Below are 57,671 nucleotides of genomic sequence, written 5' to 3'. Positions count from 1 at the left end.
GGTCCGAAGGGCTCGGTGGTGCGCCTGGAAATCATCCCGGCCAGCAACGCGCCGAACGATCAGACCACCAAGATCGTGTCGATCACCCGCGAGGCGGTGAAGCTTGAAGAACAGGCCGCCAAGAAGTCCGTGCTGCACCTGAATCAGGACGGCAAGGACTACAAACTGGGCGTGATCGAGATCCCCGCGTTCTACCTCGACTTCAAGGCCTATCGTGCCGGCGATCCCGAGTACAAGAGCACCACGCGCGATGTGAAGAAGCTGCTGACTGAATTGCAGTCCGAGAAAGTCGACGGCGTGGTCATCGACCTGCGCAATAACGGTGGCGGCTCGTTGCAGGAGGCGACCGAACTGACCAGCCTGTTCATCGACAAAGGCCCGACCGTGCTGGTACGCAACGCCGACGGCAAGGTCGACGTGCTGGAAGACGAAAACAGCGGCGCGTTCTACAAAGGGCCGATGGCGCTGTTGGTCAATCGCCTGTCCGCCTCGGCTTCGGAGATTTTCGCCGGCGCCATGCAGGACTATCACCGCGCATTGATCATCGGTGGCCAGACCTTCGGCAAAGGCACCGTGCAGACGATTCAGCCGCTGAACCACGGCGAGCTGAAACTGACGCTGGCCAAGTTCTACCGGGTCTCGGGTCAGAGCACCCAGCACCAGGGCGTGCTGCCTGACATCGCTTACCCGTCGATCATCGACACCAAGGAAATCGGCGAAAGCGCGCTGCCTGAGGCGATGACCTATGACACCATCAAGCCTGCGATCAAGCCGGCAGTGGACCCGTTCAAGCCGTTCCTGGCACAGCTGCAGTCGCGCCACGACGTGCGTTCGGCCAAAGACGCCGAATTCGTGTTCGTCGAGCAGAAGCTGGCGCTGGCCAAGCAATTGATGAGCGAGAAGACCGTCAGCCTGAACGAGGCCGAGCGTCGCAGTGAGCACGCCGATGTCGAGAACAAGCAGCTGGTGATGGAAAACACCCGTCGCAAGGCCAAGGGCGAAGAGCCGCTCAAGGAATTGAAGAAGGAAGACGAAGACGCGCTGCCGGTGGACGACGACAAGACCAAACCGGAAGACGACGCGTACCTCTCCGAAACCGGACGGATCCTCATCGACTACCTGGGCTTGAGCGGTTCCGTGGCAAAGAAGTGAATCGTCAGGGCTGACGCGCTCTTCGCGGGAGCGCGCTTGCCCGCGATGGCAGCGTGTCAGCCGATGCACGTGTGCCAGGCAGACAGCGATCGCGAGCAAGCTCACTCCTACAGGTTTGCGCAGCGCTGACTGGACATGAAAGACGATAGATGATGGCAAATCGTCATCAAATGGTCATGAATCTGTCGTGAAATAGCGGGGCTTGGCGCCACAGTGCCAAGCCCCTTTTTCTTGCCCCGAGATTGCCATGACCGTGACTGAACAGCTGAGCGCACTGAGTTCAATTCTGACTCACAGCGACTTGCACAGCCTGTTCCAACCGATTGTGTCGCTATCGGATCGCCGTATCCTGGGCTACGAAGCCCTGACCCGCGGCCCATCCAACAGCGCGCTGCACTCCCCTGTCAGCCTGTTCGCCGTGGCGCGACAGGCCGGCCGCCTGAGCGAACTGGAACTGGCCTGTCGTGAATCGGCATGTCGGCGCTTCAGCCAGCAGAAACTCGAGGGAAAGCTGTTCCTGAACATCTCGCCCGAGTCGCTGCTTGAAGCCTCGCACCCGCCCGGCCGGACGCTGCAGTTGCTGCAGCGCTACGGCATTCCGCCGAATCAGGTGGTGATCGAACTCACCGAACAGACGCCCACGGATGATTTCGGCCTGCTGTACAACGCGCTTCATCACTATCGCGACATGGGCTTTTCCATCGCGCTGGACGATCTGGGCGCCGGCTATTCCAGCCTTCGTCTGTGGTCGGAGCTGCGACCGGATTACGTGAAGATCGACCGGCACTTCATCGATGGCATTCATCAGGACGCGGTCAAGCGTGAGTTCGTCGGCTCCATGCTCCAGATCGCGAAGGCCTCAAGGGCGCTGGTGATCGCCGAAGGCATCGAGCTGCAGGAGGAGCTGTCGGTGTTGATCGACATGGGCGTCGAGCTGGTTCAGGGGTATCTGTTGTGTCGCCCGCAGGAGACGCCACCCCGCGACGCGCGCGCCCTGCTGCCAAAGATCGATCCCGCGGCGGCGACGCTCACGGAAGAAGGCAGCGACCTCACTGCGCTGCTCAACGAACTGCCCGCAGTGATCCAGACCACCCCGACCGCCACGGTGCTGGAAGCGTTCCGCAAACAGGCCAATCTGAACTCGCTGGCCGTGCTGGACGAACAGCAACAGCCGATCGGCATCGTGCATCGTCATTCGCTATCGGACGTGCTGTTGCAGCCATTCGCCACCGAGCTGTATGCGCGCAAACCCATCAGCCGGCTGATGAGCGATGACTTCCTCGCCGTGGAGCTGAGTCAGTCGCTGCAGCAGGTCAGTCGGCTGATCACCAGCCGCGCCCGACAGCGGATCGAAGAAGACTTCATCATCATGCACAACGGCGTCTATCTGGGATTGGGTCGGGTGATCGATGTGCTCAAGCTGATCACCGAACTCAAGATTCAGCAGGCGCGCTACGCCAATCCGCTGACCCTGCTGCCCGGCAACGTCCCGATCCAGCAGTGCCTGACCCGTCTGCTGCAACAAGGCCGCGAGTCGATGATCTGCTACGTGGACATCGACAGCTTCAAGCCCTTCAATGACCTCTACGGTTACGGGCGCGGGGACGAAGTTCTGCTGTGCCTGGCGCAGTGCCTGAACGACCGTATCGACCCGAGCCGGGACTTCGTCGGGCACATTGGTGGCGATGATTTCCTGATGGTGCTGAGCTCGGAAGACTGGCGCAAACGGCTGAACCTGTTGCTCGAGGATTTCCAGAATCAGTGTCGGCGCTTCTATCGCGCCGAGCATCTGGAAGCGGGCTGTTTCATCGCCCTCAACCGTCAGGGCCAGCGCCAGGAATTTGCGCTGCTGTCGCTGTCGATCGGGGTCGTGCACCTGCACGCGCAGGTCTGCAGCACCCTCGACGCCAGCCAACTGGCGGAACTGGCTTCACAGGCCAAACACCACGCCAAGGACGTCATCGGCGCCAGCATCCACGTCATCGACACCCTTGAGGCCGACGTCATGGCAGCGTTGAACCAGGCGATTTCCGCAAGCTGATCGCAACCGCCCGAATGAGCGCCTGGTCACGATAAAGGCGAAATACGCGCCGACAGTATGGGAGAACCCGCAACACCCGACGCCTTCCCGGCTGAAGCCGGTCCTACGAAAAACTCGCGGCGTTTGTAGGACCGGCTTTAGCCGGGAAGAGGCTGGTTAATGCTGCGCAGATGCAGCGTCTGGAAATCAGCGTGCGTGAGCCCAGCTCACTTTCCACCCGAATTACGTTTGGCGCGCTTTTTACGGCTCGGGTTTTGCCGGCTCCGGATAGCCGAATTCGAAAACGCGCACGACCTCGGCAGCGTGCCAGGAGGCGGCTGCGACGCCGTCGGAGGGGCCTGAAAAGCGGCCCAGGCGTTCGGCGCATTCGAAGAAGCCGGTGCGTGGCAGGCGGCTGGCGCCCTGGCTGATCACCAGCGAGCTGCGCAGCGGTTGTTCGGCGCGGGCGTCCAGCGCCGCCAGATGTTCGAGCGCGGCCGTCAGCGTCTGCATCGCCGGGCTAGGCAACTGCAGCCGCTCCAACAGTGCCCGGTAGGTCACCAGATGCCGTTGCCGACGCGCCAGGTCGAGCTCGGCGATCAGCCCCTCCCAGTGCTGACGGCTGATGCGCACGCTCATGATTCACCCCGCCAACCCGACACCCCCAGCTCCCACGCCAGGCTTCGTCGGATCGCGGCGTCAGGTTCGCGGCTGCCGTTTTCAATCAACTCCAGATAGGACGGGCTGATGCCCACTGCCCGGGCCAGCCGAGCCAGTTCCAGACCTTTGGCCTGGCGCAGCACACCCACCTGATCGAACGAAGGAAGGTCATCGGAAGCGGCCGGACCGCCAGGCTGAGCAGCCGACGGCGCCTGCGGTGCGTCGGATATCCCGGCGGCCTTCAACAGCGCCTGATACTGCGCCCACGGCAACACCGCGTACTCTGGCTCTCCCTCGCGAGAAATAACCTGAAGATCCATACCACCCCCTGTAGGACAAAAAGATGCTTCGCGTAGTCTTTTTCTTCGTATGAGGGGCATCTTAACAGCGCAAAGCCCCCGCTTGCGTACGCTCAGTCGACACAGTTTTCTCAGGAGCGACGTTTTTCAGGGGAATGACGGCCAGCTGCCGCAATCAGGCGGGATTTCCAGCGAGGGCGGCGACACCGATGGCATCGCCCTCTTCTCGCGACTCAGAACAGGTTCAGTCCTTCTTTTCCTGCTCAAGCATCTTTGGCGTGGCAGGCAAGCGCTCCACCACCGCCAGTTTTTCCGGGGTCTGCCGGTCGCGCCAGGCACGAAACGCGCTGAGCTCGGCTTCTAGGTTTTTCATCACCCAGGCGAGCACGGCGATGTCGTCAAGCATGCCAAGTCCCGGTATCCAGTCCGGAATGGCATCCAGCGGGCTGAGGAAATACATGAGCCCGGCGACCACCGACAGAATCGCCTTGCCGCTGATCGCCCGGTATTCCCCGCGCCAGTACGCCAGACACAGTGCCTGGAGCAGCTTCAGATCCTCCTTGAGCTTGCCTAACCGATTCCCTTCGCTGGCCGCCTTGCCGGCGACCGCGAACAGCAATGCCGGCAACCGGCCTGCCGCCATAAGCCTTTTGGCCATTGGCAGGTAACGAATCAGATTCCAGGGTGCTTTCATGTTCACTCCAGCGATATCGATAAAAATCGACCAATCGGTCAACCGCTTCTGATGAAACGCCCTGCTTGTCGGGCACTCGCTGACAGGCACACAAGGTTATCCACACAAATTGTGGATAACCTTGTGAACAGAGCCCGGTTTCGGCGCTGAAACGCCCGTTTTATAGGGCTCTGGCTTAAATCGCGCGTTTTTTACTCACACACCTAAACGCAAATAATCGTTGACTCAGTCGCTTCAGGGGGCTAGCCGCAGGCATGGTCAGGCGTGTTCGAAGCCCCGACAAATCCCCGCTTTCGCCTGTTCGCTGACGGTATTGGGACTGCCCTCACCCGGTCAGGTTCGATCTTTTTCGGCAAAAACAAAAATGCCCCGTCTGGACGGGGCATTTTTTCAAGCGGCAATCGAGGTGTCGATTACTTCTTGGCTGCAGGCTTGGCAGGTTCGTCTGCCGGTGCAGTCTCTTCTTCGTCCGCGCCTGCGGCAGGGTCATTGGCGCCTGCAGCAGCAGGGTCCTTGATGCCCAGCAGTTCGAGGTCGAATACCAGCACCGAGTTGGCTGGAATCATCGGGCTTGGGCTCTGCGCGCCGTAAGCCAGTTCGCTCGGGATGTAGAGCTTGATCTTCTCGCCGACGTGCATCAGCTGCAGACCTTCAACCCAACCTGGAATCACGCCGCTGACCGGCAGATCGATCGGGCTGCCGCGCTCGACCGAACTGTCGAAGACCTTGCCGTCAGTCAGCTTGCCTTCGTAGTGAACGGTCACGACATCAGTCGGCTTGGGCACAGGGCCGTCGGCTTTCTTGATGATTTCGTACTGCAGGCCGGAAGCGGTGGTGGTGACTTCCTTGCGCTTGCCGTTTTCTTCGAGGAACTTCTTGCCGGCCGCGGCCGACTCTTCGCTCATCTTGGCCATGCGTTCTTCAGCGCGCTTCTGCAGTTCGCCGAAGGCCGCTACCAGCTCTTCGTCTTTGAGTTTCTGCTCTTTCTTGCCGACGGCGTCTTCGATACCCAGCGCTACGGCTTTGGAATCCAGATCGTCCATACCTTCCTGAGCCAGGCTTTTGCCCATGTTCAGGCCGATGCCATAAGAGGCTTTTTGTGCCGGGGTTTTCAGCTCAACGGTGCTGGCTTGTTTGTCGCAGCCCGCGAGTACCAGACCGACCAGGGCAATCGCCGCTGCCAACCGATGCTGTTTCATCCTGTTTCCTTGTTCATGCGCCAATAGGGCAAACGAGTAAAGCCGCGAGCTTATCAGGCCGCCGCGATCAATGGCTACCGGCATGAGAGGGGGAAAAGGCAGATAAGTTCAGGTAACCAAAGGTTTTCTTGTCCCATCGAGAAAGCTGTTCAGTTTTGGTTCAGGCGCCGCGCGCGAAAGCCGATTGGGCGGGTGACGAATCGGCGGGCGAGCGAAACGCAGGAGATGCCGTTGGCGTTCACTAATTCGCAATAAAGCACTTTTCGACGGGGCATTTATGCCCGCTTCATTCATGGACAAGACAGTACATTAGGGCTGCATGGTCCCGCAGAGCGACCGACAACAAAACCTCCAGCTCGCTTGATAAATCTGCCCACCATCCGGAGTCTTTTCATGAGCAAACCCTGCAACGCTTTGAAGCTGGCGAGTCTGGCGCTTTTGATCGGTGGCACCCAACAGGCCTTCGCCGAGGACATCACGTTCGTGTCTCAGGGAGGGGCTTATCAGGAAGCGCAGAGCAAGGCGATCCTGGAACCGGCGGCGAAAAAACTGGGGCTGACGCTCAAACAGGACAGCTCGCCCAAGGCTTACCCGATCATCAAGACCCAGGTGGAAAGCGGCAAGGTCACCTGGGATGTGGTGGACCTGCCCACCGGCGACTGCGTGCGTGGTCAGCAGGAAGGCCTGTTCGAGAAGCTCGACCCGGCGCTGGTGCCCAATGCCGCGCAATTGCCCGCCGAATTGAAAGATGACTACAGCGTCGGCTACATCAGTTACTCCACGGTGCTGGCTTACCGCACCGACGCGTTCAAAGGCGACCACGTGCCGAAAACCTGGGCGGATTTCTGGGACACCAAAAAGTACCCCGGCCAGCGCTCGCTGCGTAACCTGCCGCGCCCAACGCTGGAAATCGCGCTGCTCGCCGACGGTGTGCCGGCAGACAAGCTGTACCCGCTGGACGTCGACCGCGCCTTTAAGAAGCTTGAGCAGATCAAACCGGACATCGCCACCTGGTGGACCTCGGGCGGTCAGTCGGCGCAGCTGATCAGCGACGGTGAAGTCGACATGATTCAGGCCTGGAACGGCCGCATCAGCGCGGTGCAGGCGGCAGGCGCGCCGGTCGCTTTCGATTACAACCAGGGCGTGCTGGAAACCAATTCGCTGTGCGTGCTCAAGGGCACCCCGCACAAGGCCGCCGCCATGAAGTTCGTCAACGAAGCCATCGATGCGAAGTTGCAGGCCGCGCTGCCGATGATCATCGATTACGGCCCGCTCAATCCAGAGGCGTTCAAGACCGGCGTGATTCCTGCCGAACGTGAAGCCCGTCTGCCGTCTTCGCCGCAGAATATTTCGCGTCAGGCCCTGTTGTCCGCGCAATGGTGGGCCTCGGATGCGGGCGTCAAAGCCGAAGAGCGCTGGCTGTCCTTCGTTCAGAAAAAGTAATGGGAGGCTCCAATGTCCAACGCTTATCTCGCCAAATCCCTGCCCGACTCCAGCGATCAGTATCCGCCACCGATGACCAATGAACAGGCATTGGTGCGCGAGGAGCGCAAGGAGCATGCCTCGATGCTGTTGCTGCTCGCCCCGGCGCTGGTGATGGTGGTGGTGCTGCTGATCATGCCGCTGTGCTGGCTGGCGTTTCAGTCCGTGCAGACCGAAGACGGCTTTTCATTGGCCAACTACCTGCGCATCTTTCAGGAGTCCATTTATTGGGACACCTTCGCCCTGACGTTCAAGATCAGTTTTCTGGTGACGATTCTGTCGATCGTCATGGGCTTTCCCATCGCTTACGCGGCGTCGCGGCTGCACGGGTTCTGGGCCAATCTGGTACTGATCTGCGTGATCCTGCCGTTCTGGACCAGCGTGCTGGTGCGTTCCTACGCCTGGCTGGTGCTGCTGCAACGCCGTGGTCTGGTCAATCAGACGCTGATGGACCTGGGCATCATCGACCAGCCGCTGAACCTTATGCACAACACCACCGGCACCGTGATCGGCACGTTGCACGTGATGCTGCCGTTCATGGTGCTGCCGCTGTATTCGGTGATGAAAAAGATCCCGCAGGATCTGATGCAGGCCTCGGAAAGCCTGGGCGCCAAGCCGTTTTATACCTTCCGCCGCGTGTTCCTGCCGATGGCTGCGCCGGGCATCATGGCCGGTTCCATTCTGGTGTTCGTGATCTGCCTGGGCTTTTTCATCACCCCTGAATTGCTGGGTGGCGGGCGCACGATCCTGGTATCGATGCTGGTGCAACGCAACGTCGAGCTCTATCACGCCTGGGGCGCGGCCAGTGCGGTCGGTCTGGTGCTGTTGTTCGTGGTGTTCCTGATTTTCTGGGGCATCAATCGCTTTATCCCCATCGAACGCATTCTGGGAGCACGCTGATGAACCTGCTTGCCAACCTGCGCCACCTGCGTCTGTCCCGCGTGCTGTTCACGCTGCTGGTGGCGGCGATTCTGCTGTACCTGATCATCCCGGTGCTGATCGTGGTGCCGATGTCGTTCTCCGAAGCGCGCTTTCTGCAGTTCCCGCCCAAGCAGTGGTCGTTTCACTGGTACGAGGCGTTCTTCAACAGCGTGGAGTGGATGTCGGCGGCCAAGGTCAGCCTGATCACTGCGTTCTTCACCATGGTGATCAGCCTGCCGATCGGCATGGCGGCCGCCTACGCGATCAATAATTCGAGCCTGAAGGTGGTGCGCACGCTGCAGATCGTTCTGCTGTTGCCGATGATGGTGCCGATCATCCTGATCGCCGCCGGGGTGTTTTTCGTCTATGCACGGGTCGGTCTGATCAGCACGATGACCGGTCTGGTGCTGGCGCACATCATGCTGGCGCTGCCGTACGTGATCATCGCGTTACTGGCCGGGCTGCGTAATTTCGACATGTCTCAGGAGATGGTCGCGCGCAGTCTCGGGATGAACCGCTTTCGCGCGTTCATGGCCGTGACGCTCCCGCAGATCAAGCCCAGTGTGGTGTCGGCCACCCTGTTCGCGTTCATCACGTCGCTGGATGAGACGGTGGTCGCGCTGTTCATTTCCGGTGGCGATAACCAGACCCTGACCAAGCGCATGTTCACTGCCCTGCGCGACGAAATCGACCCGACGATCGCTGCCATCAGCTCCATCCTGATTCTGGCATCGCTGATCCTGGTGGTGATTGCGGGGCGCAACAAGCAGGGTTGATTGGCTGGCTTTACCTCTGATCGTTCCCACGCTCCGCGTGGGAATGCCGCCTGTGACGCTCCGCGTCACGCCGGGGACGCGGAGCGTCCGGGGAAGCGTCCTCACGCAGAGCGTGGGGCCGATCAAAAACACCCCAGCACAGCCTGCCGTCAATCCTCGCAATTCAGCATCAATCACCCGCCCAACCCTTGATCTCGGCATCGGCCGCTGGGCGCGGGTTTTTACAATGAGTCCATCCTTCGTACCCTCAAGGCCCTGATCATGTTGAAAAACCAGCTGCGTGACCCTTCCCTTCTCGTCGAACGTGCCTACGTCAATGGCGCGTGGATCGAGGCCGATGACGGCGCGACCCTCGATGTGACCAACCCGGCGGACGGCAGTGTCATCGCACGCGTTCCCGCCTTGCAGGCACAGGAGACTCGCCGCGCCATCGAGGCCGCCGAGGCTCGCTTCGCCAGTTGGCGCGAGGTGCCCGCCGCAGAGCGTGCGCGTTACCTTGAGGTGTGGTTCAAGCTGATCATGGACAACCAGGAAGACCTGGCCCTGATCATGACCGCCGAACAGGGCAAGCCGCTGGCCGAATCCCGTGGCGAGATTGCCTATGGCGCCAGCTTCGTCAAATGGTTTGCCGAAGAAGCGCGGCGTATCTACGGCGACACGATTCCAGCGCCCACTGCCGATCGGCGCATTCTGGTGCTCAAACAGCCCATCGGTGTCGTGGCCGCCATCACGCCCTGGAATTTCCCGAACGCCATGATCACCCGCAAATGCGCCCCGGCATTGGCGGCGGGTTGCCCGGTGCTGGTCAAGCCGTCGGAAATGACGCCGCTGTCCGCGCTCGCCCTTGCCGTCCTGGCCGAGCGCGCAGGCATTCCGGCCGGTGTCTTCAACGTGCTGACCGGTCTGCCGGCCGGCGTGGGCGGCGAGATGACCGCCAACCCTGCGGTGCGCAAGTTGTCATTCACCGGATCGACTCGCGTGGGTCAACTGCTGATGAGCCAGTGTGCCGCAACCATCAAGCGCCTGAGCCTTGAGCTGGGCGGCAACGCGCCCTTCATTGTGTTCGACGATGCCGATCTGGACCTGGCCATTGCAGGCGTCATGCAGAGCAAATTCCGCAACGCCGGACAGACCTGCGTCTGTGCCAACCGCATCCTGGTGCAGGATGGCATCTATGACCGTTTCGCCGAGCGCCTCAGCGCTGCGGTGGCCGAGCTGAAAGTCGGTGACGGTCTGCAGAACGGCGTCACCATCGGCCCGCTGATCAACGCCGCGGCAGTGGATAAAGTCGCCCGCCACATCGACGACGCGCTGGAGAAAGGCGCGAGTATCGTCGTCGGCGGCGCGCCGCAAGGCGACGGCCTGTACGTCCAGCCGACCGTGCTGCGCGATGCCAGCGCGGACATGCTGCTGGCCAGCGAGGAAACCTTCGGCCCGGTCGCCCCGCTCTTCCGCTTCAAGGATGAAGCCCAGGCGCTGGCGCTGGCCAACGCCACGCCTTACGGGCTGGGTGCTTATTACTTCACGCAGGACATGCGGCGCGCCTGGCGCGTGGGCGAGCGCCTGGAGTTCGGCATGGTGGGCCTGAACACCGGAATCATTTCCATGGAAGTCGCGCCGTTCGGGGGCATGAAGCAATCGGGCACGGGGCGCGAAGGCTCCAAATACGGGCTCGATGAATTTCTGGAAGTGAAGGCCTGGCACATCGGCGGGCTCAACTGAGCCCACCCTGCGTTTACTGCTTCGCCCCCGCCGCCGGACAGCAGATCGTGTTTTTCCGGCGGCCCAAAACGGCACGAACCGGGCCTGTGCCTGTGTTCAGATGACATGCAGATCTTTCGGGCCAACCCCTTCTGCAAAGAGGACGCTCCATGAATTTCACTGAAGGTTTTGAATCGGTCAGCGTCAACAAGGTGTGCAAGCACTACGGCAGCCTCAAAGCGCTGAACAACGTCGACCTCAAGGTCGAGGCTGGGGAGTTCATGTCCTTGCTCGGCCCTTCGGGGTCAGGCAAGACCACCTTGCTGAGCATCCTCGGCGGCTTCATCCGGGTCAGCTCCGGCAGCATTTTCTTCGGCGAGCGGGACGTCACGCTGATGCCGCCGCACAAGCGCGAAATCGGTGTGGTGTTTCAGAACTACGCGCTGTTTCCACACATGACGGTGGGTGAAAACGTTGCCTTTCCGCTGCGCGCACGCGGGGAAAGTGCGGCCAAGAGTCGCGACCGGGTAAAAAGCGCACTGGCGACGGTCGAGCTGTCGGGGTATGAGGATCGCAACATCGCGGCGCTGTCGGGCGGGCAACGGCAACGGGTCGCACTGGCGCGGGCAATCGTGTTCGAGCCCAAGCTGATCCTGATGGACGAGCCGCTCTCGGCGCTGGACAAACAGCTGCGCGAGATCATGCAGATCGAATTGCGCGCGCTGCACAAGCGGTTGGGGGCGACGATGATTTACGTCACTCACGATCAGCGCGAAGCCCTGACCATGAGCGACCGGATTGCGATCATGCGCGGCGGTCAGCTGGTGCAGGTCGATACGCCCCGTCGCCTGCACGATCATCCGGCCAACGATTTCGTCGCAAGCTTCATTGGCGAAAGCACGCTGGTGCCGCTGCAACGTGGCGCGGACAATGGCCTGACCCTGGGCGCGACCAGGCTGCGCACCACGCGGCCGGTGCCTGCTTCGGGTGATGTGTTCCTGGCTCTGCAATCGGAAAAACTGCTGCTGGACAACGCAAGCTCCGGGCCTGAGTGGAACCGTCTGAGAGGCCGGGTTTCCGACATCGTCTTTCAGGGCGAGAGCCTGAAAGTGTTCGTCGACCTCGAAGGCGGCCCGACCGTCAGCCTGCGCCAGCCGAGCCACCATGAAGGCAATCTGAGCCTGCCGCCCATCGGCTCGCCCATGCTGATGCGCCTGCATCCTGAAGACACCATCGTCGTACCTCGCGCCGGGGTTTGATCGACGAGTTGAACCTGCCGCCAGACCTGTAGGCGTGAGCCGGCTGCTTTCAAGGCCCCTTCGATCACGGCGTAACACCCTACGCCTTCCCGGCTGAAGCCGGTCCTACGAAATTGCGCAACGTCTGTAGGACTGGCTTTAGCCGGGAAGAGGCCGGTGCATGCCGTAGAGATGTAACGTCTGGAATCCGGTCTTCGCGGGCAAGCGCGCTCCTACAGATTCCGTGATTGCAGCGCCGCCAATCCCTGTAGGAGTGAGCTTGCTCGCGATTGGGTGTGCCTGATGTCCACTTTTCATCTGACACACCCCATCGCGAGCGCGCTCACTCCTACAGCAGTTTCAGGCAGCCTCAAAGGGTGTGAGCCTTACCACAAACACCCCGCAGCGAAATATTCCGAAACACCCCCTCAAAACAGTCGATCACAGCGCTGGCCAGCCCAAGTTCAGCGCTTGTGATTCCGGGCAGTTCTTATGCTGATGGCATCACCCGCCCTATTGGCAATCACGGAGATCGAGATGAATTCTGCACTGACTGAAAACCAGCGCTTGCTGGCCCTGCGCGAACAACACGTGCCGCGCGGTATCGCCACCGCTCACCCGGTGGTCGCTGCGCGCGCCGACGGTGCCGAGCTGTGGGATGTCGACGGCAAGCGTTATCTGGATTTCGTGGGCGGGATCGGCGTGCTCAATGTCGGCCACAACCATCCTGACGTGGTCGAAGCGGTGCGCCGCCAGGTCGGTGAAATATCCCACGCCAGCTTTCAGGTCGTTGCGTACGAAAACTATATTCAGGTCGCGGCGCGGCTGAACGCGATGATCGGCGGTGACGCGCATTACAAAAGCGTGCTGTTCACCTCCGGCGCGGAAGCGGTCGAGAACGCCATCAAGATTGCCCGCGGTTACACCAACCGCACCGCCGTCATCTCCTTTCGCGGCGGCTTCCACGGTCGCACCCTGCTGGGCGTGACGCTGACCGGCATGAGCCAGCCCTACAAACAGAACTTCGGCCCCTTCCCCGCCGAGATCTACCACGCCACTTACCCCAACGCCTATCGTGGGGTGAGCAGTGACGATGCGCTGGCCGAACTCGATGAGCTGTTCGCCACCGACGTCGCGCCCGATCGCGTGGCTGCAATCATCATCGAACCGGTGCAGGGCGACGGCGGCTTCCTTGCAGCACCCAAAGCCTTCCTGCAGGCCCTGCGTGAACGCTGCACCCAGCACGGCATCGTGCTGATTCTGGATGAGATACAGGCAGGCTTCGGTCGCACCGGCAAAATGTTCGGCTTCCAGCACGCCGACATTCAGCCGGACCTGGTGACCGTGGCCAAGAGCCTCGCCGGCGGGATGCCGCTGTCAGGCGTGGTCGGTCGTGCCGACATCATGGACGCGCCGACACCGGGCGGCCTCGGCGGCACATACGGCGGCAATGCAGTCGCTTGTGCTGCGGCGCTGGCGGTCCTCGATCTGTTCGAAAAGCAGGATCTGCTGAGCCAGGGTGAAACACTTGCCACGCAGTTGCGCGAAGGCTTGCAGGCGCTGCAAAAGCGCTATCCACGCATCGGCGACGTGCGCGGTCTGGGCTTCATGCTGGCGATCGAAATGGTGGCCGACGACGCTCGCCAGAGCCCGGATGCAGCCCTTGCGCAGAAGGTCATCGATGAGGCGCGCAATGCCGGTCTGCTGGTGATCAAGTGCGGCGTGCATCGCAACGTGGTGCGCTTCCTGGCACCGCTGGTGGCCACGCCGGCGCAAGTGGCAGAGGCCTTGCAGATGCTCGACAAGGCATTGGCTGCGGCCTGCTGAATACACGGCAACACCCACGGCCCGACCTGCATTGGCAGGCTCGGGCTCAGGCTGCATCACAGGGAACCGTCAGCGCTGTTCAGGAGCAAAACATGAGAGTCACCCAGTACAAAGCGCTCGGGCTGTCCATCGCCACTGTGGTTGACCGCGAACGGGGCATCCTTGAAGGGCTGCGACCGCTGGCAGTGCAAAGCGAGGCGCTCACCAGTGACGCGCAATTGCTCAGCGCTTACCGACATGTGGCGCAGGAGCTGGCTGCAGCGCCGGTTCAGGTCAGTGCCACGGCATTCCATGGCCAGCTTTACCAACGTGTGGCGCAACAATTGCAAATCATTCCCGGCTGGGACGAAAGTGTTGCGTTTAGTAGCTCTTCGGCGCAGTGGCCGATTTTCGAAGACGCTCCGGGTGCGCTTCAGTACCTGAGCAAGTTTTACCGACTGATACTGATCGCCCCACCCCAGGGGATCGATGCGACGGCGCTGAGCAGGCGTCTGCCCATCGAGTTCGACGCGATCATCGAGCCGGGCGCAGACGATTGGCATGCCAGCCTCGCCAACGCCTTGCATCGTCTGGGTCTGGAACGATCAGAGCTGTTACCGGTGCGCAGTACCGAGAGTGACGACCCGTGGACCGACCGGGTGGACTTTCCGGTCTGCACACTCCGCCGCGGCCATGACCGGCCGTGGAACCATTCGCCTCAGGCAATGGACGGCAAGCGCTGTGAATACGCCAGTCTTGCCGACCTGGCCCATGCCCATCAAAAGGCATTGCACGCCTGAGACCGACAGCCCGGATATGACATTGCGAGGACTGATCAATGGACGCTGCAACGAAGCTGGACCGTATCGACATCAACATCCTGGTTCAACTGCAGAAAGACGGGCGCATGACCAACGTCAGCCTCGCCGAAGCCGTGGGTCTGTCACCCAGCCCTTGCCTGCAGCGGGTCAAGCGACTTGAAGCTGCGGGCTATATCAGCGGGTACGAGGCACACGTGAACCTGGCCAAGTTCGCCAACTCCGTAACGGTCTTCACCGAAGTGACATTGTCGGACCACAAACGCGCCGACTTCGTGAAATTCGAATCGAGCATCCGCAACATCGACGAAGTGCTCGAATGCCATCTGATCAGCGGCGGCTATGACTATCTGGTGCGCTTCCTGTGCAGCAGCATCGCGCATTATCAGGAATTGATGGAGTCGATCCTGGACAAGAATATCGGCATCGAGAAGTACTTCAGCTACATCGTGATCAAGTCACCAGTGGTCAAGAGCACGGTGCCGTTGAGGAGCCTTGTGCGGGCGGTTTGAGGTTTTGGATTTATCAGAAAAGGGCCTGGATTGGCCCTTTTTCTTTGGGTTGTGCCTGACGCTGTAGCGGGAGCACATTCATTCGCGAAGCATGATCAAGGCCTTGACCCTCTACGGTTGTACCCACCCGACGCGAAACGAATCGCTCCCGCCGTAAGCCCCATGGGTGACGGAGGTCCATGCCTGATCGGCCGCCCTTCACGCCAGAATGCAAAACACCTTGCGCACGGTCTCCTCGCTGACCCACGCATTGGTCGCACCTTTAGGGACCACAACGGTTTCCCCGGCACGCACGCAATGACGGTCACCGCCTTGCGCGGTCAGCGTCACCGCCCCGTCGAGAATAAACATCAGCTCGCTGTAGCTCGGCTCAACCTGCTTGCGGGCATAGCCCTCGCACTGCCACAGACCAATGCGCAGATTGGCCACGCTGAACAACGTCTCACTCCAGGCCCTGGGGGCCGGCGTCAACAGCACGCTGGCCGCGGGCGGAGTGCTCGGTGCAAGCGTTCGCCCCAGATCGATTTTGATCGGCATGGCGGGCATGTCGGAACACGCCTGCAGTCCCGGAAAGGCCATGAACAGACGCCGCAACTGCCCGCGATGATGCCAGCGCACCCGCACGCCGCGAGGCACGACGAAGCAGTCACCGGCGCTCAGTTGCAGGTCGAATCCATCACCTTGCAAGCTCAGTTCGCCCGCCTCGACGATCCCCAGTTCAACCCAGGGAAAATCCTCGATCAGCAGGTTGGCACCGACACTGACGCTGCTGCCGGTGACGAATCCCTGCTGCGCCTCATGGAAATGGATCACCCGCCCTGCCGCCAGCGGATCGTCTTGCAGGGCGAACGCGGCGCAAGGCAGGTCGCGGTCGGTGTGGGGCTGTGAATAGTGCAGAATCGGGGGCATGTGCTGAGTGCTCGCTCATCGTCCGATGACATCAAGAAACTGCTGCCAGCCTGCCGCCAGGCGAACGCCCGGGGCCCGGAAGGCATGCAGCGGAATGGGTTTGAACGTGTCGCCCGCCAGCAGGCCGAGCTCGACGTTTTCGCCGGCGGTCATCGCCGACAGTTGCTTGCCCATCCACGTGGACATCGCCACCCCGCCGCCGTTGTAGCCGATGGCGTAGTAGCTGCGCTCGTCGAGTTTTCCGGCATGCGGAAGGTAGTCCAGGGTCATCGCCACCAGACCCGACCAGCGATAGGCGACCTTGTAATCGCGCAAAATCGGGAACACCACCGCCATGCTGCGCTGCAGGTCGTCGAAGGCGCTGCTTGAATCGTTTTTACCGAACGCGCCGCGCCCGCCGAAGATCAGCCGGTCACCTACCACGCGGAACCAGCGCAGCATGCGTTTGGTGTCGCCACAGACCTGCCCGCCGGGCATCAGCGTCGCAAGCACGTGGGCAGGCAGCGGCTCGGTGGCGATGATCGCGCTGCGAAACGGAATCAGCCGACGATGCAGGCTGTCGGTGACGCGGGTCTGATCCGAATAACCGTTGGTGGCATAGATCACCTGACGCGCGCTGACGCGGCCTTGCGGCGTCTGCACGATCACCCGATCGCCTTCACGAGTCACCCGCTGAGCCGCGCTGTTGATGAAAATCTTCACCCCGCGGTCCGTCAGGTGCCGGGCGATGCCACGGGCGTAATTCAGAGGATGGATACCGCCGGCCTTGGGGGTCAGCAGGCCGCCGGCAAAAATCGTCGAGCCGGTCATTTCCCGTACCTGATCGGCCGGGATCATCACCGATGAAGCGCCGCCGGTTTCCCGCTTGATCCAGTTGGCGGTACTTTCAAGGCCCGCCAGTGCATGCACGTTGTGCGCAGCGGCGATGTGCCCGCCCATGTGCAGGCTGGCATCGGTCAGCCCCAGGGTTTCAACGGTTTCCACCAGGCTGTCCACGGCGGCGTAACCGGTGCGGTACATGTGCAAGGCGGTGTCGCGATTGTAACGCGCCATCAGGGCCGAAAAGCCTACGCGGAATTTTGGCGAAACCACCCCGCCGTTACGCCCGCTGGCGCCCCAGGCGAGCGTGTTGGCGTCGACGATCAGCGGCTCGCGGCCACTGTCGGCGATGTGGCGGGCTGCCGAGAGACCGGTGTAACCGGCGCCGATGATCACCACGTCACACTGCCGCTCACCTTCGAGCGATTGCAATGCCGGTGCGGGTTGGGCGGTGGCCGCCCATAAGCTCTGAACAGTCATGCCAGCCTCTGGGCTCAGGAAGAATGGCGCTCGCGATCGGGCGCGAGCGCCGACAGGGTTCAACCCAGTTCTTTTTCCACGGCGTCGGCCAGTTGCGCCAGCGAGGTGAAATGGTAGTGCGGCTCGGTACGCTCGGATTCCAGCGTGCCGCCGGTGCCTTTCTGGGCGAAGCGCCGCTCGATCCAGCAGGTCTGGTAACCCAGGCGCATGGCCACGCCGATGTCGTGATACTGGCTTTGCGCAACGTGGAGGATTTCTTCGAAGACAATGCCCTGCGTCGAGGCCAGCACGCCTCGTGTGTAGGCGAAGAACTGCGGATCGGGCTTTTCGAAACGGACATCGTCGACAGTGACGCGCACGTCGAACGGCTGGCCGAGCGTCTCGGCCATGTGGTTGAGTGCCCAGATCTGCGAGTTGGTGGTGGCGACCAGCTTGAAGTGTTTACGCAGGCGCTTGAGGGCTTCGACCGAGTCCGGGAAGGCCGGGAAATTTTTCACCGACTGAGCCAGGCCTTTGGCGTAGTCATCGTTGTCCGGCAGCCCCAGCTTGGCGGCGATGACGTGGTAGCAGCGCTCCAGATCGTCCGGCCACCAGCCCGAATCCGTGGAGGCGCGCGCTTCGCGATAGGCCTTGAGGATGTCATCGTCGCTGCAGGCTTTACCGGCTTCGCCGGACACTTCGCGCACATGGGCGAGGATCCCGGCTTCGAAATCGATCAGGGTACCGACGACGTCGAACGTCAGGGCTTTGAACTGCTTGAAAGACATAGGGCGCTCCGCAAGAAAAGTCGTGAGAGTGAAACGGGCTGGACAGGCCCATTATCTGCCCCGCTTCTCGCGCAATATTCTGTTTTGCCCTGCCCGTAAGGCATAACCTACTGTTTTTCTACTCGACGTGCCGCACCTGTGCTCAAGCGGGTTTTCAGCAGCGTTTCAAGGGGTGTTCTTGAGGACGGCGGCAAGACCCAGATGCGGGTAAAGCGCGTCGATGGCGAGCAGATCGGCGTGCATCTCTTCGATGATCCAGTCGCGCACCTGTTCGACCACCGGACGCACTGGACGACTGCCCGGCACCACCAGACAACAGCGTCGGGACGTGACCCGGACAGCATCCGTGGCAGGGACCAGCTCGCCTTTGCAGAGCGAGTTGGACACGACGTTCAACCAGCCCAGCGCAATGCCCTGCCCCAGTAACGCGGCCTGCACGACGACCGCGTAATCCGAGAACACCAGGGTGTTGTCCGGCCGGCCCGCGGTCTCGAAAGCGGCTGCCCAGCTGCGATCCTGATTGTCCATGCTGATGAGTGCCGGTACCCGCTTGCGACCCTTGCCCTGTACCACGTCGGCCAGGTATTGAGGGTTGCACACCGGCAGGACAATCTCCGGCATCACCAGTGAATCCGCGGGTTTCAGGCTGCCGGACTCCAGATAGCGCATCCCCAGATCGACATCCACCAACGGCCCGCCGATCCTTCCCGACATCAGCTGATAGCGCATGTCGACCGTGGGAAACCGTTCATTGAAGCGGCGCATGCGTGGCATCAGCCAATGCGTGGTGAACGCAGTGGACACCGACAGCGTCACGGTCTCGATGCCTGTGGCGCGCGCTTCGATTTCACTGATCGCCGACTCGATGGTGCTGAAGCCTTCCTGCACCCGACGATACAAAATGCTGCCGCTGTCGGTCAGTCGGGCGCCGCCCCGGACGCGTTCGAACAGCTGCACGCCCAGGTGCTCTTCCAGGCGCGACAACATGCGGCTGACGGCCGGTTGACTGACACACAGTTCATCGGCCGCCCGCGTGAAACTGCCACATCGCGCGGCCGCTTCGAAGACGAACAGGGAACTGGAGCTGGGGAGCTTGCGACGTAAATTAGACATGACCTGAGATTATGCTTAATCCAACTATTAGTAAATTGTCGGTGAAAAAAAACCGAGCCTACTCTTGCCAGCCAATGTGTCCGGCTCGCGACCCTCGTTTGCCCTGCCACACACCCTCGTTTCCCCTCTTCGAAGAGACCGTTGCTGATATGGATAACGCCCTGAAATTTTATATCGATGGCCGCTGGGTTGAACCCCATGGCAGCACCCGCCTGCCGGTGATCGACCCCGCGACCGAACAGCCATTCTGCGAGATCGCCATGGGCAATCTGGCCGATGTCGAAGACGCCGTGGCAGCGGCGCGGCGCGCCTTTCCAGCCTTCGCACGGACGACGCCCGGGGAGCGCAAACAGTTGCTGCAACGCATCCTTGACGGGTTCATGACACGTTATGACGAAATCGCCGAAGCCATCGTTCGCGAAGTCGGCGCGCCCACGTCGCTGTCCCACGACTGGCAGGCCGGCATCGGCAAATTCCACCTGGAACAGCTGCTGCGCACCCTCGACACGTTCGAATTCCAGAAGACCCGAGGCACGACGCTGATCAATCAGGAGGCCGTGGGTGTGGTGGCGTTGATCACGCCCTGGAACTGGCCGATCAACCAGATCGTCTGCAAAGTGGCGCCGGCCCTTGCCGCTGGCTGCACGATGGTGCTCAAGCCGAGCGAGATTGCACCGATCAACGCGCTGCTATTCGCCGAAGTGCTGCACGATGCTGGCGTGCCGCCCGGCGTGTTCAACCTGATCAACGGCGACGGCCCAAGCGTGGGCGCGGCGCTGGCAGCGCATCCGCAGGTGGACATGGTCTCGTTCACCGGATCGACCCGCGCCGGTGTCGAGATCGCACGCCTGGCCGCGCCGACCGTCAAGCGCGTGCATCAGGAACTGGGCGGCAAGTCGGCGAACATTCTGCTCGATGACGTTGATCTGGAGGCGGCTGTGACTGCCGGTGTGAACAGCTGTTTCGGCAACAGCGGCCAGTCGTGCAATGCACCGACCCGGATGCTGGTGCCTGCCGCGCTGCATGATCGCGCGGTGGAGATCGCTCGACGCGCCGCCCTCGCTCATCGGCCCGGCGCCCCTGCCGCGGCACACACGACGATGGGTCCGGTGATCAGCGAACGGCAGTTCGACGCGATCCAGCGGATGATTGCCATCGGCATCGATGAAGGCGCACAACTGGTGTGCGGAGGCACGGGACGGCCGGCGCATCTGCCGACGGGTTACTACGTGCAGCCGACGATTTTCGCTCATGTCAGCCCGGAGATGACCATTGCACGGGACGAGATTTTCGGTCCGGTGCTGGTGATTCAGCCGTACGAAAATGACGCGCACGCGGTGCAACTGGCCAACGACAGCGTGTTCGGCCTCGCCGCCTACGTGCAATCGTCCGATCTGCAGCGTGCGCGGGACATCGCCCTGCAGCTGCGTGCCGGAAGCGTCTACGTCAACTATCCCGCGTGGGACCCGGCGGCGCCGTTCGGCGGGTACAAGCAGTCGGGCAACGGCCGCGAATATGCCGAATGGGGACTGGAAGCGTTTCTGGAAACCAAGGGCATCGTGGGCTGGGGCCACTGATGTAAGACAAACCGCGCGCCCGGTTGCACAGGCGCGCGGCGTACCGTGAAATGCATCACAGGTGGGCGACTGCCTCGCTCATCTGCGCCACAGGGGTCTTGATCAGATCCGCCACGCGCTCGGCGATCATGATCGTCGGCACGTTGGTATTGGCGCACGGGATCGACGGCATCAGCGATGCATCGCAGACCCGCAAGGCGTCGACGCCTATCACCCGTGCATCGCCGGTCGTCACGGCAAGCGGATCATCCGCGTGCCCCATGCGACAGGTGCCGGACGGATGCCAGGTGCCACCAACGTTGCGCTGCACGAATTCGGTCAGCGCCTGATCGTCGGCCAGCAGTTTCTTGAGGGTCACGCCCTGAGTCACCAGGCCATGAACCAGCAGTGCCCGGAATGGACCGGCAATATCCAGCAGCACACTCAACACGCCGCGCTGCAAGGCATTGAACAGACCCGGCATCGCGACCTTCGCCACCCGCGGCGAGTAACTGGAGGCGAACACCACACTGCGCTCGTCACGCAGCGCATCACTCGATAACGCGCGCGCGCCGAATTGCAGCGCCTGCTTGAGCCGCTGCAGATCCCGAGGGTCAGAGAGCATCTCGAAATTTACCTGCGGCTCGTCGCCAGGATCGCTGGACGCCAGGCGCAGACGGCCCCGGGAGAAGGATTTGTTGACCCAGAAAAAAATCGTTCCCAACCGATAACCGATCGAATGCCAGCCTGAACGCGACAGGATCGCGCCGTGCATGTCGCCCGGCACGGCGCCTTCCACGCCGGAAGAAAACCGCACGATGGCCTGCTCATGGTGTTCCTCAGGAAACGGTGTCCGGCCACGCCGGGTCAGCAACGCCGAAACCGCGATCGAAGGATGTTCCATCAGGTTGCCACCCACGCCCGGCCGATCGGCGACCACAGGAATGCCCAGCGAACGCAGATCCTGCGCTGGGCCGATGCCGCTGCGCAGCAGGATCGCCGGACTGTGAATGGCCCCCGCGCAGACGATGACCTCCCGCGCCACCAGGGATTCGCGCTGTGCCGCTGCGTTGATGATCCGGGCACCGACGGCGCGACGGCCTTCGATCAGCACGCGATCGACCATGCAGTGAGTCCGCAGGGTCAGATTGCTGCGCCGACGCACCTCGTCGGTCAGGTAGCACACGGAGGTGGGAATCCGTTCGCCCTGCTCGCTGACCCCGATCGCGCCGACGTAAGTGCCATCTTCCCACGGCCCATTCTGATCAGGCTTGTGCGCCAGGCCTTGCGCGGCGAAGACCTGAATCACCTTGTTAACGAACGGCGACAGAAACTGCGCGGGCGTGCGACGAATCCGCACCGGGCCATCGCTGCCATGATGCGCTGCGTGCGGCGGTCCGTTGAAATCCGTGTCGTTTTCCAGCTTGCGAAAGTACGGCAGGCAGGTGGCCCAGTTCCAGCCGTCGGCGCCAAGCGTCTCCCATTCGTCATAGTCGGCGGGGGCGCCACGGTTGGTCATCAACGCATTGATCGCCGAGCCGCCGCCGAGTATCCGCGCCTGCTCATAACGCCGAGAGGCGTTCGCCCGCTGGCCCATCAACGCCGTCAGACTTTTCCAGATATTGCTCACGTCCAGATAGGCACGACCGGGATAACGGCTGCGGATCGCCGGCGGCATGGTCTGCGCCGAGATGTCCCGCCCCGCTTCGATCAGGCAGACCTGCACGTTCGGGTCCTCCGAGAGCCGCGCGGCGAGCACACAGCCCGCCGAACCGCCTCCGAGAATCAGGTAATCGATCATCGAAGGACCTCGCCGTTACTGAACGAACTTGAGCCAGCGATCCTTCGCCGCGATACCGGCCGGCGATGCCCACCATTCCTCGGACATCAAGGCTTGTCTGGCGGCGTTGTCCGGCGAGCTTGGCAGCTCCCTGGCACGTTGCTCGGTGATCTTCCCGGTGCCGAAGGCCGCAGGGTTGCCCGGGCCGTAATCGATGTACAGCGGCAGGTTGGCCTGCAGTTCGGGCGACAGCGCTTCGTTGATGAACTTCACCGCCGCCGCGTAGTTCGGTGCGTCTTTGAGGATGCACAGCTGGGTGTTCTGCAACAAGCCGTCGTTGTAGGTGAAGGCGACGTCGGGATTGCTCTTCTGCACGGCACTGGCGCGACCGTTCCAGATCATCAGCATGTCGACCTCGCCATCGGCGAGCAACTGAGCCGACTGGCCGCCGGACGTCCACCACACGGCAATGTTCGGCTTGATTTGCTCAAGCCGCTTGTAGGCACGGTCGACGTCCACCGGGTACAGCTTGTCACGCGGCACGCCGTCGGAGAGCAATGCCGCCTCCAGCGTACTCATCGGGTCGTTGCGCAACGCGCGGGTGCCGGGGAAATTCTTCACGTCCCAGAACTCGGCCCAGGTCTGCGGGATTTTCTTCAGCGTCTTCTTGTTGTAACCGATGACCGACGAATAGAACTCGTAAGCCACCGAATACGGCGTGCGGTACTGCGCCGGCATGTTTTTCACATTGGGCATCTTGCTCAGGTCCAGCGGCTCGATCAGCCCTTCGTTGCCACCACGAACGCAGTTGGAGGGCGGCGTGTCGATCACGTCCCAGACGGGTTTTTTCGCATCGCCCATGGCCTTGACCATCGGCCATGCATCGGGGGCGCTGTCCTGTTTGATGGTCATGCCGAGGGCCTTCGCGGCAGGGTCCAGAATGGCTTTGGTCTGGGCTTCCTGGTAGGCGCCCCCTTGGGAAACGAAGGTGATTTCTTCAGCCGCCAAGGCACTGCTCGCGCACGCCACCGAAAGACTCAACAGGGATAAGACGGAACCGAAAGCTGCAGCAACAGACAAGGTTTTCATGGCAAATCATCCTGGACGTAGATTAATTCGGCAGCTCAAAAAAACCTGAAAGACATCCTGCACTGTCGTGCGCTGCTCAGATTTTCTTTTTGTTGGACCGAGCGGGACATCTGGACGTTACAAGAGCATGACGCCGGCGGGCAATGCACGAATAGTCAGGATGAACATGTTGTGAGGTTATGCCGAAACCGAACCTTGTCTGCAGTGCCATCAGTCCCGTCGCACGGCCGCAAACGGCAGGCGCTGATTCAATGCGTGGCTCAGGTATCGCACGAACAGCGAGATGCGCTGCGGGATGTGCGCACGATGCGGGTACACCACGAAGATGTCACCACGCGGCGCCTGATGATCGGTCAGCACTGCGCGCAGGCGCCCGGAATCCAGATGTTCCTGCGTGTCCCAGCGCGATCGGAGAATCAGACCGTGCCCCTCCAGTGCGAGGCCGACGGCGACTTCGCCATCGTTGCTCGACAGCGTGCCTCTGACTTTGTGTGCGTATTCGCGACCGTCCTTGTGAAAGCGCCAGATCGCGTAATCGCTGCCGAACTGGCGCAGAACGATGCAGTTGTGCTGCGCAAGATCGGCCACGCAGGTCGGCTCAGGCATAGCTTCAAGGTATCTGGGCGCTGCGCAGAGGATGCGTGGATTCTCCAGCAATCGCACGCCGATCAAACGTGAATCGGGAGGCTCGCCCATCCACACGCCGAGGTCGAACTGGTCGTCCAGCATGCTGGGCGGCTGACTGCTGAGTTCAAGGGAAATCTCCAGTTCCGGATGCAGCCGGGCGAACTCCGAGACCACCGGCGCCAGATGTCGTCGGCCAAAACCGAGCGTGCCATTGATCCGCAGACGCCCGCGCAGCGTCGGCTGACGGCTGTTGAGCGCGCTTTCCAATTCCTCAAGCTGGCGCAGGATGGGCCGGCCACCTTCCAGGTACTGCGTGCCTTCCGGCGTCAGCGAAAGCCGCCGCGTGGTGCGCTGCATCAATTGCACCCCGAGGCGAGCTTCGAGTTGACTCAAGCGCTTGCTCACTGCCGGCAGCGATAACCCCAGCTGACGGGCCACTTCGGTCAGGCTGCCACGGCTGGCCACCTGCTGGAAGAAACTCAGGTCATCGATGGCGCTCATCGATTCTTTCCCCAAATCTAAGAATGGATTTCATTGAAGGCTAATTATTAATTCCAGAACACTGCATACACTCACTGGCATTGGCTTTCAATCCCAGCCTCTCAACCCAGGAGTCGAACCCATGAGCAAGGCCCGGTACAAAATCGCAGTCATCCCCGGCGACGGCATTGGCAAGGAGGTCATGCCAGAAGGCGTGCGCGTGCTGGACGCCGTGGCCGCCCGCCACAATCTGGACTTGCAATGGGACTGGTTCGATTTCGCCAGCGCCGATTACTACCTGGCCCACGGCAAAATGATGCCCGACAACTGGTTCGAGGTGCTCAAGGGGTATGACGCGATCTACTTCGGCGCGGTGGGCTGGCCCGACGTGGTGCCGGATCACATTTCGCTGTGGGATTCGCTGTTGCAGTTCCGTCGCGAGTTCGACCAGTACGTCAACCTGCGTCCCTGCCGCCTGATGCCCGGCGTGAAGGCACCCTTGGCCAATCGCAAGCCCGGCGACATCGATTTCTGGGTGGTCCGCGAGAACACCGAAGGCGAGTACTCAAGCGTCGGCGGCAAGATGTTCCCTGGCACCGAGCGGGAAATCGTCCTGCAGGAAACCGTCATGACCCGCGTGGGCGTCGACCGCATCCTCAAGTTCGCCTATGACCTGGCGCAAAGCCGACCGAAGAAACACCTGACGTCGGCGACCAAATCCAACGGCATTGCGATCACCATGCCTTACTGGGACGAACGCGTGGTCGAAATGGGCAAGCAATACCCGGACGTGAAAGTCGACAAGTACCACATCGACATCCTCACCGCGAACTTCGTGCTGCACCCCGACTGGTTCGACGTTGTGGTAGCGAGCAACCTGTTCGGCGATATTCTTTCCGACCTGGGTCCTGCGTGTACCGGCACCATCGGCATTGCGCCCTCGGCGAACATCAACCCGGAACGCAACTTCCCGAGCCTGTTCGAGCCCGTGCACGGCTCGGCGCCCGACATCGCCGGTAAGGGCATCGCCAACCCGATCGGACAGATCTGGTGCGGCGCGATGATGCTCGAGCACCTGGGCCATCCCGACGCCGGCGCCGCCGTACTGGCCGCCATTGAAAGCGTATTGTCGATGGGCCCGGAAAACGCGCCGCTGACGGCCGACATCGGCGGGACCGGCAACACCGAAGCCCTCGGCAAAGCGATCGCCGCTGCGGTCTGAGCCTGAAAAAGCGCGCAATCTTCCGCTGGCCCTGACGTTTTCGGAAGATTGTTTCGCAGCCCTCTGGCATCGTGACCAGACTTTCCCTGCGCTTGCGAGAACCCCATGGCCTTGCTGTTCAAAGTCGACGATGCCCGCGGCCCTGTCTGGCTGTCCCTGTTCCGGCAGCATGCGCCGGACATCGACGTGCGGCTGTGGCCGGACACGGGAGAGCCCTCGCAGGTGCGTTACTTCGCTGCCTGGCAGCCACCGCAGAATCTGCACGAACAGTTCCCCCGTCTTGAGGTGATTTTCGCCACCTCGGCCGGCGTGGATCAGTTCGACCTTGGCGAGTTGCCCGAACACATCAAAGTCGTGCGCATGCTCGACCCCGGCATCGCCAGGGGGATCATCGAGTACGCCTGTTTCGCCGTGCTGAGCCTGCATCGCCAGGTCCCGCTGTACCTGCAACAGCAGCGCGAACGGCAGTGGCAACTGCACCCGCTCGTCCCCGCCACGAAGCGTCGCGTCGGGGTCATGGGCCTGGGCAATCTCGGCGCGGCCGTGCTCGAGAGCCTGCGCCCGTTCGGCTTTGAGTTGAGCGGCTGGGCGCGCTCCGAAAAGGACCTTCCAGGTGTGCGCTGCTTTGCCGGCAGCGATCGGTTACCGGCATTTCTGGCGCGGTGCGACGTGCTGATCTGCCTGCTGCCACTGACTGAAGACACCCGCGGGATTCTCAACGCGAACACCTTCGCGTCGATGCCCAAGGGCGCGCAATTGATCAACCTCGGACGCGGCGGCCATCTGGTTGAAAGGGACCTGCTGGATGCCCTGGCAAGCGGGCAATTGAGCCATGCGATCGTCGACGTTCTGAACGACGAACCGCCCGCCCCCGACCATCCGTTCTGGCAACACCCCGCCATCTGGCTGACCCCACACATCGGCGCCAACACCTCGCCCGACAGCGCGTTCGACGTCCTGCTGGCAAACATCCGCCGTCACCAGCAAGGACACGCCATGCTGGGAGAGATCGCCCGGGAACAGGGCTATTGAGCGTCTCAGTAGGACGAGGTCTAGCCAGTCCCCAACGGTTAAGCTTTGCGTCGCCTCGGTAGGACCGGCTTTAGCCGGGAAGAGGCCAGTGTGCGCGACATCCATTTTGCGACATGGCAACCGACGCCTCCCCGCCCGAAGCCCGTCCTGCAGAGGTTGCGTGTCGCCAGCTACATTCCCTGTCACGGCGGTGGGCGTCAGTTCGCTGGCGGACGTGCAGCCTCTCAATACACGTCCCGCAGGTAGCGCTTTTCCTGAGCCAGTGATCGCAGATACTCAGCGGCCCGTTCGCGATTTAAGCCACCGTGCTGGCTGACGATGTCACGCAGGGCGTGATCGACATCCTTGGCCATGTGCGTGGCATCGCCGCAGATGTAGATCCGCGCGCCGTCCTGCAACCAGCGCCAGAGCTCGGCACCGTGCTGGCGAATGCGGTGCTGGACGTAGATTTTATCCGCCTGGTCGCGGGAGAACGCCAGGCTCAGGTTCGTCAGCAATCCGCTACGTTGCAGGTCTTCGAATTCGTCGCGGTAATAGAAATCCGTCGCCGCGTGCTGCTCGCCGAAGAACAGCCAGTTGCGCCCGCGATCACCGCGAGCCCGGCGCTCCTGAAGAAAGGCCCGAAACGGCGCCACGCCGGTGCCGGGACCGATCATGATCATAGGCACATCGCCGTCGGCCGGCGGGCGAAAGTGTTGGGTCGGTTGCAGGAAAATCGGCACCTCAGCCTGCTCGGCCCGATCCGCCAGAAAGGTCGACGAGACGCCCTTGCGTTTGCCGTAGCGCACCGCCGCCACAGTGAGGTGCACCGCATCCGGATGAACCTTTGGACTGGACGCAATGGAGTACAGCCGAGGCTGCAGCGGCCTTAAGTGCTTGAGCAGTTCCTGCCCCGACGCGCGAAGCGGGAACTCGCGCAGGACATCCGCCAGCTGTCGCCCCCACAACCAGCTTTTCAGCTCATCCTTGAAGGGTTCGCTGAGCAACGTTTTCAACTCTTCGTTGCCGCTGCTTCGGGCGATGAACGCCAACGTCTCCGCGTTCGGCCGCGCGATTTCAAAGCGCTCGGTCAACGCCTGCCGCAACGAAACATCACCTGCCTCCGCGATTTGCACCGACCGGTCGCCTTCAAGCCGGGTCAGTTCAAGCACCTCGTCCACCAGCGCCGGGCAATTGCGCGGCCAGACACCCAGCGCATCGCCCGCCTCATACGTCATGCCCGAATCGCCCAGCGTCAGCGCGAACTGGCGAGTGTCCTTGCTCGCGCCATCTGCGTTCAGTCGACGATTGATCGACAAGCGAGCTGAGTGCGGGCGTGTCCGCGAAGGTTGATCGCCTGGCTGCTGCTCGCCCTCGCCCAAGGTGGCAAGAGGAAGGTCCAACGCCAGCGCCTGTTGCAACGCTGCGAACCAACGTTCGGCGTGCGGCTGGAAGTCGCTGTCGCAGTCGATTCTCGGCATCAGCGCCGACGCGCCCAGTGCCGACAGGCGTTGATCCAGCTTCTTACCGTGCTGACAGAATGTTTCATAGCTCTGATCGCCCAACGCCAACACGGCGTAACGCAACGACTCCAGCCGTTCCTCTTGGGCGCAGAGCGTTGCCCAGAACGCCTGCCCGTTGTCCGGCGGGTCGCCATCGCCGAACGTGCTGGTGATCAGCGCGACAGTGGGTCGTTGGGCCAAAGCGGCGACCGGAAAATTGTCCATCGGCGAAACCTGAACCGACACACCGCCAGCCCGCAACAGCGCGCCGATCCGCTTGGCCAGCGACTCTGCATTCCCGGTCTGCGAGGCCCACAACAGCGTGAGCAGCGGTGCTTCGCCGAGCCGCTCCTGCGCCTCTTCCCGCGCTTGCTCCTGACCCTTGGCACCGGCCTGCGCCAGGTCGATGAACCGATGACCGATCAGCTCGATCTTGCGCAACGCCACCGCACAGAACTTGAACTCAGGCTGTTGTGAAATCGGGTCGATGGCGTCGCTGGTCACGGCGTTGATCGCAAGGTGCTCGCCGTACACGTCATTCCAGTGAAAGGGCGCAAAACACTCGCCGGGCCGCACGCGATCCGTGACCCGAGCGGGCAATATCGCCTGCCCACGGGCCGATCGGATCTCGACCGCGTCTTTTTCCCGCACGCCCAGTGCAGCGGCGTCTTGCGGGTGAATCTCGATGAAGGGCCCGGGGTTGAGCCTGTTCAACGTCGCGACCTTGCCGGTCTTGGTCAGCGTGTGCCACTGATGCTGCAAACGACCGGTGTTGAGCACCCACGGGAAGACGGCGTCCGGCATCTCGGCGGGCGGCAGGTGGGGCCGCGGCAGGAACACTGCCTTGCCGTCGGGGGTGGCGAAAACCAGGGCGGGGCGCTGGCCCTGCGCGTCCACTTTCAGCGTCTGGCTGACGCCGGTGTTGAGGTAACGCAGCGGATTGCGCGTGCCCTGCGCGTCAGGCGCGCAAGGCCATTGCACCGGTCGGTCACGCAGTTGCGCATAACTGGCGCCGCGTATGTCATAGCCGGTGTCCGGATTCCATGCCCGCTTGATTTCCTCGAACACCTCCTCGGCCGACCCGTAGCTGAACGCCGACGCGAAACCCATTTCGCACGCCACGCGGGCGATGATCTGCCAGTCCGGCAGCGCCTGCCCCGGCGCATCGACCGCCTTGCAGGTCAGGCTCATGTTGCGTTCGGAATTGATCATCACCCCTTCGCCCTCGGCCCACAACGCACCGGGCAAGAGGATGTCTGCGTAGCGGTTGGTTTCCGTGTCGAGAAAGGCATCCTGGGTGATCACCAGCTCGGCGGCCTGCAACGCCTCGATCACCGTGGCGCGGTTGGCGACGCTGGCCACCGGGTTGGTGCAGATGATCCAGCAGGCCTTGATTGCGCCGTCACGCATCTGTTCGAACAGGTCGATCGTCCCGCCGCCAGGCTCACGTCGCAGACTGCCTTGCGGTATCGCCCAGAGGTGTTCGACGAATGCACGATCGGCGTCGACCAGCAGCGAGCGCTGACCGGGAAGTCCCGGCCCCATATAGCCCATCTCCCGCCCGCCCATGGCATTGGGCTGGCCCGTGAGTGAGAACGGACCGCTGCCGGGACGACAGATCGCCCCGGTCGCCAGATGCAGATTGCACAGTGCGTTGGTGTTCCAGGTGCCGTGGGTGCTCTGGTTCAGCCCCATGGTCCAGCAGCTCATCCAGTCTGGCGCCTGACCGATCATGCGCGCTGCCTGACGAATGTCGCCTTCGGCAAGGCCCGTGATCTGCGCCACTTTGTCCGGCGTGTACGCGGCCAGAAACGCAGGCATCGTCGCCCAGCCCTGGGTGAAGGATGCGATGAAACCGGCATCGACATCGCCGTTTTCATTCAATAAATAAAGCAGGCCGTTGAGCAGCGCCAGATCGGTACCGGGCCTGATCTGCAGAAACAGATGCGCTTTGTCTGCCGTGGCGCTGCGGCGAGGATCGACGACGATCAACTTCGCGCCGGCCTTGACCCGATCCATCATGCGCAGGAACAAGATCGGGTGGCAGTCCGCCATGTTGGCGCCGATCACGAAGAACAGGTCGGCCCGGTCGAAGTCGTCGTAGGAACCCGGCGGCCCGTCGGACCCCAGCGACAGCTTGTAGCCGCTTCCCGCACTGGCCATGCACAGCCGCGAGTTGGACTCGATGCGCGACGTGCGCACGAAGCCCTTGGCCAGTTTGTTCGCCAGGTATTGCGCCTCAAGCGACATTTGGCCCGACACATAAAAAGCCAACGCATCGGGGCCATCGCGATCCAGGATCGTGCGCAGGCGTTGCGCCGTGTGGGTGATCGCCGCGTCCATGTCGGTGCGTACCGGGTCCTCATCTCGCTGAAGGCGCAGGTAGGCCGCGTCCATGCGCCCCGATTCTGCAATCGCCTCGCCGCAGGTGGTGCCTTTGGTGCATAACCGGCCGCGATTGGCCGGATGCGCCTTGTCACCCGTGACCTTGATCACGCAGTTGTTCTCGACCTGCATGACGATGCCGCAGCCGACCCCGCAATAAGGACACACACTTCGTACGCTGTTGCTCGCCATAACCATTTCCCGAGGCCAAAAAAAAGACGCCCTGTTCTCTCCCGTTCAGATGAGCGGAGAGCACACGGCGCCTTTGTCGTGAAGATGGCAATCGGCGTTGACTGCCTGTCAGCTGGCAATTGCAAAGGACAGGCCAGCACGGGGGCGGAGGCTTTCGAGCGGTCGATTGGCGGGTGAGCTGGCGCGGGTGGCCTGAGATCAGGGCGCTGCGGCGTGGAAGCAAACCGGCCAGAGAACCGCGGATTTCAGCCTCGCAATGGGGCGAGCCGGACGAAAGCGCACCGTTTGCGTGCCAGATGCCTCCCGTTGCAGAGGCGTGGCGCGTCCCGAGATCGGCGGAGAATCCGTCGTGAAAGCGGTGAGCGCGGTCAGCCTGACAGGCCCTTGATCAGGCCGACCGCCGTATCGCGGCAGATCCTGGGACGCGCCGCGCGCCTGCACTCATCGTGCGGCGTTCGCACTGGCACACCCATTGCTTGATTACCTGCAAGTCCAGCCTGAATGCGTGGTTGGCAGCCCTGGTCGGTCAATGACGATCGTCCGCCCCACACGGCATTGGGCTCATCAGGTTGCGCCGACACTGTGGTCGAGCGACAACCCCTAAAAGAACAGGCAAAGGCGCCTGGAACCGAGAGGTTCCGGGCGCCTTTTTTTGCTTTCAAAAAACCTGATTGGCTTAGGCCGGGACTCGATATGAACACCACAGTCGCCCCTTTTGACGATATGCAGACACTGATCGTGGTTGGCAACGGAATGGTCGGTCACCACTGCGTCGAGCAATTGATCGCCGCCGGTGCCCTTGAGCGCTATCGCATTCACGTGTTCGGTGAAGAAGGCCAGCGCGCCTACGACCGCGTTCACCTGTCCGAGTATTTCGGCGGTCGCGATGCCGAATCCCTGGCGCTCAGTGATGCCGCCCTGTATCAGCAGGCCGGACTGATGCTGCATCTGGGCGTGCCGGTGCTGGAAATCGATCGGGCGCGCCGTGAAGTGATCACGTCCGCAGGTTGTTTCACCTACGACAAACTGGTGCTGGCGACCGGCTCCTATCCGTTCGTGCCGCCCATCGAAGGCGCCGAGGGAGACTCGCGGCTTGTTTATCGCACGCTGGACGACCTGGACACTATCCGTGCCGCCGCGCGTCATGCCCGACGTGGCGTCGTGGTCGGCGGCGGGCTGCTCGGCCTGGAGGCGGCCAATGCGCTAAAATCCCTCGGTCTGGAAGCCCACGTGGTGGAGTTCGCCCCGCGCCTGATGCCTGTGCAGCTGGATGATTTCGGCGGCGCAGCCCTCAAGGCACGCATCGAAGCGCTGGGCGTCGGCGTGCACTTGTCCCGCGCCACCCAGTCGATCACGCCTGGCGAGTCTTTGCGCTATCGCATGAATTTCGCCGGTGACGACTTTCTCGAAACCGACCTGATCGTCTTTTCCGCCGGCATCCGTCCGCAAGACGCCCTCGCCCGCCAGTGCCAGCTGGCGCTGGGTCCACGGGGCGGCATCGACATCGACGAACACTGCCGCACCAGTGACGCCGACATCTACGCGATTGGTGAATGCGCCGCCTGGAACGGCAGCGTCTTCGGCCTGGTCGCGCCGGGTTATCAGATGGCACGCAATGTCGCCGCGCAATTGTGCGATCAGGACGCTGAACCGTTCTTCGGTGCCGACATGTCGACCAAACTCAAACTGCTGGGCGTCGACGTGGGCTCCATCGGCGATGCCCACGGCGCCCTGACCGGCGCGCGCAGCTACCGTTTTATCGATGAAGCCACCGACACCTATCGCCGGCTCGTGGTGTCCGCCGACGGCAAACAGGTGCTGGGGGCGGTGCTGGTGGGCGATAACAGTTATTACGACACGCTGCTGCAATACGCGCAGAACGGCATCAAGCTGCCGGCCGACCCGTCGAGCCTGATTTTGCCCCACAGCGACGGCGCGCCCACTCTGGGTGCCGACGCCTTGCCGGCGACCGCCACGATCTGTTCGTGCCATAACGTCAGCAAGGGGGCGATCTGCTCGGCCATCGACAGCGGCTGCAGCGACCTCGCCGGGATCAAGGCCTGCACCAAGGCGGCCACCGGTTGCGGCGGCTGCTCGGCCCTGCTCAAAAGCGTGTTCGAGCACGAACTGACCGCGCGCGGGGTCGCGGTCGACAAAAGCCTGTGCGAACACTTTGCGTTCACGCGGCAAGAGCTGTACGCCTTCGCTCGGGTCGAGACGATCGAGAGTTTCGAGGACATGCTGGCGCGTCATGGCAAAGGCCATGTGGGCTGCGATATCTGCAAGCCGGTCATCGGCTCGATCCTCGCCTCATGCTGGAACAGGCCGATCATGGACCCGTCACTGGTACCGCTGCAGGACACCAACGACACGTTCATGGCCAATATGCAGAAGAACGGCACGTATTCGGTGGTGCCGCGCATTCCGGCAGGCGAAATCACCCCGCAGGGGCTGATGGCGATTGGCGCCGTGGCGAAAAAATACGATCTGTACACCAAGATCACCGGCGGTCAGCGCATCGACCTGTTCGGCGCCCAGCTGCATGAGCTGCCGGACATCTGGGCCGAGCTGATCGCCGCCGGCTTCGAAACCGGACACGCCTATGGCAAATCGACACGCACGGTGAAGTCTTGCGTCGGCAGCACGTGGTGCCGCTACGGCGTGCAGGACAGTGTGCAAATGGCGCTGAACATCGAGGATCGTTACAAAGGCCTGCGTTCGCCACACAAACTGAAATTCGCGGTTTCCGGTTGCACCCGCGAATGCGCTGAAGCGCAGAGCAAGGACATCGGCGTGATCGCCACCGAAAACGGCTGGAACCTCTATGTGTGCGGCAACGGCGGCATGCGCCCGCGACACGCCGAGCTGTTCGCCACGGACCTGGATGACCAGACGCTGATTCGCTACATCGACCGTGTGCTGATGTTCTACATCCGCACCGCCGACAAATTGCAACGCACCTCGGTATGGCGCGAGTCGCTGGAGGGTGGGCTGGATTACCTCAAGGCGGTGGTCATCGACGACAGTCTGGGTCTGGCCGCCGAGCTGGAAGCGCAAATGCAAGTGGTGGTCGATCGGTATGAATGTGAATGGGCGAACGCGCTGAAAAGCCCGGAGAAACTCAAACGCTTTCGCACGTTCGTCAATGACAAGGCGGCCGACCCCGACATTCATTTCGTCAAGGAACGCAGCCAGCGTCGCCCCGCGAGAGCCAGCGAACTCAACCTTATTCCCGTCCAGGAGACCGCACGATGAGTCAGGCCAACGCAGTGATGATGGATGCTCCACAGAGCCGGGTCTGGCGCGCCGTGTGCGGGCGTGATGACTTGGTGCTCAACTCCGGCGTCGTGGCCCTGGTGGGCAATACGCAGGTGGCACTGTTTTACGTCGCGTCGATCAGTGGCACGCCGCAGCTGTTTGCAGTCGACAATCGCGACCCGGTATCCGGGGTCAACGTGATCGGACGTGGCTTGATCGGGAGTCTTGGCGGCGATCTGGTGGTTGCGTCGCCGTTGTACAAGCAGCATTACCGGCTGGAAAACGGCACATGCCTGGAAGATGCGTCGTTGAAACTGCGCACCTGGCCGGCGCGATTGAACGGCGATGTGGTTGAGGTGGACGTGGGGTGATGTTCGCCCCTGGTCGGTGTGTCTTGTAGAAGCGTGCTTGCCCGCGATTGCGACAGATCAGCACCCTGAATGTTGTCTGGCACTGCGCAATCGCGGGCAAGCGCGCCTACCAAATACAACGCGCCTGGACATCAAATCGCAGGCACAAAAAAAGCGACCCTAAGGTCGCTTTCTTCGTCGTTTCGAGGAGTTCAAGGGCCTCGAAACTTAATATGGCGCAGCGGACGGGACTCGAACCCGCGACCCCCGGCGTGACAGGCCGGTATTCTAACCGACTGAACTACCGCTGCGCGTAACACCTTTCAACGAGTGGTGGGTGATGACGGGATCGAACCGCCGACCCTCTGCTTGTAAGGCAGATGCTCTCCCGGCTGAGCTAATCACCCTTGTCTCTCGGTGTGGCGCGCATTCTACGGAGCGATCAAACCTCTGGCAAGCACTTTTTCAAATAATTTTTATAATCCAACCAAAGGCTTACATCAGGGTTGGCCGCACGGTCGCGGCAGCGAATAATGCCCCCCTTTGTATAAAGGAGAGATGTACCCCATGTGGTTCAAAAACCTGCTTGTCTATCGCCTGACCCAGGACCTGCCATTTGACGCCGAGGCGCTGGAAACCGCATTGGCGACCAAGCCTGCACGTGCTTGTGCCAGCCAGGAGTTGACCACTTACGGTTTCATTGCCCCGTTCGGCAAGGGCGAAGACGCACCGCTGGTGCATGTCAGCGGCGATTTCATGCTGATCGCAGCGCGCAAGGAAGAACGCATTCTGCCGGGCAGCGTCGTCAACGATGCACTCAAGGAGAAAGTCGAAGAGATCGAGACCGAGCAAATGCGCAAGGTCTACAAGAAGGAACGCGATCAGCTCAAGGATGAAATCATCCAGGCGTTCCTGCCGCGCGCCTTCATTCGTCGTTCCATGACCTTCGCCGCCGTCGCGCCCAAGCAAGGCGTGATTCTGGTCAACGCCTCCAGCCCCAAGCGTGCCGAAGACCTGCTGTCGACCCTGCGTGAAGTGGTCGGTTCGCTGCCGGTGCGTCCGGTCACCGTGAAAACCGCGCCGACCGCCGTGATGACCGAATGGGTCAAGACCGGGCAGACCGCCGAGAATTTCTTCGTGCTGGACGAGTGCGAACTGCGCGACACCCACGAAGACGGCGGCATTGTGAAGTGCAAGCGTCAGGACCTGACCAGCGACGAAATCCAGCTGCACCTGAGCACGGGCAAGGTCGTCACGCAACTGTCGCTGGCCTGGCAGGACAAGCTGTCCTTCGTGCTGGACGATAAACTCAGCGTCAAGCGCCTGAAATTCGAGGACCTGCTGCAGGATCAGGCCGAACAGGATGGCGGCGATGATGCGCTGGGCCAACTGGACGCCAGCTTTACCCTGATGATGCTGACTTTCGGCGAGTTCCTGCCGGAGTTGTTCGAAGCCTTGGGCGGCGAAGAGATTCCGCAAGGGATCTGATTCCACCCACCTTCGTGCAGGAGCGCGCATGGTCTGGGCCGCATTCGACGAATGCGGCCCAGACCAAGCGCGCTCCTGCAATCGTGAAACCCATAATAAAAGGAGCGAGCCATGCGTGCCCTGGCTGCGTTGAGTCGTTTTGTCGGTAATACCTTCGCGTACTGGGTGCTGCTGTTCGCCGTGCTGGCGTTCCTGTTCCCGACCTGGTTCATCAGTCTGAAAACCCTGATCGTGCCGCTGCTGGGGCTGGTCATGTTCGGCATGGGCCTGACCCTCAAGCTCGACGACTTCTCGGAAGTCGTGCGTCATCCGTGGCGCGTGGCGCTGGGCGTGGTGGCCCATTTCGTGATCATGCCGGGCGTCGCCTGGCTGCTGTGCCAGGTGTTTCATCTGCCCGCAGAAATCGCTGTCGGCGTCATCCTGGTCGGTTGCTGCCCGAGCGGCACGTCATCCAACGTCATGACGTGGCTGGCTAAAGGCGATCTGGCCCTGTCGGTCGCCATCGCGGCCGTCACCACCCTGCTTGCGCCGCTGCTGACGCCGGCGTTGATCTGGCTGCTGGCATCGGCGTGGCTGCCGGTCTCGTTCATGGAGATGTTCTGGTCGATCCTGCAACTGGTGATGCTGCCGATCGTGCTGGGCGTGATCGCTCAACGCCTGCTCGGCGCGCGCGTGCAATTTGCGGTCGAGGTGCTGCCGCTGATTTCGGTGGTGAGCATCGTGATGATCGTCTGCGCCGTGGTAGCCGCCAGCCAGTCCAAGATCGCGGAGTCGGGCCTGCTGATCATGGCCGTGGTCATTCTGCACAACAGCTTCGGTTTCCTGCTGGGCTACTTCACCGGCAAGCTGTTCAAGCTTCCACTGGCCCAACGCAAGTCGCTGTCACTGGAAGTCGGCATGCAAAACTCCGGCCTTGGCGCCGCCCTCGCCAGCGCGCACTTCTCCCCGCTCGCCGCCGTGCCCAGCGCGTTGTTCAGCGTATGGCACAACATCTCGGGCGCGTTGCTCTCGACGTATTTCCGGAAGATGGCTCCGGATGAAGACCGTCCAGCGCAGCAAAAGCCTGCTGCGCATTAACGGACAGAGCGGCAAGTTGCATCGTGATGAGGGTGGGCCAAGTGCGGGACTGCTTCTTACCCACCTGATTCATGCGCAGGAGGCCGGGTCAGGCGATCGGTGATCATCGCCCTGCCCCGCTGCTTCGAGCATGTCCGCCCGCAGAGCATTCAAGACGTGGCGCCGCTTAGCGCACGGTGCCTCTGAGTGCCGCCACGCGCTCGCGCACCAGCGCCGGTTGCGATTCTTCGCCGGTCAGGGCCGGTCCGGCCACCAGGGTGACGCGTGACCAGAGTCTGCGAAACACGCCTTTGTCCGGGTCACGGCTGAAGAAGCTGCCCCACAAGCCTTGCAATGCAAGCGGGATAACCGGCACGTCGGTCTCTTCCAGCACGCGGGTCATGCCGCTTTTGAATTCGTCGATTTCGCCCGTGGTGGTCAGTTTGCCTTCAGGGAAGATGCACACCAGTTCGCCTTCCTTGAGGTAGCCGGCAATGCGCTTGAACGCCTGGTCGTAGATGATCAGGTCCTCGCTGCGTCCGGCGATGGGGATGGCGCCTGCGGTGCGGAAGATGAAGTTGAGCACCGGCAGGTTGAAGATTTTGTAGTACATGACGAAGCGGATCGGGCGGCGTACCGAGCCTGCGATCAGCAGCGCGTCGACGAACGAGACATGGTTGCAGACCAGCAGCGCCGCGCCCTCGTCGGGAATCCGCTCGAGGTCCTTGTGCTCCACGCGGTACATCGAATGGCTGAGCAGCCAGATCATGAAACGCATGGTGAATTCCGGAACGATCTTGAAGATGTACGTGTTGACCGCGATGTTCATCAGCGAGACGACGAGAAACAGCTGCGGGATCGACAGCTTCACCACGCTGAGGAAGACGATCGAAACGATGGCCGACACCACCATGAACAGCGCGTTGAGAATGTTGTTGGAGGCAATGACGCGGGAGCGCTCCTTCTCCGGGGTGCGCGACTGAATCAGTGCGTACAGCGGAACGATGTAGAAACCGCCGAAGATGCCGATGCCCAGAATGTCCAGCAACACCCACCAGGCCTGAGCGTAACCGAGAATGGCCAGCCAGTTGTTGGCCTGGACGTTTTGCGGAAAATCACCCGAATGCCACCACAGCAACACGCCGAAAACCGTCAGCCCCATCGAGCCGAACGGCACCAGACCGATCTCCACCTTGCGCCCCGACAGGCGCTCACACAGCATGGATCCTGCGGCGATACCGATGGAAAACACAGTCAGGATCAAGGTGACGACGGTTTCATCGCCGTACAGAAACTCCTTGGCGTACGCCGGAATCTGCGTCAGATAGATTGCGCCGACGAACCAGAACCAGGAGTTGCCGACGATGGAGCGTGAGACCGCTTTGGTCTGCCCCAGCCCGAGTTTGAGGGTGGCCCAGGACTCGCTGAAGATGTTCCAGTTCAGGCGCATTTCAGGGGACGCGGCGGCTGCGAACGGTATCGCGCGGCTGGCCAGGTAACCCAGGCAGGCAACCAGCACCATCGCGGTAGAGACGATTGGCGCATAGTTGCTGGCCGACATCATGATGCCGGCGCTGATGGTGCCCGCGAGGATCGCCAGGAACGTGCCCATCTCGACGAGGCCGTTGCCACCCACCAGCTCGTTTTCGTGCAGGTGCTGCGGCAGGATCGAATATTTCACGGGCCCGAACAGCGCCGAGTGCGTGCCCATGGCGAACAGCGCAGCCAGCATCAGCGACAGATGATCGTAGAGAAAGCCGACGGCGCCGACGACCATGATGGCGATTTCGAGCAGCTTGATCAGGCGGATCAGTCGGTCCTTGGGGTATTTCTCGCCGAACTGGCCGGCCAGTGCAGAAAACAGGAAGAACGGCAGAATGAACAGCAATGCGCACAGGTTGACGTAAATCGAGCGATCGCCGTCGACGTTGAGCTTGTAGAGAATGGCGAGGATCAGCGATTGCTTGAAGATGTTGTCGTTGAATGCGCCCAGCGACTGCGTCACGAAAAACGGCAGGAAACGCCGTTTGCCCAACAGACTGAATTGCGACTGACTCATCAAACTTCGTCCTGAATGACGCCGGGTTCGGCTTTGGGATTGGAAGGCGGGATTCCTGTCCGAGCCACATTGAAGACGTTGCAGGGATGAATGTACAGACCTCTTCGCGAGCAGACTCGGGCCACACTGGGCTCGCGCGCGCCATGAGACCGTGTCAGCCCTTCAACCCGGCAATGCAGGGCGACACGAACAATTCGCCGGTGTAGGCACCGATCAGCGTGCGCTTCGTGATCGCCAGCCAGAGCACGGTCAGGGCGACGGCCAGCAGGCTGCCGAGGGTCGAAAAGAATGCCAGGTTCAGCACTGCGCCCAGCTTGAGGGTGGTCAGGGCGAAGACGCCCAACGGAAAGGTGAACCCCCACCAGCCGAGGTTGAAAGGCATGCCGTTGCGCAGATACCGCGCGGTGATCAACAGCGCCATCAACAGCCACCACACGCCCACGCCCCAGAGCAGAATGCCGGCGATCAGACCCAGTCCGGAGGCGATCTCGCCCACACCTTGCAGACCATGGGCCGCAAACACGGATGGTGCGTCGGCGCCCAGCACCATCAGGCCCAGCGCGCCCGTGCTGATCGGGCCCAGCGCCAGCCAGCTCGATGCGGCCATGCTTTCGTGCGGCAATTTATGCAGCGCCATGCGCAGCAGCAGAATGGTCAGAATGCTGAAAGCCACCGGCACCGAAAGCGCCCAGAGCACGTAGCTGGTGATGAGCACGTTGAACTGGCTGTGCGCGTCGGGCAGATGCGCGGCGAGCAAGCCGCCACTGACCGCTGCGACTTCGGCCGCCACGACCGGCAACAGCCATACGGCGGTCATCTGATCGATGCGATGCTCCTGACGCGTGAACATCATGAATGGAATCAGCACGCCGCAGGCCAGCGACAGCGCAACGTCCAGCCACCACAGCGCTTCGGCGAGCGGCAAGACCGCAGCGCCCCAGCGCGCCTGCCCGAAGAGGAGCAGACCGTTGATCAGGGTCGCCATGCCCATCGGAATCGTGCCGAAGAACATCGACACCGTGGAGTGGCCGAACACTCGCCGCGCTTCATGGAAGAACAGAACCCAGCGAGCGGCATACAAAAAGCTGAAGGTCAGAAACAAGCCGATGTTCAAGAACCACAGCGCTTCGGCCAGCTGGAAAACGCCGGCGATGTTCACCGGCAACTGCGTCAACACGGTGGACAGGATGCCGGTGCCCATCGTGGCGGCGAACCAGTTCGGCGTGAACTGGCGGATGACTTCCCGTGGGTGAGTCAGTTGGCTGAAGGGTCTGCGTGGCAGAGAAAGGATGTGATTCATGGTGCGCTCCGGTCCCCGTATGAGGTGGTATCCATGTTACGGCGCGCCCTGATATCGATTAAGCGGGTAATTTCTCTATACCTCATAGATTTAACAGATATGCAGTTCTCTTTCGCGGGCAAGCGCGCTCCTGCAGTGATCGTGCACACCGGCGGACCTGCGCCAACGCTCAGACCTTGGTCGAGACAGACGAACGTCATCCGGCATGCGAGACTGTCCCACCTGCAATGGATCGCAGTTGAAATCGATACCGCTTGAATCTGGAGTTCCCATGTCGCTGTCCAGCGGACTGATCGCTGCCGTCGCTCTGGCCTATATGGCCATCATGTTCGCCATCGCCTTCTACGGCGATCGTCGGCGCGCACCGCTGCCGCCTCGTTTGCGGGCCTGGGTTTACAGCCTTTCGCTGGCGGTCTACTGCACCAGCTGGACGTTTTTCGGCTCTGTGGGGCAGGCCGCCGAACAACTGTGGTCGTTCCTGCCGATCTATCTGGGGCCGATCCTCTTGTTGCTGCTGGCGCCCTGGGTGCTGCAGAAGATGGTGCTGATCAGCAAGCAGGAAAACATCACCTCCATCGCCGACTTCATCGCCGCTCGCTACGGCAAGTCGCAATCCCTGGCGGTTGTCGTCGCCCTGATCTGCCTGATCGGCGTGTTGCCCTACATCGCGCTGCAACTCAAAGGCATCGTGCTGGGGGTGAACATCCTCATCGGCGCCGGCGCCGACGCTGCGGGCACCCGCGCTCAGGACACCGCGCTGATTGTCTCGCTGGTGCTGGCACTGTTCACCATCGTCTTCGGCACGCGCAACCTCGACGCCACCGAGCACCATCGCGGCATGGTCCTGGCGATTGCGTTCGAATCCCTGGTCAAGCTGTTCGCCTTCATGGCGGTCGGCGCCTTCGTCACGTTCGGCCTGTACGACGGCGTCGATGACCTGTTCAGTCAGGCCATGCTCGCGCCTCGTCTTGAGGAGTACTGGAAAGAAACGGTCAACTGGCCTTCGATGGTCGTGCAGACCGGCGTGGCGATGATGGCGATCGTCTGCCTGCCCCGACAGTTTCACGTCACGGTCGTGGAAAACATCGAGCCCCAAGACTTGCGCCTGGCCAAATGGGTATTCCCCGCTTATCTGCTGCTGGCGGCGGTGTTCGTGGTGCCGATCGCGCTGGCCGGGCAGATGCTTCTGCCGGCTTCCGTCCTGCCCGACTCGTTCGTGATCAGCGTACCGCTGGCGCACGCGCACCCTGCTCTGGCGATGCTGGCGTTCATTGGCGGCGCGTCGGCGGCAACCGGGATGGTCATCGTGGCGAGCGTGGCCTTGTCGACCATGGTATCCAACGACATGCTGCTGCCGTGGCTGCTGCGGCGCAAGACTGCCGAGCGCCCCTTCGAAGTCTTCCGCTACTGGATGCTCTCGGTGCGCCGGGTCAGCATCGTTGCGATCCTGCTGTTGGCCTATGTCAGTTACCGGCTGCTGGGATCGACCGCGAGCCTTGCCACCATCGGCCAGATTGCCTTTGCCGCGATCACCCAATTGATGCCGGCCATGATCGGCGCGCTGTACTGGAAGCCCGCCAACCGCCGGGGCGTGTTTGCAGGGCTGGCCGCTGGCGTCTTCATCTGGTTCTACGCCCTGGTATTGCCGCTGGCCGCGCACAGCATGGGCTGGTCATTGAGCAGTTTCCCGCTGCTGGCCTGGCTGCACAGCAACCCGCTGAACCTGCCGATCAGCCCGCTGACGCAGGGCGTGGTGCTGTCGATGGTGGGTAACTTCGCGCTGTTCGTCTGGGTGTCGCTGCTGTCGCGCACGCGGGTTTCGGAGCATTGGCAAGCGGGCCGCTTCATCGGCCAGGAGCTGCAGGCCCGGCCCAACAACCGTTCGTTGCTGGCCGTACAGATCGAGGATCTGCTCAAACTGTCGGCGCGTTTCGTCGGTGAAGAACGCGCGCAGCAGAGCTTCATTCGCTTCGCCTATCGTCAGGGCAAAGGCTTCAACCCCAATCAGAACGCCAACGGTGACTGGATCGCCCACACCGAGCGGCTGCTGGCAGGCGTGCTCGGCACTTCGTCGACCCGGGCGGTGGTGAAGGCCGCCATTGAGGGTCGCGACATGCAACTCGAAGACGTTGTGCGCATTGCCGACGAAGCGTCCGAGGTGCTGCAGTTCAACCGCGCCTTGCTGCAGGGCGCCATCGAGAACATCACCCAGGGCATCAGCGTCGTCGACCAGTCCTTGCGGCTCGTGGCGTGGAACGACCGCTATCTGGAGCTGTTCAATTATCCCGAAGGGTTGATCAGCGTCGGCCGGCCCATTGCCGACATCATTCGCTACAACGCCGAACGCGGGCTGCTCGGCCCGGGTGAGGCGGAAGTGCACGTGGCCCGACGCCTGCACTGGATGCGCCAGGGCCGCGCGCACACCTCCGAACGCCTGTTCCCCAACGGCCGGGTGATCGAGCTGATCGGCAACCCGATGCCCGGCGGCGGTTTCGTCATGAGCTTTACCGACATCACGGCGTTTCGCGAAGCCGAGCAGGCCCTCAAAGGCGTCAACGAAAGCCTGGAGCAACGAGTTGCCGAACGCACCCGCGAGCTGTCGCAGTTGAACCTGGCGCTCACCGAAGCCAAGGCCCATGCCGAAGCGGCGAATCAGTCGAAGACGCGGTTTCTGGCCGCTGTCAGCCACGATCTCATGCAACCGATGAACGCCGCGCGCCTGTTTTCCGCCGCCCTGCTGCACACCGATGACAATGTGCCTGACGAGGCGCGCACGCTGATTCAGCATCTGGACAGCTCGCTGCGCTCGGCCGAGGACCTGATCAGCGACCTGCTGGATATTTCGCGTCTGGAGAACGGCAAGTTCACCCCGACCATCACGCCGTTTGCGCTCAATAACCTGTTCGACACCCTGGGTGCGGAATTCAAGGCGCTGGCACAGGAACAGGGCCTGAGTTTTCGCGTGCGGGGCAGCCGCTTGCGTGTCGCCAGCGACGCGAAACTGTTGCGCCGAGTGCTGCAGAACTTCCTCACCAACGCCTTTCGTTACGCCAAAGGCCCGATTCTGCTGGGCGTGCGGCGCAAAGGCGGTCAGTTGAGTCTGGAAGTCTGGGATCGCGGTCCGGGCATTCCGGAAGACAAGCGGCAAGTGATTTTCGAAGAATTCAAGCGTCTGGACAGCCATCAGACCCGGGCCGAAAAAGGCCTGGGACTGGGGCTGGCGATTGCCGACGGTCTGTGCCGCGTGCTCGGCCACACTCTGGAAGTGCGCTCATGGCCGGGCAAAGGCAGCGTGTTCAGTGTCAGCGTACCGCTGGCCCGCGCGCAGACGTTGCCGCACCCGCTGGCCGCCGAACCCAAACGGGCAGAGCTCAACGGCACGCACGTGCTGTGCATCGACAACGAGGACAGCATTCTGATCGGCATGAACAGCCTGCTCAGCCGCTGGGGATGTCAGGTCTGGACCGCACGCAACCGCGAGGAGTGCCAGACGCTGCTCGACGACGGCATCCGCCCGCACCTGGCGCTGGTCGATTACCACCTCGATCATGGCGAAACCGGCACCGAGCTCATGGCGTGGCTGCGCACCCAACTGGGAGAACCGGTGCCGGGCGTGCTGATCAGTGCCGACGGTCGCCCGGAGCTGATCGCTCAGGTGCATGCCGCGGGCCTTGAATACCTGGCCAAACCGGTCAAACCCGCGGCGTTGCGGGCGTTGCTCAGCCGGCACGTGAGTTTGAACTAGCGCCGCAGGCCTTCGGCACGATCAGTCGCCGAAGGCCTGACGCTCGCCTCACTTCACCTTGCGAAACACGAAGACCAATCCCACCACGATCAGCACCATCCCGAGCATGCTCAACAGCGCCAGACGGTTGCCGAAGATCAGGTAGTCCATGATCGCCGTCACCGCCGGCACCAGATAAAACAGGCTGGTGACGTTGACCAGATTGCCTTGGGCGATCAGCCGATACAGCAGGAAAGTCGCCAACACCGACACCACCAGCCCCATGTAGATCACAGGCACGTAGAACCCGATGCTGTGTTCGAAATGAAAAGGCTGGAACGGCACGAACACCGCGCATACCACGGCGCCGGCAAAGTACTGCACCGGCAGCGTACCGAGCGGATTGTCAGTGATCCGCTTCTGCATGATCGAGCCGCCGGTCATGCTCAACATGCCCAGCACGCCAAAGAGCATGCCCGCCAGCGATCCGCCATCGCCGATGCCCTGATAGACGACCAGCACCAGACCGGCCAGGCCCAGACACAGGCCGAACATGCGCGATCCCGAACGACTGCGCTCAACCAGCACCGCGGTCAGAATCGGTTGCACGCCCATGATGGTGGCCATGACGCCGGGCGCGACTTTCATGTCCAGCGCCAGCAAATAACAGATTTGATAAGCCCCCAGCAGCACGGCACCGGTTGCCAGGGCGTAACCCAGCGTGCGCCGGGTATCAGGCAGCTTGTAGCCCAGCGTCGGGATGAGGATCGCCAGCGCAATCAGCGCCAGCAGAAAACGAAAGAACAGAAATGCGAAAGGCGAAGCGTGGGTCAATCCCCACTTGGAGACGATCGCCCCGCTACTCCAGAGCAGGACGAACAGGGTAGTCGTGGCCATCGAGGCCAGGGCTTTATTGGCAAACATGGTTTCACCTGTGATTCAGACAAAATCGGACCCGGCACTGGCCGGATTCACGGATGTTTTGTTGGCGTTTTGCAGGCGTGGATCGAACGTTCGCGACGCTCGATCAGGCCAGCACGACCACGCCTGGCGGTGCTGCAACGCACACGACCGGGCTGTCCACAGGGGAAGGTGGGGGATAACGCGTCAGGAAGGCGACTTGCAGGCAACCGCACGGTTCAGCGACAGCGGACGCTGTGGCGTGGAACGCATCATGTGAGCGGGTTGCAGGCATCGTGATCGGCTTCTTGAGAGAAAGAGTCAAATGGGATGACCCAGTGTTGCCAGACATTGCAACACCGAGGCCGACTATAACCAGCCTGCGATGCCTTGCGCAATATCGAATGCAGCCTTGGGCGTGCGATAGACGTGCGCACGCTTTCGTTCGCTCAGTCCAGCAGATTGAGCGGGTACTCGACCACCAGGTAAAGCCGGTCGATATCGGCGCCGCCCTGCGCATCGTTGCCCCGATGCGAGAGGTGCGACACGTTGAATGACAGGTCCTTGGCAGGCCCCGACTGCACGACGTATTTGAGGTCGATGTCGCGCTCCCAGTGGCGCCCACCCTTGCCCTGGATCGGCTGGTAACGGCCGGTCGACTCATCGAACGGCTGATAGACCGCGCCTTGTGGCGCGTGGGTCCCGTCGATGTCACTGCCGCGCACATAGCGCGTCATGAACTTGAGCCCCGGGATGCCGAACGCGCCGAAGTCCAGATCGTAGCGCGCCTGCCATGACTGCTCGTGGGCGCCGTTGAAGTCCGCGTATTTGATCGAGTTGGCCAGATAGATCGAGTCGCCGCCGACAAAATCGAACGGCGTATCACCGTCGACCTTCTGCCAGGCCAGGGTGAATCCCTGAGACCCGACATGGTATTTCGCCGACAGGCTGTACGCGGTGTTGTTCAGGGCGCCCGCCTTGGCCGCGCCTTCATCGAGGGTGCGATAAAGATTGCCGTCCAGCAGCAGCGAGCTGTTATCGGACAGCACGCTCACGTGATGCAGATTGGTGTAGTACTGCCGCCAGGTGTCGGTGAGTTGGGAGGCGTACACAGAACCGCCAAAGGACGAATCGCCAGTGGTCTCGATACCTGCCAGGCTCAGCGCGCGCCCGTCAGTGCTGGCACCGTAGCCATCAAAGTCACCCTTGGCCGTCGAGGCATTTTCATTCTTGAACGCCGTGAAGTGCCCGGCCACCAGCTTCAGGCCGTCGACGTCGCGGCTGTCGAGAAAAAAGCCCGTTGCGTATTCCGGCTGCAGGCGCTTGTCGCCCGTGTCGAGCACCGGCGTCTCCACTTCCATCTCGCCGAACTTCAAGGTCGTGCGTGACACCCTCAGTTTGATCGCGCCACCGGCGTCGGAGTAAGTGTCCGCGGCCCGTCCGTCGTCATCCAGCGGCAACAGCCCGGTCCCCGCTCGCCCTCGCCCGCTGTCGAGCTTCAGGCCATAAAACGCGTGCGCGTCCACGCCCAGACCGAGCGTGCCCTGAGTGAAGCCCGATTGAAGATTGGCGATGAACCCCTGTGCCCACTCCTGCCGATAACTCTGCCCGGAATGGCCGGTCCGGTAGTCATTCTCGAGGAAAAAATTGCGCGCCAGCACATTCAGCGACGTATCGGCGAGAAACCCATGTTCCTCGTCAGCGGTCGCCGCCATCAGTTTGCAGGAACAGGAAAGTAGCGCGACGGTTAACAGGGTGAGTCGAGTTGCCATGGATCTGCCTTCATCGGAGTGCCCCTGGCCGTCGTGAATGGCGGACAGCCGGAAGCGCTCGATGATCGGCGCAGCGCCGGTCGCTGGATTGAATGGGCGTGCTATTCGCCACGAAACAGGGCATTTCGGACAAAAAAAAAGCGCCGCGGCACACAGTGCGGCGGCGCTTTTCAGAGGTGGATCAGCCGAACAACCAGTACCCGAGCAGCGTCAGCACGACAACCGCAAGCACGGGGCGCAATACGCGGTACGCCTTGGGATTGGCGCGTTTGAACTGCTTGACCTTGCCGCTGAAGGCGTTGCTGAAACGCTTGCTGAACGCATACGCCTGATTGATGCCGCCGACTCGCTCGTCATCGGTGTTCTGCGGGGCGGTCGCGCGCCCGAGAAAAGCACTGACGCTGCGGTTGACGGCGGTCATGAAGCGGTTGCTCAACGGCCTTTCGATGTCGCAGAACAGAATCACGCGCGTGACATCGGTTTCGTTCTTGACCCAGTGCACATAGGTTTCATCGAACATGACGTCTTCGCCATCACGCCAGGCATACACTTTGCCGTCGACGAAAATACGGCAGTCGTCGGAGTTCGGCGTCGACAGACCCAGGTGATAGCGCAGCGAACCGGCAAACGGATCGCGATGCGGGTTCAGGTGGCTGCCGCCGGGCAGGAGCGCAAACATCGCGCCTTTGACGTTGGGAATGCGGCTCACCAGTTCAACCGTCTTTGGGCACAGCGCCTCGGCGGACGGCAGCGGTTTGTCGTACCACTTCAGATAAAAGCGCTTCCAGCCTTTCTTGAAGAACGACCCGAAGCCCGCATCGTTGTCCTTGGCGGCAGCGCGTATATAGCCTTCGTCGAACAGGTGCATCGCTTCATCACGAATGATTTCCCAGTTATCGCGCAGCACATCGAGCTCGGGAAACTTGCTGCGGTCCAGATAAGGCTTGGACGGTACGCTGGAAAACAGGTACATCAGGGCGTTATACGGGGCAAACAGTGCGGAGTGATTCACGAACTGACGCAAGACCGGCAGACGCGCCTTGCCGCGCAGATGCACGTAAAGCGTGCTGCCCACGAACAGCAGCAGAATCGCCACCTTGGCAGCGAAAGAAAGGGTCATCAAACTCTCCTTGGAACAGGCACATACACATCGTTGCACTGAACAGCATTTCAGAACGCGGGCAGGATTCTAATCAAACTGCTGATCCCGCCAGATGACCTGGAACAACCATCCGGCGGGTGTGAATGGCGCCCATCATAAGCCTTCGCTGCTCCGGTAAAAAGCCGGAGCGTGCCGCAATGGGGTTATTGAGTCAGCTCCTGTTCAGTGAACAGGTCGCTGAACAGCATGCTCGACAGGTAGCGCTCGCCCGAATCCGGCAAGACGACGACGATGGTCTTGCCCTGCATTTCCGGCTTCTCGGCCATTCGCACCGCCGCCTGCATGGCCGCGCCGCACGAGATGCCGCACAGAATCCCTTCCTCCTGCATCAGCCGCAACGCCATGGCCTTGGCCTCCTCGTCGCTGACCAGTTCGACCCGGTCAATGATCGACAGATCGAGGTTCTTCGGGATGAACCCTGCGCCGATGCCCTGGATCTTGTGCGGGCTTGGCTTGATCTCTTCGCCCGCCAGCTTCTGCGTAATGATCGGCGACCCCATCGGCTCGACGGCGACCGAGATGATCGGCTTGCCCATGGTGTGCTTGATGTAGCGCGACACGCCGGTGATGGTGCCGCCGGTGCCCACGCCTGCTACCAGAACATCGATGGCGCCATCGGTGTCGTTCCAGATCTCTGGGCCGGTGGTCTTCTCGTGAATGGCCGGGTTGGCCGGGTTTTCGAACTGCGCGGGCATGAAGAACGTGTCCGGATTGGCCGCCACCAGCTCCTCGGCCTTGGCGATGGCGCCTTTCATGCCCAGCGCCGGCTCGGTCAGCACCAGCTCGGCGCCGAGCGCCTTGAGTACTTTGCGCCGCTCGATGCTCATGGAGGCAGGCATCGTCAGCATCAGCTTGTAGCCGCGCGCCGCCGCCACGAATGCCAGACCGATGCCGGTGTTGCCCGACGTCGGCTCGACGATGGTCATGCCCGGCTTGAGCTTGCCGCTGCTTTCAGCGTCCCAGATCATGTTCGCGCCGATCCGACACTTGACCGAATATCCCGGATTACGCCCTTCGATCTTGGCCAGGATGGTGACCCCGCGCGGCGCGATGCGATTGATCTGCACCAGTGGCGTATTGCCGATGGAATGGGCGTTGTCTGCGTAAATACGGCTCATGACCGGGTCCTTGTGCAGGTTTGGGAAAAGCCCAAAGCCTATGCCTTGGGCCCGTGCGGCGTCCAGTCGTAGCGAACCGATGACACCGCCGACAGTCAACAAATCTACGTAACCGGAGAGTGTCGTCATGAAACGTCGCTATAGCTGGCCGCTGTGGACAATACTTGGCCTCATCGTACTGCTGATCGCAGTGCATATCGCGTTGCCTTATGTGGTGCGCAACTACCTCAACGACAAGCTTGCCGACATGGGCGACTACCGCGGCCAGGTGGCGGATGTGGATCTGGCCCTGTGGCGCGGCGCGTACAAGATCAACGGGTTGAACATCGTCAAGGTCGACGGCAAAGTGCCGGTCCCGCTGCTCGATGTGCCCGTCATCGACCTGTCGGTCAGCTGGCACTCACTCTGGTACGACCACGCCGTGGTGGCTGAGGTTGCGTTCGTCCGCCCCGAACTGAACTTCGTCGATGGCGGCGCCAATAAACAGCAGACCCAGACCGGTGCCGGCACCGACTGGCGCGCTCAATTGAACAAGCTGCTGCCCATCACCCTCAACGAAGTGAAGATTCAGGAAGGCAAGATCACCTTCAGTAACTTCAATTCGACGCCGAAAGTGAAAATCGAGGCCGACCGGATCAACGCCAGCATCTTCAACCTGACCAACGTCGTCGACACTGCTGGCAAACGCGACGCCCGCTTCGAAGGCAAGGCGCTGTTGCAAGGCGAAGCGCCGCTGGAGACCAGCGCGACCTTCGACCCGTTCAGCAATTTCGAGGACTTCGACTTCAAACTGCGCACCACCAATCTGCAGCTCAAGAGCATGAACGACTTTGCCTCGGCCTACGGCAAATTCGACTTCAAGGCCGGCAACGGCGATGTGGTGATCGAAGCGCAGGCGAAAAAAGGTCAGCTGAGTGGCTACATCAAACCGCTGCTGCGCGATGTGGATATCTTCAATTGGCAGCAGGACGTAGAGAATCAGAACAAAGGTTTCTTCCGCTCGATCTGGGAAGCGGTGGTGGGCGCCAGCGAAACCGTGCTCAAGAATCAGGGCAAGAACCAGTTTGCAACCCGCGTGGAATTGAGCGGCAGCGTGCATAAACAGGATGTCAGCGCGTTTCAGGCGTTCTTGCAGATCTTGCGCAATGCGTTCGTGCAGGCGTTCAACACGCGCTACGACAGCGGCAAGAAAGAGGCGGATTGACCGCTATTGTGTCAGGGAGTGAGCCAGGTCGCTCCCTGAGCGTGCAGTTCCGTACGCGGGTTTTCTCAAGCGCGCGAAGCCGGTCAGACCGCGACCGGCCATTCAGCAACTGAATAAACCGTCTGCGTTCACAGTCGAACGAACGGCGCGTTATAGTCGCCGCATTCTTTCCGCTTATTTACGTCGTCCGGGCACACTGCCCGTGCGCCAGGTTCGAGGATTTTCCGATGAAGTTCGAAGGCACCCAGGCCTATGTCGCCACTGACGACCTCAAGCTTGCCGTCAATGCCGCCATCACGCTGGAGCGACCGCTGCTGGTCAAGGGCGAGCCCGGCACCGGCAAGACCATGCTGGCTGAACAACTGGCGCAGTCCTTTGGCGCAAAGCTGATTACCTGGCACATCAAATCGACCACCAAAGCCCATCAGGGCCTGTACGAATACGATGCGGTCAGCCGCCTGCGTGACTCGCAACTGGGTGTCGACAAGGTCCACGACGTACGTAACTACCTCAAGAAAGGCAAACTCTGGGAAGCGTTCGAGTCCGAAGAGCGGGTGATCCTGCTCATCGACGAGATCGACAAGGCCGACATCGAGTTCCCCAACGACCTGTTGCAGGAACTCGACAAGATGGAGTTCTACGTTTACGAAATCGACGAGACGATCAAGGCCAGGAAGCGCCCGATCATCATCATCACCTCGAACAACGAAAAAGAACTGCCAGACGCATTCCTGCGCCGCTGCTTCTTCCACTACATCGCCTTTCCCGACCGCCCCACGTTGCAGCGGATCGTCGATGTGCATTATCCCGACATCAAGAAGGATCTGGTGAGCGAAGCGCTGGACGTGTTCTTCGACGTCCGCAAGGTGCCGGGCCTCAAGAAAAAACCTTCCACCTCCGAGCTGGTCGACTGGCTCAAGCTGCTGATGGCCGACAACATCGGTGAGGCTGTGCTGCGCGAGCGCGATCCGACCAAAGCCATCCCTCCGCTGGCCGGTGCGCTGGTCAAGAACGAGCAGGACGTGCAGTTGCTCGAACGGCTGGCGTTCATGAGCCGTCGCGGCAATCGCTGACACTGGGACAAGTGCGGGACAACCATCATGTTGCTCAATCTGTTTAACGAGATGCGCGCAGCGAAGGTACCGGTGTCGGTACGTGAACTGCTGGACCTGATCAACGCCCTGAAACAGCGGGTGACCTTCGCCGACATGGATGAGTTTTACTACTTGTCCCGGACGATTCTGGTCAAGGATGAACGCCATTTCGACAAGTTCGACCGAGCGTTCGGCGCTTATTTCAATGGGCTGGAAAAGCTCGACGACCACCTGCAGGCGTTGATCCCCGAAGACTGGCTGCGCAAGGAATTCGAGCGCTCGCTGACCGATGAAGAACGCGCGCAAATCCAGTCGCTGGGTGGCCTGGACAAGCTGATCGAGGCATTCAAAAAGCGTCTGGAAGAACAGAAAGAGCGCCACGCTGGCGGCAATAAATGGATCGGCACGGGCGGCACCAGTCCGTTCGGCTCGGGCGGTTACAACCCTGAAGGCATCCGCGTGGGTGACGCCGGCAAGCGTCAGGGCAAGGCTGCAAAAGTCTGGGATCAACGCGAGTACAAGAACCTCGACGATCAGGTTGAACTCGGCACGCGCAACATCAAGGTGGCTTTGCGGCGCCTGCGCAAGTTCGCTCGTCAGGGCGCGGCGGACGAACTGGATATCGACGGCACCATCGATCACACCGCGCGCGACGCCGGCCTGCTGAACATCCAGATGCGTCCGGAAAGACGCAACACCATCAAACTGTTGCTGCTGTTCGATATCGGCGGCTCGATGGATGCCCACGTCAAAGTGTGCGAAGAACTCTTCTCGGCCTGTAAGACCGAGTTCAAGCACATGGAATATTTCTACTTCCACAACTTCATTTATGAATCCGTGTGGAAGAACAACTTGCGCCGCACGTCCGAGCGCACGTCCACACAAGATCTGCTGCACAAATACGGCGCCGACTACAAGATCATCTTCATCGGCGACGCCGCCATGGCGCCCTACGAAATCACCCAACCCGGCGGCAGCGTCGAACACTGGAACGAAGAAGCCGGGTACGTCTGGATGCACCGCTTCATGGCCAAGTTCAAGAAGATCATCTGGATCAACCCCTACCCCAAAGACGCCTGGGGCTACACCACCTCCACTCATATCGTGCGCGACCTGATCGAAGACCAGATGTATCCGCTGACGCTGCGAGGGCTGGAGGAAGGGATGCGGTATCTGGCCAAGTAATGATGAGATTGTTGGGCGCTGGCTTGCTGGTGGTGGCGCCCCCAACCTTGCCGCCGCAGCAAGCCGGACTACTAAAAGCCCTAAATCTCATTTTAAGCCCTTCCCCCTCTCTCCTCTGCTCTGCTCTGCTCTGCTCTGCTCCAAAAATGGCGCGGTCTCCGGCCACACAGCTTCACATTTCCTTACATATTAAGCATTGATCCTTCCCGCAAGCGTTGATTATGTCTCTTCATCAGCGATGCAATATTCAAAACCCCCACCTCAATAGTGCTTATCTATTGAATAGAAACCACTTGTCATGCAAATAACTTAAACGGATTTATTATGAACAAATGCGCCTATAAGAAAACTGCCCTAGCGACGTCGATGATTTTAACTATCGGGGTTTTATTCGCTCCGGTGGCTGCAGCCCGCGCGGACTGCGAAGATAATATGCAAAATACAGGCATTAATGAGAGCACCATTGATCAAGCTCCAAACAACGAGCTAGCGGAACCCACCGACACTCAATTCATCGAGTTGCCTGATAAAATCAACCGTATTTTTGACAAACTGGAAACCGCCACTGACGTAAAATACTACAGCTTCATAGCTCTACGTGGACAGAAAGTCATGATCAATCATGTCCAGCAAGGGGATGAAAGCTCGTATTGGAAGATTGAATATAACATTGGAGAGAAATGGCAGCTCACGCCCACGTCTGAGTCGCTCATCATCCCTTCACTTGCCGTCGGCCAGAGAGTAAAGCTTAGGATTTCGCACCCAATCGGCTCTTCCTTTCGACAAAACAGGTTTTTCCATATTGATTTCGGATCTGCGCCTTACGCTCACAATATTAGAATTGAGACAAGGGGCCCAAGTACGGGAACTTATTTCTCGACGAGAACTTTCAGAGACCAGATTATGTGGGCGGGTAACATTAGAGACTCCACGGACCATTACCTGGAAGGAGCAACAGTCGATTTTATCCTCCAGCCAGACAATCAAGCCCCTTCCAATACGGTAGTTTCTCGATGGGTCACTATCGATGGAGGAATAGGAAAATATATAGACTTTGAAAGCTGTATTGGTCGCCATTCCACCGCTCCATTCACTGGTGTGTATGACAACATAAGATGGTGGCGAGCCGGATATAATAGTGGTCACTGGTATGTCACTGTTCGAGGTAATCCAAACACCGGCATCAGCCCAGTGCCCATCACACAGATCTGCACAATGAGCATGATCGGCTGACACCCGAAGACTAACCGCAAGCAATTGTGGTTAGTCTTTCATGGATTAAAGACTACGAAATATCGTGCATATTCAGCGGACAAACCATCTGCCGTGTACGGTACAAGTTTTGCAAGAATTGAAGCATACTCAATAGCTAATTGCTTTAACTCTGATCGCTTATCAAGAATTTCAAAGAGTTTTTTCTCATCATCAACCTCCAGATCATTCATATTACAAACCGGACGAACTTCTCCAGCCTCATCAACTGAAAAACTTATTTCTTCGAGCCTGTCGGCCTTCATATTGATAACTTCTTTCTTTAAATCCTCCCACATGCGTTCCATCTGCACTGCGATACATTCTGCCGCATTACGACGAGCGCTCAGTTTTATGTGCTCGTAAAGATCACGCGCGCTGAGCGTTCGAAATGATATGCACCCGTCCTCAAGCAACTGTGATCGGTCTTTGTCCTTAACTTCATGATATATATAATCAGGCTCGGGCTCACTCAACACCCACTCACACTCTTGCGCAGTCTGCTCATCGACCCCGCCTTCCTGTAAAGCTTTTTCATAGGAAATCTTTATAGCCTGCTTATAGGAGTGATTCTGATCGACAATCCAAGTCAGGTTCATGCGTGCACCTCATGTCAGGAATACATGAATTGCTTAACGACGCTCGCTCGAAAATGATTACCCCACAATCCTGACCAGCATTTCTGACAATCACGTAGGACTAAAGCCACAAAACCGATTAGCTCGCGAGCGATTTCAAACAGGCCACCTGCTCCCGATGCGCGACTTCCTGCACCACGGCCCTCATCCGCACCCCACTCCCCGGCAGTTTTTGCGCCAGCCGTGCCAGCGACAGCGGGGTCAGTGCACCGAGCCGGGGGTAGCCGCCGATGGTCTGGCGGTCGTTGAGCAGGACGATCGGCTGGCCGTCAGGCGGGACCTGAATGGCGCCGAGCGGAATGCCTTCGGAGATCATCGGTCTGCCTTGATAGACCAACTCCGGGCCCAGCAGGCGCATGCCCATCCGGTCGGCGCGGCTGTCCAGGGTCCAGTCGCTATTGAAGGCATCGAACAGGCTCTGGCCGCTGAACTGGCCGATCTGTGCGCCGAGTACGACGTCGAGCGCCCGGGCATCGTCGAGGTCCGGAATCAGATGGGCGGGCAGCGAATGCAACTGGAAGGACGCGCCCGAGTAGGTCAGTTGATCGCCCTCACCCAGCGCTTTGCCGTAGCCATCCAGACCACCGAGCCCTTCGCGCCCGACTGTCGCACAGCTGCCTAACACATCGCGGGCATCAAACCCGCCGGGGGCTGCCAGGTAGGCGCGCGCCCCACATACGGGCTGAGTGAAACGCAAGTGCTGGCCTTTTCTGACGAAGAAACTGCGCCACGGCGCGACGGAGCGATCGTCGAGCATCACGCCCAGGTCGGCGCCGGCCAGCGCGAGGCAGCAGTCGGCTTCGGCGATGAGCGTCAGGCCACCGAGGGTGACCTCGACAACCGCGGCGCCGAGCGGGTTGTTCAGCAGTTTGTTGGCCCAGGCCATCGACACCCAGTCCAGCGAGCCGCCCTGGGTCACGCCAAGATGGCGCACGCCAAAGCGGCCCGCATCCTGCAAAAGACAAAGCGGTGTACTGCTTTTGACGGTCAGCCTGCTCATGTCAGCGCCTCCAGCGGTGTGTCGTCGCCGCCCAGACGAACGAATTCGGCATGGCTCACCGGCGCAAAACGCACGGTGTCGCCCGGTTGCATGAGGCTGTAACCGTCTAGGGTGCGGTCGAACAACTTTGCCGGCGTGCGCCCCAGGATGTTCCAGCCGCCGGGGGATTCCAACGGGTACGCTGCGGTTTGCCGCTCGGCAATGCCGACACTGCCTGCGGCGACACGCTTGCGCGGGGTCTTGATGCGAGGCGCAGCGAGGACTTCTTCGACCAGCCCCATGAACGCGAAGCCGGGCGCGAAACCGAGCGCGAACACCTGGTATTCGCGCTGGCTGTGACGCTGGATGACTTCATCCACCGACAAGCCGCTGCGCCTGGACAACAAGGCCAGCTCAGGCCCGACGCTTGCGTCATACCAGACCGGCAACACATGCTGCCGGCCGCTTTGGCCGGCGTCCGGCGACAAATGTCGTAGCGCGGAGGCAATGACGGCGCGCGCTTGCTGCGGATCCAGCGCCAGCAGGTCGTAGTGCACCATCAAAGTTGTGTAAGACGGCACCAGATCAATCAAATGCGCACCGAAGCCCTCCCGCAGACGCAGGCTTGCAGCCAGCATCCACGGCATGTTCGCCTCATCGATGACGTCGAACAGGCGCACCATCAGGCAATCGATCGCGACGACTTCGATGCGCACATTCATGACGCTGACGTCTTGCCCAGGGCCTGACGAATGCGCTGCACCGCAGCGATGGAACTGGCGTTGTCGCCATGCACGCACAAGGTCTGCGCGGCGAGCAGCAGCTCGCTGCCGTCACTGGCAATCAAAGCTTCGCCGCGGGACAGTGTCAGCGCCTGGCTGATAATGGTTTCCGGGTCGTGATGGACTGCGCCAGGCAGGTTGCGCGACACCAGTCGACCGAGGGCGTCATAGGCCCGATCGGCGAAGGCTTCGAACCACAAGGTCACTCCGAACTCATCGGCAATGGCCTGGGCGGCGGCATTGTCGCGCATGGCCAGCAGCATCAGCGGCATCTGCGGGTTGTATCGAGCAATGGCCTCGACCACCGCCCGCAGCTGCGCCGGGTTGGCCATCATGTCGTTGTACAAAGCGCCGTGGGGTTTGACGTAGCTGACCTTCGCTCCCTGGGCACGGCATACGCCATCCAGCGCACCAATCTGGTAATGCAGCAGGTCCTGAATTTCCTGCGCAGAGCAAACCATCGACCGACGGCCGAACCCCACCAGATCCGGATACGCGGGATGAGCACCGATGGTGACGTCATGGGCCACCGCCAGCGCGACGGTCTTGCGCATGACACTGGGATCACCGGCGTGAAAGCCGCAAGCGATATTGGCGCAATCGATGTAAGGCATGACCTCGGCATCCAGACCCATGGTCCAGGCGCCGTAGCTTTCGCCGATATCACAATTCAATAACAGGCCGCCCACGGGGTGTCTCCTGTGCGAATGAAAGTTGAGGACGAGGCTTGAGTTTACGCGTGGGAAAGATCACTTGGCAGCGCTGAAAACGGCCCGTCACCTGCACGCGCATTCTTGAGCGGGAACCACCGACGCGTCCAACTAGTAAAAGCGAGCGGGCCAGATAAGAAAAAGTGAACGGTCGACATCCTGCGTGGGATTGAAGGTTGGCAGGCGGGATTCGTAGGACCGGCTTTAGCCGAAAAGGCCGGTGCATGCCGTACAGATGTAGCGTTTGGGATTCAGTCTTCGCGGGCAAGCGCGCTCCTACAGATTTCGTGTCTAGCTGGAGAATCGGGAATGCCCGGAGATCCTTGTGGGAGTGAGCTTGCTCGCGATTAGGCCGATATGTTCGCCGGAGAGATATCGCGTGACCATCAGCCTTCGAGTTTTGTGCTCGACACGAACCTGGCAACCCCACA

At 61.2% G+C, this 57,671-nt stretch carries 44 protein-coding genes and 2 tRNA genes (1 of these 46 running past the window's edge); 22 read left to right on the top strand and 24 right to left on the bottom strand.

Annotation, left to right across the window (positions count from 1 at the left end):
* On the top strand, positions 1–1,152 hold the 3' portion of the coding sequence (locus QRN36_RS26350) for a carboxy terminal-processing peptidase (protein WP_177182131.1). It extends 930 nt beyond the left edge of the window; only the last 1,152 of its 2,082 coding nucleotides appear in the window; the start codon falls outside the window, past its left edge; its stop codon occupies positions 1,150–1,152.
* 247 nt (positions 1,153–1,399) lie between these two features.
* The gene (locus tag QRN36_RS26345) at positions 1,400–3,193 is read left to right on the top strand and encodes a bifunctional diguanylate cyclase/phosphodiesterase (protein WP_285426708.1); all 1,794 of its coding nucleotides are present in this window, start codon (positions 1,400–1,402) and stop codon (positions 3,191–3,193) included.
* A 240-nt stretch (positions 3,194–3,433) separates the two neighbouring features.
* On the opposite strand, the gene QRN36_RS26340 is transcribed toward QRN36_RS26345, so the two are convergent.
* The 4 genes from QRN36_RS26340 to QRN36_RS26325 all read right to left on the bottom strand — a co-directional run bounded on the left by QRN36_RS26340 (position 3,434) and on the right by QRN36_RS26325 (position 6,024).
* Positions 3,434–3,811, bottom strand: a complete 378-nt coding sequence (locus QRN36_RS26340; RefSeq protein WP_285426707.1) for a hypothetical protein — start codon at positions 3,809–3,811, stop codon at positions 3,434–3,436.
* A complete protein-coding gene (locus tag QRN36_RS26335) occupies positions 3,808–4,152 on the bottom strand; it encodes a helix-turn-helix transcriptional regulator (RefSeq protein ID WP_285426706.1) in 345 nt (114 codons plus the stop codon). Before QRN36_RS26335 ends, QRN36_RS26340 begins: the two co-directional genes overlap by 4 nt.
* Before the next feature lie 223 nt (positions 4,153–4,375).
* Positions 4,376–4,825 (bottom strand): YkvA family protein, encoded by a 450-nt coding sequence (locus QRN36_RS26330; protein WP_285426705.1) that lies wholly within the window; start codon positions 4,823–4,825, stop codon positions 4,376–4,378.
* 413 nt (positions 4,826–5,238) lie between these two features.
* Positions 5,239–6,024 carry an FKBP-type peptidyl-prolyl cis-trans isomerase gene (locus QRN36_RS26325; protein WP_285426704.1) on the bottom strand — a complete coding sequence of 262 codons (786 nt, stop codon included), beginning with the start codon at positions 6,022–6,024 and terminating at the stop codon, positions 5,239–5,241.
* Between the two features lie 393 nt (positions 6,025–6,417).
* On the opposite strand from QRN36_RS26325, the gene QRN36_RS26320 reads away from it, so the two are divergent.
* From QRN36_RS26320 to QRN36_RS26285, 8 genes are all read left to right on the top strand, one after another.
* Positions 6,418–7,467, top strand: a complete 1,050-nt coding sequence (locus tag QRN36_RS26320) for an ABC transporter substrate-binding protein (protein ID WP_285426703.1) — start codon at positions 6,418–6,420, stop codon at positions 7,465–7,467.
* Positions 7,468–7,479: 12 nt separating this feature from the next.
* On the top strand, positions 7,480–8,406 hold the full coding sequence (locus tag QRN36_RS26315) for an ABC transporter permease (protein ID WP_285426702.1): 927 nt from the start codon (positions 7,480–7,482) through the stop codon (positions 8,404–8,406).
* Complete coding sequence (locus QRN36_RS26310; RefSeq protein ID WP_285426701.1) at positions 8,406–9,203, top strand: ABC transporter permease; 798 nt, start codon at positions 8,406–8,408, stop codon at positions 9,201–9,203. The genes QRN36_RS26315 and QRN36_RS26310 overlap by 1 nt, the downstream gene beginning before the upstream one ends.
* Before the next feature lie 261 nt (positions 9,204–9,464).
* Positions 9,465–10,925, top strand: coding sequence for an NAD-dependent succinate-semialdehyde dehydrogenase (locus QRN36_RS26305; protein ID WP_093463706.1), 1,461 nt, complete (start codon positions 9,465–9,467; stop codon positions 10,923–10,925).
* Between the two features lie 149 nt (positions 10,926–11,074).
* On the top strand, positions 11,075–12,163 hold the full coding sequence (locus tag QRN36_RS26300; protein WP_285426700.1) for an ABC transporter ATP-binding protein: 1,089 nt from the start codon (positions 11,075–11,077) through the stop codon (positions 12,161–12,163).
* Between the two features lie 516 nt (positions 12,164–12,679).
* Positions 12,680–13,969, top strand: a complete 1,290-nt coding sequence (gene gabT / locus QRN36_RS26295) for a 4-aminobutyrate--2-oxoglutarate transaminase (protein WP_285426699.1) — start codon at positions 12,680–12,682, stop codon at positions 13,967–13,969.
* A 92-nt stretch (positions 13,970–14,061) separates the two neighbouring features.
* Positions 14,062–14,748 (top strand): hypothetical protein, encoded by a 687-nt coding sequence (locus QRN36_RS26290; RefSeq protein ID WP_285426698.1) that lies wholly within the window; start codon positions 14,062–14,064, stop codon positions 14,746–14,748.
* A gap of 38 nt (positions 14,749–14,786) precedes the next feature.
* The gene (locus QRN36_RS26285; RefSeq protein WP_093463694.1) at positions 14,787–15,278 is read left to right on the top strand and encodes an Lrp/AsnC family transcriptional regulator; all 492 of its coding nucleotides are present in this window, start codon (positions 14,787–14,789) and stop codon (positions 15,276–15,278) included.
* A gap of 198 nt (positions 15,279–15,476) precedes the next feature.
* Here the strand turns inward: QRN36_RS26285 and QRN36_RS26280 are convergent, their stop codons facing one another.
* The 4 genes from QRN36_RS26280 to QRN36_RS26265 form a co-directional block, all read right to left on the bottom strand.
* Positions 15,477–16,187, bottom strand: a complete 711-nt coding sequence (locus tag QRN36_RS26280; RefSeq protein ID WP_285426697.1) for a cupin domain-containing protein — start codon at positions 16,185–16,187, stop codon at positions 15,477–15,479.
* A 15-nt stretch (positions 16,188–16,202) separates the two neighbouring features.
* Entirely contained in the window at positions 16,203–17,486 is a 1,284-nt protein-coding gene (locus QRN36_RS26275; protein WP_285426696.1) for an FAD-binding oxidoreductase, read from the bottom strand.
* 59 nt (positions 17,487–17,545) lie between these two features.
* Positions 17,546–18,253 (bottom strand): HAD-IA family hydrolase, encoded by a 708-nt coding sequence (locus QRN36_RS26270; protein WP_285426695.1) that lies wholly within the window; start codon positions 18,251–18,253, stop codon positions 17,546–17,548.
* Between the two features lie 165 nt (positions 18,254–18,418).
* A complete protein-coding gene (locus QRN36_RS26265) occupies positions 18,419–19,366 on the bottom strand; it encodes a LysR family transcriptional regulator (protein ID WP_285426694.1) in 948 nt (315 codons plus the stop codon).
* Positions 19,367–19,515: 149 nt separating this feature from the next.
* On the opposite strand from QRN36_RS26265, the gene QRN36_RS26260 reads away from it, so the two are divergent.
* The gene (locus tag QRN36_RS26260) at positions 19,516–20,943 is read left to right on the top strand and encodes an aldehyde dehydrogenase family protein (RefSeq protein WP_285426693.1); all 1,428 of its coding nucleotides are present in this window, start codon (positions 19,516–19,518) and stop codon (positions 20,941–20,943) included.
* A gap of 55 nt (positions 20,944–20,998) precedes the next feature.
* On the opposite strand, the gene QRN36_RS26255 is transcribed toward QRN36_RS26260, so the two are convergent.
* From QRN36_RS26255 to QRN36_RS26245, 3 genes are all read right to left on the bottom strand, one after another.
* On the bottom strand, positions 20,999–22,723 hold the full coding sequence (locus QRN36_RS26255) for a GMC family oxidoreductase N-terminal domain-containing protein (RefSeq protein ID WP_285426692.1): 1,725 nt from the start codon (positions 22,721–22,723) through the stop codon (positions 20,999–21,001).
* 15 nt (positions 22,724–22,738) lie between these two features.
* Positions 22,739–23,791: an ABC transporter substrate-binding protein gene (locus tag QRN36_RS26250; protein WP_285426691.1), complete on the bottom strand. Its 1,053-nt coding sequence runs from the start codon at positions 23,789–23,791 to the stop codon at positions 22,739–22,741.
* Positions 23,792–24,001: 210 nt separating this feature from the next.
* Positions 24,002–24,919 (bottom strand): LysR substrate-binding domain-containing protein, encoded by a 918-nt coding sequence (locus QRN36_RS26245; RefSeq protein WP_285426690.1) that lies wholly within the window; start codon positions 24,917–24,919, stop codon positions 24,002–24,004.
* A gap of 121 nt (positions 24,920–25,040) precedes the next feature.
* On the opposite strand from QRN36_RS26245, the gene QRN36_RS26240 reads away from it, so the two are divergent.
* The gene (locus QRN36_RS26240; protein ID WP_285426689.1) at positions 25,041–26,120 is read left to right on the top strand and encodes a tartrate dehydrogenase; all 1,080 of its coding nucleotides are present in this window, start codon (positions 25,041–25,043) and stop codon (positions 26,118–26,120) included.
* Between the two features lie 105 nt (positions 26,121–26,225).
* A complete protein-coding gene (locus QRN36_RS26235; RefSeq protein ID WP_285426688.1) occupies positions 26,226–27,152 on the top strand; it encodes a glyoxylate/hydroxypyruvate reductase A in 927 nt (308 codons plus the stop codon).
* 224 nt (positions 27,153–27,376) lie between these two features.
* Here the strand turns inward: QRN36_RS26235 and QRN36_RS26230 are convergent, their stop codons facing one another.
* Positions 27,377–31,210, bottom strand: a complete 3,834-nt coding sequence (locus QRN36_RS26230; RefSeq protein ID WP_285426687.1) for a bifunctional nitrate reductase/sulfite reductase flavoprotein subunit alpha — start codon at positions 31,208–31,210, stop codon at positions 27,377–27,379.
* Positions 31,211–31,903: 693 nt separating this feature from the next.
* Between QRN36_RS26230 and nirB the strand changes: the two genes are divergently transcribed.
* Both nirB and nirD read left to right on the top strand, forming a co-directional pair.
* Positions 31,904–34,465 carry a nitrite reductase large subunit NirB gene (nirB, locus tag QRN36_RS26225; RefSeq protein ID WP_285426686.1) on the top strand — a complete coding sequence of 854 codons (2,562 nt, stop codon included), beginning with the start codon at positions 31,904–31,906 and terminating at the stop codon, positions 34,463–34,465.
* A complete protein-coding gene (gene nirD / locus QRN36_RS26220) occupies positions 34,462–34,839 on the top strand; it encodes a nitrite reductase small subunit NirD (protein WP_285426685.1) in 378 nt (125 codons plus the stop codon). The genes nirB and nirD overlap by 4 nt, the downstream gene beginning before the upstream one ends.
* Before the next feature lie 213 nt (positions 34,840–35,052).
* On the opposite strand, the gene QRN36_RS26215 is transcribed toward nirD, so the two are convergent.
* Together QRN36_RS26215 and QRN36_RS26210 are read right to left on the bottom strand one after the other, a co-directional pair.
* A tRNA-Asp gene (locus QRN36_RS26215) sits at positions 35,053–35,129 on the bottom strand.
* Between the two features lie 20 nt (positions 35,130–35,149).
* A tRNA-Val gene (locus QRN36_RS26210) sits at positions 35,150–35,225 on the bottom strand.
* Positions 35,226–35,385: 160 nt separating this feature from the next.
* Here QRN36_RS26210 and rdgC point away from each other — a divergent pair.
* Together rdgC and QRN36_RS26200 are read left to right on the top strand one after the other, a co-directional pair.
* A complete protein-coding gene (gene rdgC / locus QRN36_RS26205; RefSeq protein ID WP_093463655.1) occupies positions 35,386–36,306 on the top strand; it encodes a recombination-associated protein RdgC in 921 nt (306 codons plus the stop codon).
* 111 nt (positions 36,307–36,417) lie between these two features.
* Positions 36,418–37,383 (top strand): bile acid:sodium symporter family protein, encoded by a 966-nt coding sequence (locus tag QRN36_RS26200; protein WP_285426684.1) that lies wholly within the window; start codon positions 36,418–36,420, stop codon positions 37,381–37,383.
* 166 nt (positions 37,384–37,549) lie between these two features.
* Here the strand turns inward: QRN36_RS26200 and QRN36_RS26195 are convergent, their stop codons facing one another.
* Positions 37,550–39,424 carry an MFS transporter gene (locus QRN36_RS26195; protein WP_285426683.1) on the bottom strand — a complete coding sequence of 625 codons (1,875 nt, stop codon included), beginning with the start codon at positions 39,422–39,424 and terminating at the stop codon, positions 37,550–37,552.
* Between the two features lie 151 nt (positions 39,425–39,575).
* Positions 39,576–40,721: a TDT family transporter gene (locus QRN36_RS26190; RefSeq protein ID WP_285426682.1), complete on the bottom strand. Its 1,146-nt coding sequence runs from the start codon at positions 40,719–40,721 to the stop codon at positions 39,576–39,578.
* A 271-nt stretch (positions 40,722–40,992) separates the two neighbouring features.
* Between QRN36_RS26190 and QRN36_RS26185 the strand changes: the two genes are divergently transcribed.
* On the top strand, positions 40,993–44,466 hold the full coding sequence (locus tag QRN36_RS26185) for a NahK/ErcS family hybrid sensor histidine kinase/response regulator (protein ID WP_285426681.1): 3,474 nt from the start codon (positions 40,993–40,995) through the stop codon (positions 44,464–44,466).
* Positions 44,467–44,514: 48 nt separating this feature from the next.
* Here QRN36_RS26185 and QRN36_RS26180 read toward each other — a convergent pair whose 3' ends face one another.
* The 4 genes from QRN36_RS26180 to cysK form a co-directional block, all read right to left on the bottom strand.
* Positions 44,515–45,369: a DMT family transporter gene (locus QRN36_RS26180; protein WP_285426680.1), complete on the bottom strand. Its 855-nt coding sequence runs from the start codon at positions 45,367–45,369 to the stop codon at positions 44,515–44,517.
* Positions 45,370–45,794: 425 nt separating this feature from the next.
* Positions 45,795–47,117 carry an OprD family porin gene (locus QRN36_RS26175; protein ID WP_373568802.1) on the bottom strand — a complete coding sequence of 441 codons (1,323 nt, stop codon included), beginning with the start codon at positions 47,115–47,117 and terminating at the stop codon, positions 45,795–45,797.
* Between the two features lie 181 nt (positions 47,118–47,298).
* Entirely contained in the window at positions 47,299–48,237 is a 939-nt protein-coding gene (locus QRN36_RS26170; RefSeq protein WP_285426679.1) for an aspartyl/asparaginyl beta-hydroxylase domain-containing protein, read from the bottom strand.
* Between the two features lie 185 nt (positions 48,238–48,422).
* Entirely contained in the window at positions 48,423–49,397 is a 975-nt protein-coding gene (gene cysK / locus QRN36_RS26165; protein WP_285426678.1) for a cysteine synthase A, read from the bottom strand.
* A 127-nt stretch (positions 49,398–49,524) separates the two neighbouring features.
* On the opposite strand from cysK, the gene QRN36_RS26160 reads away from it, so the two are divergent.
* From QRN36_RS26160 to QRN36_RS26145, 4 genes are all read left to right on the top strand, one after another.
* Positions 49,525–50,601 (top strand): DUF748 domain-containing protein, encoded by a 1,077-nt coding sequence (locus tag QRN36_RS26160; RefSeq protein WP_285426677.1) that lies wholly within the window; start codon positions 49,525–49,527, stop codon positions 50,599–50,601.
* 227 nt (positions 50,602–50,828) lie between these two features.
* Entirely contained in the window at positions 50,829–51,674 is an 846-nt protein-coding gene (locus QRN36_RS26155; protein ID WP_285426676.1) for a MoxR family ATPase, read from the top strand.
* Between the two features lie 27 nt (positions 51,675–51,701).
* Complete coding sequence (locus QRN36_RS26150; RefSeq protein ID WP_285426675.1) at positions 51,702–52,880, top strand: VWA domain-containing protein; 1,179 nt, start codon at positions 51,702–51,704, stop codon at positions 52,878–52,880.
* Positions 52,881–53,204: 324 nt separating this feature from the next.
* Positions 53,205–54,113: a hypothetical protein gene (locus tag QRN36_RS26145; protein WP_285426674.1), complete on the top strand. Its 909-nt coding sequence runs from the start codon at positions 53,205–53,207 to the stop codon at positions 54,111–54,113.
* A 38-nt stretch (positions 54,114–54,151) separates the two neighbouring features.
* Here the strand turns inward: QRN36_RS26145 and QRN36_RS26140 are convergent, their stop codons facing one another.
* From QRN36_RS26140 to QRN36_RS26125, 4 genes are all read right to left on the bottom strand, one after another.
* On the bottom strand, positions 54,152–54,730 hold the full coding sequence (locus QRN36_RS26140; protein WP_285426673.1) for a hypothetical protein: 579 nt from the start codon (positions 54,728–54,730) through the stop codon (positions 54,152–54,154).
* 118 nt (positions 54,731–54,848) lie between these two features.
* Positions 54,849–55,769, bottom strand: coding sequence for a biotin-dependent carboxyltransferase family protein (locus QRN36_RS26135; protein WP_285426672.1), 921 nt, complete (start codon positions 55,767–55,769; stop codon positions 54,849–54,851).
* The gene (locus QRN36_RS26130; RefSeq protein ID WP_285426671.1) at positions 55,766–56,470 is read right to left on the bottom strand and encodes an allophanate hydrolase subunit 1; all 705 of its coding nucleotides are present in this window, start codon (positions 56,468–56,470) and stop codon (positions 55,766–55,768) included. The genes QRN36_RS26135 and QRN36_RS26130 overlap by 4 nt, the downstream gene beginning before the upstream one ends.
* Positions 56,467–57,219 (bottom strand): 5-oxoprolinase subunit PxpA, encoded by a 753-nt coding sequence (locus QRN36_RS26125; RefSeq protein ID WP_285426670.1) that lies wholly within the window; start codon positions 57,217–57,219, stop codon positions 56,467–56,469. The genes QRN36_RS26130 and QRN36_RS26125 overlap by 4 nt, the downstream gene beginning before the upstream one ends.
* Positions 57,220–57,671 lie beyond the last annotated feature (452 nt).

Source organism: Pseudomonas sp. efr-133-TYG-103a, from assembly GCF_030209235.1.
Taxonomy (GTDB): domain Bacteria; phylum Pseudomonadota; class Gammaproteobacteria; order Pseudomonadales; family Pseudomonadaceae; genus Aquipseudomonas.
Note: the sequence above shows the minus strand (reverse complement) of the source record. Positions and strands in the feature narration are given on the sequence as shown.

Bases quoted from the DNA above. Each gene is read 5' to 3' on its own strand.
- QRN36_RS26150 (WP_285426675.1), top strand. From the start codon at position 51,702: ATGTTGCTCAATCTGTTTAACGAGATGCGCGCAGCGAAGGTACCGGTG.
- QRN36_RS26170 (WP_285426679.1), bottom strand. From the start codon at position 48,237: ATGACCCTTTCTTTCGCTGCCAAGGTGGCGATTCTGCTGCTGTTCGTG.
- QRN36_RS26325 (WP_285426704.1), bottom strand. From the start codon at position 6,024: ATGAAACAGCATCGGTTGGCAGCGGCGATTGCCCTGGTCGGTCTGGTA.
- QRN36_RS26320 (WP_285426703.1), top strand. From the start codon at position 6,418: ATGAGCAAACCCTGCAACGCTTTGAAGCTGGCGAGTCTGGCGCTTTTG.
- gabT (WP_285426699.1), top strand. From the start codon at position 12,680: ATGAATTCTGCACTGACTGAAAACCAGCGCTTGCTGGCCCTGCGCGAA.
- QRN36_RS26260 (WP_285426693.1), top strand. From the start codon at position 19,516: ATGGATAACGCCCTGAAATTTTATATCGATGGCCGCTGGGTTGAACCC.
- QRN36_RS26255 (WP_285426692.1), bottom strand. From the start codon at position 22,723: ATGATCGATTACCTGATTCTCGGAGGCGGTTCGGCGGGCTGTGTGCTC.
- QRN36_RS26340 (WP_285426707.1), bottom strand. From the start codon at position 3,811: ATGAGCGTGCGCATCAGCCGTCAGCACTGGGAGGGGCTGATCGCCGAG.
- QRN36_RS26145 (WP_285426674.1), top strand. From the start codon at position 53,205: ATGAACAAATGCGCCTATAAGAAAACTGCCCTAGCGACGTCGATGATT.
- QRN36_RS26345 (WP_285426708.1), top strand. From the start codon at position 1,400: ATGACCGTGACTGAACAGCTGAGCGCACTGAGTTCAATTCTGACTCAC.
- QRN36_RS26200 (WP_285426684.1), top strand. From the start codon at position 36,418: ATGCGTGCCCTGGCTGCGTTGAGTCGTTTTGTCGGTAATACCTTCGCG.
- QRN36_RS26230 (WP_285426687.1), bottom strand. From the start codon at position 31,210: ATGGCGAGCAACAGCGTACGAAGTGTGTGTCCTTATTGCGGGGTCGGC.
- QRN36_RS26160 (WP_285426677.1), top strand. From the start codon at position 49,525: ATGAAACGTCGCTATAGCTGGCCGCTGTGGACAATACTTGGCCTCATC.
- QRN36_RS26180 (WP_285426680.1), bottom strand. From the start codon at position 45,369: ATGTTTGCCAATAAAGCCCTGGCCTCGATGGCCACGACTACCCTGTTC.
- QRN36_RS26190 (WP_285426682.1), bottom strand. From the start codon at position 40,721: ATGAATCACATCCTTTCTCTGCCACGCAGACCCTTCAGCCAACTGACT.
- QRN36_RS26290 (WP_285426698.1), top strand. From the start codon at position 14,062: ATGAGAGTCACCCAGTACAAAGCGCTCGGGCTGTCCATCGCCACTGTG.
- QRN36_RS26175 (WP_373568802.1), bottom strand. From the start codon at position 47,117: ATGGCAACTCGACTCACCCTGTTAACCGTCGCGCTACTTTCCTGTTCC.
- QRN36_RS26155 (WP_285426676.1), top strand. From the start codon at position 50,829: ATGAAGTTCGAAGGCACCCAGGCCTATGTCGCCACTGACGACCTCAAG.
- QRN36_RS26250 (WP_285426691.1), bottom strand. From the start codon at position 23,791: ATGAAAACCTTGTCTGTTGCTGCAGCTTTCGGTTCCGTCTTATCCCTG.
- QRN36_RS26135 (WP_285426672.1), bottom strand. From the start codon at position 55,769: ATGAGCAGGCTGACCGTCAAAAGCAGTACACCGCTTTGTCTTTTGCAG.
- QRN36_RS26275 (WP_285426696.1), bottom strand. From the start codon at position 17,486: ATGACTGTTCAGAGCTTATGGGCGGCCACCGCCCAACCCGCACCGGCA.
- QRN36_RS26300 (WP_285426700.1), top strand. From the start codon at position 11,075: ATGAATTTCACTGAAGGTTTTGAATCGGTCAGCGTCAACAAGGTGTGC.
- QRN36_RS26310 (WP_285426701.1), top strand. From the start codon at position 8,406: ATGAACCTGCTTGCCAACCTGCGCCACCTGCGTCTGTCCCGCGTGCTG.
- rdgC (WP_093463655.1), top strand. From the start codon at position 35,386: ATGTGGTTCAAAAACCTGCTTGTCTATCGCCTGACCCAGGACCTGCCA.
- QRN36_RS26335 (WP_285426706.1), bottom strand. From the start codon at position 4,152: ATGGATCTTCAGGTTATTTCTCGCGAGGGAGAGCCAGAGTACGCGGTG.
- QRN36_RS26140 (WP_285426673.1), bottom strand. From the start codon at position 54,730: ATGAACCTGACTTGGATTGTCGATCAGAATCACTCCTATAAGCAGGCT.
- QRN36_RS26185 (WP_285426681.1), top strand. From the start codon at position 40,993: ATGTCGCTGTCCAGCGGACTGATCGCTGCCGTCGCTCTGGCCTATATG.
- cysK (WP_285426678.1), bottom strand. From the start codon at position 49,397: ATGAGCCGTATTTACGCAGACAACGCCCATTCCATCGGCAATACGCCA.
- QRN36_RS26285 (WP_093463694.1), top strand. From the start codon at position 14,787: ATGGACGCTGCAACGAAGCTGGACCGTATCGACATCAACATCCTGGTT.
- QRN36_RS26270 (WP_285426695.1), bottom strand. From the start codon at position 18,253: ATGTCTTTCAAGCAGTTCAAAGCCCTGACGTTCGACGTCGTCGGTACC.
- QRN36_RS26240 (WP_285426689.1), top strand. From the start codon at position 25,041: ATGAGCAAGGCCCGGTACAAAATCGCAGTCATCCCCGGCGACGGCATT.
- QRN36_RS26245 (WP_285426690.1), bottom strand. From the start codon at position 24,919: ATGAGCGCCATCGATGACCTGAGTTTCTTCCAGCAGGTGGCCAGCCGT.
- QRN36_RS26235 (WP_285426688.1), top strand. From the start codon at position 26,226: ATGGCCTTGCTGTTCAAAGTCGACGATGCCCGCGGCCCTGTCTGGCTG.
- QRN36_RS26265 (WP_285426694.1), bottom strand. From the start codon at position 19,366: ATGTCTAATTTACGTCGCAAGCTCCCCAGCTCCAGTTCCCTGTTCGTC.
- QRN36_RS26280 (WP_285426697.1), bottom strand. From the start codon at position 16,187: ATGCCCCCGATTCTGCACTATTCACAGCCCCACACCGACCGCGACCTG.
- QRN36_RS26330 (WP_285426705.1), bottom strand. From the start codon at position 4,825: ATGAAAGCACCCTGGAATCTGATTCGTTACCTGCCAATGGCCAAAAGG.
- QRN36_RS26315 (WP_285426702.1), top strand. From the start codon at position 7,480: ATGTCCAACGCTTATCTCGCCAAATCCCTGCCCGACTCCAGCGATCAG.
- nirB (WP_285426686.1), top strand. From the start codon at position 31,904: ATGAACACCACAGTCGCCCCTTTTGACGATATGCAGACACTGATCGTG.
- nirD (WP_285426685.1), top strand. From the start codon at position 34,462: ATGAGTCAGGCCAACGCAGTGATGATGGATGCTCCACAGAGCCGGGTC.
- QRN36_RS26305 (WP_093463706.1), top strand. From the start codon at position 9,465: ATGTTGAAAAACCAGCTGCGTGACCCTTCCCTTCTCGTCGAACGTGCC.
- QRN36_RS26130 (WP_285426671.1), bottom strand. From the start codon at position 56,470: ATGAATGTGCGCATCGAAGTCGTCGCGATCGATTGCCTGATGGTGCGC.